This window comes from Novosphingobium aerophilum, assembly GCF_014230305.1.
Classification (GTDB): domain Bacteria; phylum Pseudomonadota; class Alphaproteobacteria; order Sphingomonadales; family Sphingomonadaceae; genus Novosphingobium; species Novosphingobium aerophilum.
The window spans coordinates 57,194-113,377 of record NZ_JACLAU010000005.1 but is presented as its reverse complement, the minus strand read 5'-3'; the positions used below and the strand labels follow the sequence as shown (position 1 = coordinate 113,377).

General features: G+C 65.2%; 52 protein-coding genes (2 of these 52 only partly in view). 32 read left to right on the top strand and 20 right to left on the bottom strand.

From position 1 onward, the window contains the following. A protein-coding gene (gene folD / locus H7F49_RS05755; RefSeq protein WP_185682615.1) for a bifunctional methylenetetrahydrofolate dehydrogenase/methenyltetrahydrofolate cyclohydrolase FolD crosses the window boundary here: on the top strand, window positions 1-864 show its 3' portion. Its footprint begins 18 nt before the window's first position; the window shows 864 of its 882 coding nt (coding positions 19-882); the start codon falls outside the window, past its left edge; it ends in the stop codon at window positions 862-864. A gap of 107 nt (window positions 865-971) precedes the next feature. On the opposite strand, the gene H7F49_RS05750 is transcribed toward folD, so the two are convergent. Genes H7F49_RS05750 through H7F49_RS05740 form a run of 3 tightly spaced genes read right to left on the bottom strand, consistent with a single transcriptional unit; the run spans window position 972 to window position 2,597 of the window. Further along, window positions 972-1,718 (bottom strand): SDR family oxidoreductase, encoded by a 747-nt coding sequence (locus H7F49_RS05750; protein ID WP_235981920.1) that lies wholly within the window; start codon window positions 1,716-1,718, stop codon window positions 972-974. A gap of 11 nt (window positions 1,719-1,729) precedes the next feature. Continuing rightward, a complete protein-coding gene (locus tag H7F49_RS05745; RefSeq protein ID WP_185682614.1) occupies window positions 1,730-2,188 on the bottom strand; it encodes a nuclear transport factor 2 family protein in 459 nt (152 codons plus the stop codon). 19 nt (window positions 2,189-2,207) lie between these two features. Continuing rightward, window positions 2,208-2,597 carry a nuclear transport factor 2 family protein gene (locus H7F49_RS05740; protein WP_185682613.1) on the bottom strand — a complete coding sequence of 130 codons (390 nt, stop codon included), beginning with the start codon at window positions 2,595-2,597 and terminating at the stop codon, window positions 2,208-2,210. A gap of 195 nt (window positions 2,598-2,792) precedes the next feature. On the opposite strand from H7F49_RS05740, the gene H7F49_RS05735 reads away from it, so the two are divergent. Both H7F49_RS05735 and H7F49_RS05730 read left to right on the top strand, forming a co-directional pair. Beyond that, a complete protein-coding gene (locus tag H7F49_RS05735; RefSeq protein WP_235981918.1) occupies window positions 2,793-3,533 on the top strand; it encodes a hypothetical protein in 741 nt (246 codons plus the stop codon). 2 nt (window positions 3,534-3,535) lie between these two features. Next, window positions 3,536-5,734 (top strand): PQQ-dependent dehydrogenase, methanol/ethanol family, encoded by a 2,199-nt coding sequence (locus H7F49_RS05730; protein ID WP_185682611.1) that lies wholly within the window; start codon window positions 3,536-3,538, stop codon window positions 5,732-5,734. A gap of 81 nt (window positions 5,735-5,815) precedes the next feature. Here the strand turns inward: H7F49_RS05730 and H7F49_RS05725 are convergent, their stop codons facing one another. Together H7F49_RS05725 and H7F49_RS05720 are read right to left on the bottom strand one after the other, a co-directional pair. Next, complete coding sequence (locus tag H7F49_RS05725; RefSeq protein WP_235981916.1) at window positions 5,816-8,329, bottom strand: TonB-dependent receptor; 2,514 nt, start codon at window positions 8,327-8,329, stop codon at window positions 5,816-5,818. 42 nt (window positions 8,330-8,371) lie between these two features. Then, entirely contained in the window at window positions 8,372-9,499 is a 1,128-nt protein-coding gene (locus H7F49_RS05720; protein ID WP_185682610.1) for a cobalamin-independent methionine synthase II family protein, read from the bottom strand. Window positions 9,500-9,604: 105 nt separating this feature from the next. Here H7F49_RS05720 and desA point away from each other — a divergent pair, with 105 nt between their 5' ends. The 5 genes from desA (at window position 9,605) to H7F49_RS05695 (ending at window position 13,604) form a co-directional block, all read left to right on the top strand. Beyond that, window positions 9,605-10,996: a syringate O-demethylase gene (desA, locus tag H7F49_RS05715; protein WP_185682609.1), complete on the top strand. Its 1,392-nt coding sequence runs from the start codon at window positions 9,605-9,607 to the stop codon at window positions 10,994-10,996. 23 nt (window positions 10,997-11,019) lie between these two features. Further along, the gene (locus H7F49_RS05710; protein ID WP_185682608.1) at window positions 11,020-11,751 is read left to right on the top strand and encodes a nuclear transport factor 2 family protein; all 732 of its coding nucleotides are present in this window, start codon (window positions 11,020-11,022) and stop codon (window positions 11,749-11,751) included. 5 nt (window positions 11,752-11,756) lie between these two features. After that, window positions 11,757-12,158 carry a nuclear transport factor 2 family protein gene (locus H7F49_RS05705; RefSeq protein ID WP_185682607.1) on the top strand — a complete coding sequence of 134 codons (402 nt, stop codon included), beginning with the start codon at window positions 11,757-11,759 and terminating at the stop codon, window positions 12,156-12,158. A gap of 17 nt (window positions 12,159-12,175) precedes the next feature. Continuing rightward, window positions 12,176-13,027, top strand: coding sequence for a CmcJ/NvfI family oxidoreductase (locus tag H7F49_RS05700; protein WP_185682606.1), 852 nt, complete (start codon window positions 12,176-12,178; stop codon window positions 13,025-13,027). An 82-nt stretch (window positions 13,028-13,109) separates the two neighbouring features. Next, window positions 13,110-13,604: a DUF3237 domain-containing protein gene (locus tag H7F49_RS05695; protein WP_185682605.1), complete on the top strand. Its 495-nt coding sequence runs from the start codon at window positions 13,110-13,112 to the stop codon at window positions 13,602-13,604. Here H7F49_RS05695 and H7F49_RS05690 read toward each other — a convergent pair. The 7 genes from H7F49_RS05690 to H7F49_RS05660 all read right to left on the bottom strand — a co-directional run bounded on the left by H7F49_RS05690 (window position 13,597) and on the right by H7F49_RS05660 (window position 23,283). After that, on the bottom strand, window positions 13,597-14,526 hold the full coding sequence (locus tag H7F49_RS05690) for an SDR family oxidoreductase (RefSeq protein WP_185682604.1): 930 nt from the start codon (window positions 14,524-14,526) through the stop codon (window positions 13,597-13,599). The genes H7F49_RS05695 and H7F49_RS05690 overlap by 8 nt on opposite strands. After that, window positions 14,523-15,995, bottom strand: coding sequence for a carotenoid oxygenase family protein (locus H7F49_RS05685; RefSeq protein WP_185682603.1), 1,473 nt, complete (start codon window positions 15,993-15,995; stop codon window positions 14,523-14,525). Before H7F49_RS05685 ends, H7F49_RS05690 begins: the two co-directional genes overlap by 4 nt. 67 nt (window positions 15,996-16,062) lie before the next feature. Then, the gene (locus tag H7F49_RS05680; protein ID WP_185682602.1) at window positions 16,063-16,863 is read right to left on the bottom strand and encodes a CmcJ/NvfI family oxidoreductase; all 801 of its coding nucleotides are present in this window, start codon (window positions 16,861-16,863) and stop codon (window positions 16,063-16,065) included. Window positions 16,864-16,962: 99 nt separating this feature from the next. Next, entirely contained in the window at window positions 16,963-18,291 is a 1,329-nt protein-coding gene (locus H7F49_RS05675) for an MFS transporter (RefSeq protein ID WP_235981915.1), read from the bottom strand. A gap of 61 nt (window positions 18,292-18,352) precedes the next feature. After that, a complete protein-coding gene (locus H7F49_RS05670) occupies window positions 18,353-20,467 on the bottom strand; it encodes an acetate--CoA ligase family protein (RefSeq protein WP_185682601.1) in 2,115 nt (704 codons plus the stop codon). Between the two features lie 27 nt (window positions 20,468-20,494). After that, a complete protein-coding gene (locus H7F49_RS05665; RefSeq protein WP_185682600.1) occupies window positions 20,495-21,331 on the bottom strand; it encodes a p-hydroxycinnamoyl CoA hydratase/lyase in 837 nt (278 codons plus the stop codon). Between the two features lie 215 nt (window positions 21,332-21,546). After that, a complete protein-coding gene (locus H7F49_RS05660; RefSeq protein WP_185682599.1) occupies window positions 21,547-23,283 on the bottom strand; it encodes an acyl-CoA dehydrogenase family protein in 1,737 nt (578 codons plus the stop codon). Window positions 23,284-23,571: 288 nt separating this feature from the next. Here H7F49_RS05660 and H7F49_RS05655 point away from each other — a divergent pair, with 288 nt between their 5' ends. The 12 genes from H7F49_RS05655 to H7F49_RS05600 all read left to right on the top strand — a co-directional run bounded on the left by H7F49_RS05655 (window position 23,572) and on the right by H7F49_RS05600 (window position 36,953). Then, window positions 23,572-23,946 (top strand): VOC family protein, encoded by a 375-nt coding sequence (locus H7F49_RS05655; RefSeq protein ID WP_185682670.1) that lies wholly within the window; start codon window positions 23,572-23,574, stop codon window positions 23,944-23,946. A gap of 60 nt (window positions 23,947-24,006) precedes the next feature. Further along, entirely contained in the window at window positions 24,007-25,572 is a 1,566-nt protein-coding gene (locus tag H7F49_RS05650; RefSeq protein ID WP_185682598.1) for a class I adenylate-forming enzyme family protein, read from the top strand. 156 nt (window positions 25,573-25,728) lie between these two features. Beyond that, window positions 25,729-27,198, top strand: coding sequence for an aldehyde dehydrogenase (locus H7F49_RS05645; protein WP_185682669.1), 1,470 nt, complete (start codon window positions 25,729-25,731; stop codon window positions 27,196-27,198). A gap of 69 nt (window positions 27,199-27,267) precedes the next feature. Next, window positions 27,268-28,080, top strand: coding sequence for a glutathione S-transferase family protein (locus H7F49_RS05640; protein WP_185682597.1), 813 nt, complete (start codon window positions 27,268-27,270; stop codon window positions 28,078-28,080). Between the two features lie 2 nt (window positions 28,081-28,082). Then, window positions 28,083-28,865: a glutathione S-transferase family protein gene (locus H7F49_RS05635; protein WP_185682596.1), complete on the top strand. Its 783-nt coding sequence runs from the start codon at window positions 28,083-28,085 to the stop codon at window positions 28,863-28,865. Window positions 28,866-28,967: 102 nt separating this feature from the next. Beyond that, entirely contained in the window at window positions 28,968-31,043 is a 2,076-nt protein-coding gene (locus H7F49_RS05630; RefSeq protein WP_185682668.1) for a PQQ-dependent dehydrogenase, methanol/ethanol family, read from the top strand. Between the two features lie 136 nt (window positions 31,044-31,179). Further along, window positions 31,180-32,691, top strand: a complete 1,512-nt coding sequence (locus H7F49_RS05625) for an aldehyde dehydrogenase family protein (RefSeq protein WP_185682595.1) — start codon at window positions 31,180-31,182, stop codon at window positions 32,689-32,691. A gap of 21 nt (window positions 32,692-32,712) precedes the next feature. Further along, entirely contained in the window at window positions 32,713-33,762 is a 1,050-nt protein-coding gene (locus H7F49_RS05620; protein ID WP_185682594.1) for an aromatic ring-hydroxylating dioxygenase subunit alpha, read from the top strand. Then, window positions 33,759-34,628 carry an amidohydrolase family protein gene (locus H7F49_RS05615; RefSeq protein WP_328806537.1) on the top strand — a complete coding sequence of 290 codons (870 nt, stop codon included), beginning with the start codon at window positions 33,759-33,761 and terminating at the stop codon, window positions 34,626-34,628. Before H7F49_RS05620 ends, H7F49_RS05615 begins: the two co-directional genes overlap by 4 nt. Next, complete coding sequence (locus H7F49_RS05610) at window positions 34,628-35,374, top strand: SDR family NAD(P)-dependent oxidoreductase (protein WP_185682593.1); 747 nt, start codon at window positions 34,628-34,630, stop codon at window positions 35,372-35,374. Before H7F49_RS05615 ends, H7F49_RS05610 begins: the two co-directional genes overlap by 1 nt. 57 nt (window positions 35,375-35,431) lie before the next feature. Then, window positions 35,432-36,193 (top strand): glutathione S-transferase family protein, encoded by a 762-nt coding sequence (locus tag H7F49_RS05605; RefSeq protein ID WP_185682592.1) that lies wholly within the window; start codon window positions 35,432-35,434, stop codon window positions 36,191-36,193. Window positions 36,194-36,215: 22 nt separating this feature from the next. Continuing rightward, window positions 36,216-36,953 carry an alpha/beta fold hydrolase gene (locus H7F49_RS05600; protein ID WP_185682591.1) on the top strand — a complete coding sequence of 246 codons (738 nt, stop codon included), beginning with the start codon at window positions 36,216-36,218 and terminating at the stop codon, window positions 36,951-36,953. 19 nt (window positions 36,954-36,972) lie between these two features. Here the strand turns inward: H7F49_RS05600 and purU are convergent, their stop codons facing one another. After that, window positions 36,973-37,833 carry a formyltetrahydrofolate deformylase gene (gene purU / locus H7F49_RS05595; RefSeq protein ID WP_185682590.1) on the bottom strand — a complete coding sequence of 287 codons (861 nt, stop codon included), beginning with the start codon at window positions 37,831-37,833 and terminating at the stop codon, window positions 36,973-36,975. 116 nt (window positions 37,834-37,949) lie between these two features. Here purU and ligM point away from each other — a divergent pair, with 116 nt between their 5' ends. The 3 genes from ligM to H7F49_RS05580 all read left to right on the top strand — a co-directional run bounded on the left by ligM (window position 37,950) and on the right by H7F49_RS05580 (window position 40,973). Continuing rightward, window positions 37,950-39,350 carry a vanillate/3-O-methylgallate O-demethylase gene (ligM, locus tag H7F49_RS05590; RefSeq protein WP_185682589.1) on the top strand — a complete coding sequence of 467 codons (1,401 nt, stop codon included), beginning with the start codon at window positions 37,950-37,952 and terminating at the stop codon, window positions 39,348-39,350. A gap of 79 nt (window positions 39,351-39,429) precedes the next feature. Then, on the top strand, window positions 39,430-40,308 hold the full coding sequence (locus H7F49_RS05585) for a methylenetetrahydrofolate reductase (protein WP_185682588.1): 879 nt from the start codon (window positions 39,430-39,432) through the stop codon (window positions 40,306-40,308). After that, window positions 40,305-40,973 carry an alpha/beta fold hydrolase gene (locus tag H7F49_RS05580; protein WP_185682587.1) on the top strand — a complete coding sequence of 223 codons (669 nt, stop codon included), beginning with the start codon at window positions 40,305-40,307 and terminating at the stop codon, window positions 40,971-40,973. Before H7F49_RS05585 ends, H7F49_RS05580 begins: the two co-directional genes overlap by 4 nt. 9 nt (window positions 40,974-40,982) lie before the next feature. Here H7F49_RS05580 and H7F49_RS19760 read toward each other — a convergent pair whose 3' ends face one another. Genes H7F49_RS19760 through H7F49_RS05565 form a run of 4 tightly spaced genes read right to left on the bottom strand, consistent with a single transcriptional unit; the run spans window position 40,983 to window position 43,200 of the window. Next, on the bottom strand, window positions 40,983-41,111 hold the full coding sequence (locus tag H7F49_RS19760; RefSeq protein ID WP_268958940.1) for a hypothetical protein: 129 nt from the start codon (window positions 41,109-41,111) through the stop codon (window positions 40,983-40,985). Between the two features lie 4 nt (window positions 41,112-41,115). Then, the gene (locus H7F49_RS05575; protein ID WP_235981912.1) at window positions 41,116-41,382 is read right to left on the bottom strand and encodes a VOC family protein; all 267 of its coding nucleotides are present in this window, start codon (window positions 41,380-41,382) and stop codon (window positions 41,116-41,118) included. 10 nt (window positions 41,383-41,392) lie between these two features. After that, on the bottom strand, window positions 41,393-42,295 hold the full coding sequence (locus tag H7F49_RS05570; RefSeq protein WP_185682586.1) for an SDR family NAD(P)-dependent oxidoreductase: 903 nt from the start codon (window positions 42,293-42,295) through the stop codon (window positions 41,393-41,395). After that, a complete protein-coding gene (locus H7F49_RS05565; RefSeq protein WP_185682585.1) occupies window positions 42,292-43,200 on the bottom strand; it encodes an SDR family NAD(P)-dependent oxidoreductase in 909 nt (302 codons plus the stop codon). The genes H7F49_RS05570 and H7F49_RS05565 overlap by 4 nt, the downstream gene beginning before the upstream one ends. A gap of 15 nt (window positions 43,201-43,215) precedes the next feature. On the opposite strand from H7F49_RS05565, the gene H7F49_RS05560 reads away from it, so the two are divergent. Genes H7F49_RS05560 through H7F49_RS05545 form a run of 4 tightly spaced genes read left to right on the top strand, consistent with a single transcriptional unit; the run spans window position 43,216 to window position 48,910 of the window. After that, the gene (locus H7F49_RS05560) at window positions 43,216-44,769 is read left to right on the top strand and encodes an MFS transporter (RefSeq protein WP_235981929.1); all 1,554 of its coding nucleotides are present in this window, start codon (window positions 43,216-43,218) and stop codon (window positions 44,767-44,769) included. Next, the gene (locus tag H7F49_RS05555) at window positions 44,766-46,196 is read left to right on the top strand and encodes an NAD-dependent succinate-semialdehyde dehydrogenase (protein ID WP_185682584.1); all 1,431 of its coding nucleotides are present in this window, start codon (window positions 44,766-44,768) and stop codon (window positions 46,194-46,196) included. The genes H7F49_RS05560 and H7F49_RS05555 overlap by 4 nt, the downstream gene beginning before the upstream one ends. A gap of 5 nt (window positions 46,197-46,201) precedes the next feature. Continuing rightward, window positions 46,202-47,257 (top strand): amidohydrolase family protein, encoded by a 1,056-nt coding sequence (locus tag H7F49_RS05550; RefSeq protein WP_185682583.1) that lies wholly within the window; start codon window positions 46,202-46,204, stop codon window positions 47,255-47,257. Between the two features lie 39 nt (window positions 47,258-47,296). Continuing rightward, the gene (locus H7F49_RS05545; RefSeq protein ID WP_185682582.1) at window positions 47,297-48,910 is read left to right on the top strand and encodes an MFS transporter; all 1,614 of its coding nucleotides are present in this window, start codon (window positions 47,297-47,299) and stop codon (window positions 48,908-48,910) included. Window positions 48,911-48,917: 7 nt separating this feature from the next. On the opposite strand, the gene H7F49_RS05540 is transcribed toward H7F49_RS05545, so the two are convergent. After that, window positions 48,918-50,093, bottom strand: coding sequence for a LysR substrate-binding domain-containing protein (locus H7F49_RS05540; RefSeq protein ID WP_185682581.1), 1,176 nt, complete (start codon window positions 50,091-50,093; stop codon window positions 48,918-48,920). Between the two features lie 106 nt (window positions 50,094-50,199). Here H7F49_RS05540 and ligK point away from each other — a divergent pair, with 106 nt between their 5' ends. The 4 genes from ligK (at window position 50,200) to H7F49_RS05520 (ending at window position 53,411) form a co-directional block, all read left to right on the top strand. Further along, window positions 50,200-50,874 carry a 4-carboxy-4-hydroxy-2-oxoadipate aldolase/oxaloacetate decarboxylase gene (gene ligK, locus H7F49_RS05535; RefSeq protein ID WP_185682580.1) on the top strand — a complete coding sequence of 225 codons (675 nt, stop codon included), beginning with the start codon at window positions 50,200-50,202 and terminating at the stop codon, window positions 50,872-50,874. 37 nt (window positions 50,875-50,911) lie between these two features. Beyond that, window positions 50,912-51,973, top strand: a complete 1,062-nt coding sequence (locus H7F49_RS05530) for a 4-oxalomesaconate tautomerase (RefSeq protein ID WP_235981902.1) — start codon at window positions 50,912-50,914, stop codon at window positions 51,971-51,973. Between the two features lie 114 nt (window positions 51,974-52,087). Beyond that, window positions 52,088-52,972, top strand: coding sequence for an amidohydrolase family protein (locus tag H7F49_RS05525; protein WP_185682579.1), 885 nt, complete (start codon window positions 52,088-52,090; stop codon window positions 52,970-52,972). A gap of 37 nt (window positions 52,973-53,009) precedes the next feature. Further along, window positions 53,010-53,411, top strand: coding sequence for a hypothetical protein (locus tag H7F49_RS05520; RefSeq protein ID WP_185682578.1), 402 nt, complete (start codon window positions 53,010-53,012; stop codon window positions 53,409-53,411). Window positions 53,412-53,696: 285 nt separating this feature from the next. On the opposite strand, the gene pobA is transcribed toward H7F49_RS05520, so the two are convergent. Next, window positions 53,697-54,866, bottom strand: coding sequence for a 4-hydroxybenzoate 3-monooxygenase (pobA, locus tag H7F49_RS05515; RefSeq protein WP_185682577.1), 1,170 nt, complete (start codon window positions 54,864-54,866; stop codon window positions 53,697-53,699). A 103-nt stretch (window positions 54,867-54,969) separates the two neighbouring features. Between pobA and H7F49_RS05510 the strand changes: the two genes are divergently transcribed. After that, a complete protein-coding gene (locus H7F49_RS05510; RefSeq protein ID WP_185682576.1) occupies window positions 54,970-55,812 on the top strand; it encodes a helix-turn-helix domain-containing protein in 843 nt (280 codons plus the stop codon). A 157-nt stretch (window positions 55,813-55,969) separates the two neighbouring features. On the opposite strand, the gene H7F49_RS05505 is transcribed toward H7F49_RS05510, so the two are convergent. Then, window positions 55,970-56,184, bottom strand: the end of a protein-coding gene (locus H7F49_RS05505; protein WP_185682575.1) for a family 1 glycosylhydrolase. 1,093 nt of this gene lie beyond the right edge of the window; 215 of the gene's 1,308 nt are visible here — the last part of the coding sequence; the start codon falls outside the window, past its right edge; it ends in the stop codon at window positions 55,970-55,972.

Below are 56,184 nucleotides of genomic sequence, written 5' to 3'. Positions count from 1 at the left end.
GACGGACGGATGCTTTCCCATCGCCTGCGCGCCAACATGGCCCGGCGCATCGCGGTGCTTGCGGAAACCGGCGTCACCCCTGGCCTGGCGGTTCTGCTGGTCGGGGAGGATCCGGCCAGTGCGGTCTATGTTGGGCGCAAGATCAAGGCCTGCGCCAGCGTTGGCATCCGCAGCCATACGGAGCGCTATCCGGCCACGATCACCACTGAGGCGCTGCTGGCCCGCATCACCGAGTTGAACGCTGCCGAACACATCCACGGGATCCTGTTGCAACTGCCGCTGCCGGCGCATGTCGACATGGCCCGGGTGCTCGAGACCATTGCCGTCGCCAAGGATGTCGACGGCTTTCATCTTTACAATGTTGGAGGGCTGGTGACCGGCCACACGGTGTTTTCGCCCTGCACGCCCTATGGCGTGATGAAACTGCTGGAGAGCGAAGCGATACCGATTGCCGGACAAAACGTCGTCGTGGTCGGCGCCAGCAACATCGTTGGCAAGCCCATGGCGCTGATGCTGATGGCGGCCGGCGCGACCGTATCGATCTGCCATGCCGGGACCCGCGATTTGGCTCAATACACGATCATGGCCGACATCCTCGTCGTCGCGGCCGGCGTCCCCGGCCTGATCCTGCCGCAAATGGTAAAGCGTGGCGCGGTGGTGATCGATGTCGGCATTAACCGGCTGGCCGATGGCCGGATCACCGGAGACGTCGATTTCGCCGGGGTCTCGGCCAGGGCCAGCGCGATCACCCCGGTCCCGGGCGGGGTCGGCCCGATGACGGTGACGATGTTGTTGGAAAACACCATCATGTCAGCTGAACGGAGGCACGGCCTGATCCCGGATCCTCGCTGCATTGCCGCCTGACCTGGGGCTGTTGCCGGGCAGCCGCAACTGCCGCGAGCCTTCGTTCCAGGGAAATTGAAACAGCCGGGGAGCGGGCAAGCGCCGTTTCCACCCAAGTGGACATGGGATCAGAGCAATTCGACGCACCCCCCGTCGACGTAGAGATCCACGCCGTTGATGAAGCTGGCCTCGGCGCTGGCGAGGAACACGATGGCTCGGGCTACCTCCTCACTCTGGCCCATGCGGCCAAGCGGCACGACCCCGGTCAGCAGTTCGCGCATCTGCGCGATGTCCTGTTCCGAGGCGCCGCGTTTGAATATCTCGGTATCGGTTGGCCCTGGTGAAACCACGTTCACCCGGATTTTCCGGGGCAGCAGTTCCTTGCCCAGGATCCGGGCCATGGCCCGCACACCGGCCTTGGCCGCCGCATAGACAACATTGCCGGGCACGGCGCTGACCGACCCGATCGAACCGGTGATGACGATCGCGCCACCGTCGCGCAACAGCGGAAGGGCCTGCTGAATGGCGAAAAAGGCCCCGCGCAGATTGACCGAATGAACGTCATCCCAAAATGCCTCGGTGACCTGGGGCACCATGGCGAAGCCGCCAACCCCGGCATTGACGCACAGCACATCGATCCCGCCCAGCGCGGCTTCGACCTCGGCCAGCGCCGCTTTCATTTCGGTCAGACTGGCCATGTCGGCGCGGATTGCCAGGGCCTCGAGTTCCTCTGCCACCGCCAACAGGCTCTCGCGATTGCGCCCGGTGACCGCCAGCTTGGCACCCTCCGCCCGAAACTGCCGTGCGGCGGCCAGACCGATCCCGGTGGTGCCGCCCAGGACCATCACGCAGCGCTCCGCGAACCGGCTCGTCAAGACCGCCAAGCTCAGAACATCCCGTTGCTGTTGGCAGCCTGCTCGGGCACCGGCTGCAGCACATCCCAATGTTCCATCACCCGGCAGCCCTCGACCCGCAGGATGTCGACCACGGCGGAGCCATTGTCACCCTCTTTCATCCAGACCTGGCTGTGCACCGCCACCAAGTTGCCATCGGCAATGATCCGATGGATTTTGGCCCGGTAGCCGGGATTCTGTTCAACGAACCCGGTAAGGAAAGCCACCGCCGCCGCTCGCCCCGTGGCAGCATAGGGGTTGTGCTGGATGTAGCCGGGATCGACCCAGCGCTCGAAGGCACTGCGCACCTGCTTGCGGGTATAGAATTCATCCATAAACCGGGTCACGACCTGCTTGGGCGTCAGCCGACAACCCGCAGCCTTGGGCGCGGCCGCGGCGGGTGAGCTCAGCGCGGCAACAAGCGCAGCGGTTGCGATCAGGATTTGGCGCATCATCGGCTCCTCGTAAGGATCAGAACATCGGAATGGGGTTGACCGGATCGCCCGGAACCTCCTGGATCACATCCCAGTGTTCAACGATCATGCCATCGGCGCAGCGGAACAGGTCTACCACCGCCAACCCTGGATCGCCTGGCCAGCGAACCACATGGAGGTGGACGGCCACCAGATCGCCATCTGCCAGCACGCGGTGGATGGTCTGGACCGCGTCTGGCGATTCAACCCTGACGCGGTCAAGGAAGGCCTTCAGCGCCGCGATTGTGGGCTCGGCAAGCGAAGAATGCTGGACGTAATCCGGCGCGATGAAATCGTCGACCCGGGCGCTGTCCATCGGGATCAGCACGGCATGATACATCGCCAGAACGAGCGCGCGGTTCGTCTGCTCGATGGTCGTTCCAGTCATTGTCCTGCCCCGGACTATTGTAACATATGGTAAGGTATGCGACAGTTTCCCCAAGCGGTAAAGCGGATAAGGGAGTGAGCAGTGGAGAGGTCGGCGCTGTACGCTGTGCTGGATGGATACCTGGCAGCCCTCACGGCCCGGGATCCGGGTATGCTGTCTTGGGCGCCCGGCGCGCATACCTCTGAAAACAATGTGATGCTGGCCGTGGGCGACGGTCTTTGGGGCACGATTGACCGGCTCGGCGACTATCGCCTGCGCTTTGCCGACACCCGCACCGGTCAGGTCGGCTACTTTGGCACGGTGATCGAACCACTTGAAGAATCAGCCTTCACGCTGCGGCTGCAGGTCAACTCAGCGGGGGAGATCTGCGAAGCGGAAACGGTCGTCGTCCGCCAATCGGATTCGGGGATCAAGTTCGAAAATCCGGCCTACTGGGACAAACCGATCCTCAACGCCGATGCCGCCGCACCGGTCGCTCGGGCTGAGATGGTCCGTTTGTCCAACGGCTATTTCGACACGCTGCAGCTTAACGATGGCACGATCCACACCCGCTTCCATCCTGACTGCAACCGCGTGGAAAACGGTGTCCAGACCACCAACAATCCTGAATTCGGCAAGATCGTGCCCGTCTCCGAGCTGGGCTGCGAGGCGCAGTTCCGCATGGGCAACTATCGCTATGACGACGAACTGCGCGCGCGCCGCTTTCCTCTGGTGGACGAAGAGCGCGGGCTGGTCCTGGCCTTTGGCTTCATCGACCATTCCGGCCGGCTCGACCGCTATCAGCTGACCGACGGACGCTGGGTCAGCTCGCCAGTGCGACGCCCGCACAGCTTCTACATCGCCGAGCTGTTCAAGATCGATCACGGCATGATCTGCCAGATCGAGGCCAACTTCATCACCGTGCCCTATCGCATGCCCAGCCCTTGGGACCGCTGATGATGTCGCGCCGTACTCGTTTCCTTGCCGGCGTTCTGGCACTGGCCCTGACCGCCGCCGGCTGCCGCCCGGCCGCGCCTCCTGCCCAGCAAGCGATTGCCGCCGACAACTGGACCAACCCCGGCGGCGATGCCGGGAAGACCCACCATTCGGCGCTGACCGACATCACCCCGGCCAATGTCGCCACGCTCGGCCTGGCCTGGCAGGCTGACCTCGGCACCAACCGGGTCCTGGAAGCCACGCCGGTGGTGGTCGATGGCAAGATGTACACGTCCGGCGTGGCGGGCCGCGCCTATGCCTATGATGCCGCGACCGGGCAGGAGCTCTGGCGGTTCGAACCAACCATCGAGATGCAGGTGAACCGCACCGTCTGCTGCGACATGGCCAATCGCGGCGTCGCGGTGGCGAATGGCAAGGTCTATGTCGCCACGCTCGATGCCCAGCTTTATGCGCTGGATGCAAAGACCGGGAAAGTGGTCTGGCAGGCCGATACGCGCGAGGACAAGGCCCGCGGGATCAGTTCGACCGGCGCACCCGAAGTGGCTGGCAATGTGGTGCTCATCGGCAACGGCGGCGCCGAATATGGCGTGCGCGGCTATGTGTCCGCGTTTGATCTTGCCACCGGCAAACTGGTCTGGCGCTTTCATACCGTTCCACGCGATCCGAAACTGGGTCCCCAGGATCATCCCGATCTGGAGGCGGCGCTGCCGACCTGGGACCGCGCCAGTCGCTGGGATCTGGGCGGAGGCGGCACTCCGTGGGATGCGATCAACTATGACCCCGAAACCGGGCTGGTGCTGATCGGGACCGGCAACGGCGGACCCTACGCGATCGCGCAGCGTTCGCCCACTGGCGGCACCAACCTCTATCTGTCGTCACTCGTCGCGCTCGATGCGAAATCGGGGCGGGTGAAGTGGCACTACCAGGAGACCCCGGGCGACAGCTGGGACTTTACCGCGACAGCCCCGATGATCCTGACCCGGCTCAGCATCGATGGCCAGGACCGCCCGGTGGTGCTCCATGCACCGAAGAACGGCTACCTCTATGTGATCGATCGACGCGATGGCACCCTGCTCCGCGCCAACCCGATCGTTCGGGTCAACTGGTCGCGCGGGATCGACCCGAAAACCGGCGTACCGATCATCGACCGCGCCGCTGCGGACTTTACCGCCGGGCCCAAGATAATCTTTCCCGGGACCCCCGGAGCGCGCAACTGGTTCCCAGCAAGTTATGATCCGGCAAGCGGGCTCTATATCGGTTCGGTGCTGGACATGGGCAATCTGATGTTCGTCCAGCCGGGTCCGCTGCGGCCCCGACCCCGGTCGCTGAACACAGGCGCCGCCCTGATCTTCACCCCGCAATTGGCAGAAGCCCTGCCAACGCTGCCCCCGGCCCTCGCAGGCATGGTCAAGGCCCTCCCCGCCTGGCGCGAGGTGCTGGCCAATCCCGGCACGAGCGAGATGCGCGCTATCGATCCGCTGACCGGCCGCACCGTATGGACCCAGCCGATGGCCGGCTGGCAGGATCGCGGCGGGACATTGACGACAGGCAGCGGCCTGCTGGTGCACGGCACCCTGGCCGGGCAACTGGTGGTGCGCGAGAGCCGGACGGGCAAGGTGCTCAAGACGATCGAGACCGGCAGCTCGATCCTGGCTGCCCCGATGACCTATCGTGTGAACGGCGTGCAATACATCGCGGTGATGGCGGCCTGGGGGGGCGGCGGCTTCCCCTATGTCCCACGCTATGCCGCCGCCTATCAGCGCGCAAACCTGGGCCGCCTTCTGGTGTTCAAGCTGGGCGGCGGACCGGTCAGTCCGCCTCCCGCCCTGCCCCCGCTCGAGGTTGCGCCGCCGCCGCCAGCGCAGGCCCCCGGCGTGACTCCCATGACGATCGCGGCCGGCAGGGGTCTGTTCTTCGGCAACTGCGCGATCTGCCATTCGAACCAGCACCGCGCGATCACCCCGGACCTGCGCCGGATGCAGCCGGGAACCCACGAGGCTTTCACCGAGATCGTGCTCAAGGGCCTGCTTCTGCAAGGCGGGATGCCCCGCTGGGATGACGTGCTTAGCCCGGCCGACGCCGCCGCAATCCATGCATACCTGATCGACGCCCAGGCCAAGACCCGGGCGGAAGAGCTGGAAAAGCGCAAACGTGGCCTACCGCTAGACGCTCCGAGCCTGGCGATCCTGTCGAACTACTGAGCTCGAAAGCAAAACAAAAACCCCCGGGATTGCTCCCGGGGGTTCCTGCAAGCGATGGCCTGGGCGATGGCCTGGCGGCGCTCAGAAGGTGCGCTTGACCGTCAGTGCCCAGGTGCGCGGCAGGCCCGGCTGGCCCGTGATCGCACCAAAGGGGATCGCGCCGTCTTCAATGGTCTGGAAATAGTACTTGTTGAAGACGTTCTGGACTTCGCCGGCGATCTGCCAGCCCTTGTCGGCAGAGGTGTAGCTCAGCCGCACATTGCCAAGGAACCGCCCGTCAACAAGGTTTGTCGGCGCATTGAACGCATCCGAAAACACCGAGGACTGATAGGCACCGTCAAACCGCGCGCTGACCACGGCTTGCGAGGACAGCGTGTAGTCATACTGCGCGCCCACGCTCCAGTTCCACTCCGGGGTATAGGGCGTCCGGTTTGTCAGCGGCAAGCCGGTCGTGCCGGTGTCCGTGAACTGGAAATTGAGGTAGCTCACCGAACCGTCAAGCGTCAGGCCATCGACCGGACGGATCGTGGTTTCGGCTTCGAAACCCCAGACGTCGGCCTTGCCCGCGTTGGCCGGCCGAAGGCACGGCGCGCCCGGGCAGCGCGACAGCGTCAGGATGATGTTGTCGTACTTGTTGAAAAACACCGAGGCGTTGAGGCGCAGCCTGCGATCGAACAGGTCGGTCTTGATGCCCGCTTCATACGTGGTCAGCGTTTCAGGATTGAACGGCTTCACCTGATTGCAAGGCGCGGCCACACCAGGGGGCAAGGCCGAGCATTCGCCCGCCGACGGGCCGAAGAACGGCCGCGGGTTGACGCCACCAGCCTTGAAGCCAGTGGCGACCGAGGCATATGCGAACACTTCCGGGCTGATCCGGTAGTCGGTCTCGATGCGCCAGTCGGTACGCTGGCCCTTGAACTGCGCGGTCACGTTGTTGAGCCCGAGCAGAAGGCAATTCGGCGAGTTGCCGACGCCCGTCGGGCCAGCTGTGGGCGCTCCCAGGAAGAACTGGCAGGGCCCAGGCCCCGGCACGGTGAGGTCCGGATTCCGGCGGAAGTAGGTATAGTCCTTCTGATCCCAGGTGTGGCGGATGCCGCCGGTGAAACCCCAGGCATCGGTCACATGGAAGGTGCCGTTGAAGAAGACAGCCTTCGAGGTCGCCGGGGTGCTGTCCGGACCGTGGATGAAGTCGAGGCCCGCATAGTTCAGGTCGACACGGGCATTGTACGTGCCGTTGCCGTCGAAGTAGAAGCCGCCGACCGTGTATTCGATCCGCTTGTCCAGGAAGCTGCCATTGAGCCGCAGTTCCTGGCTCCACGCACGATGGCGCAACGTGTTCTCCAACTGCGCCACCGGCACGGGCGAACCGTCCTGATCGAAGGCAAACTGCATCTTGTAACGGCGGAACGAGGAAATCCACGTCGCACTCAGGTTGTGTGCCAGCTTGGCGGTCACATTGCCCGTCAGGCCCCAGCCATCGAAGTTCTGGCGGTTCTGCGCGGCAAAAGGCTTGAATGGCGCCTGCGTGGTTGGCGTGCGGGCATCGAGGAAGTTCGCATAGTTGATAAAGCGCGAATCATAACCCGCCGGCACCGTGCCGCAGCTTGCCTGGAAACGCGTGGTTGTCGGCACAAAGTTGCAATTGAACGGAACAGCCGCCCCGTTCTTCCCAGCCAGCCAGGGTATCCCCTCAGGCGTGGTGGCAGGGCTGTTGGCATAGAGCAGCACCTGCGCACCGGCCTCGTTGCGCTCACGCGTGTAATCGCCCGCGAGATTGACCTCGATATCAGGCGTTGCTTCCCAACGCAGCGCTACCCGCCCGGCTGAGAACGACCGCCCGCCCAGTGTTCCGCGCTCGATCCCGTCGCCGGCATTGGTGTTGGCCCGTACATTGGAATTGGGGTTGGCCAGGCCATAGTCGAGCAGCGTGATAAAGCCGTCCTGGCTCTTGGTCGCCCCGGAGATGCGCGCAAAGAGGTTATTGGTGATCTTGAAATCGGCCATGCCACGCACGTCGAGCCGATTGTAGGCACCGTAGGTCGCCTGCAGTGAACCACCGCCTTCGCCCGTGGGCTTCTTGCTGAACAGCTTGATCGAACCGCCGATCGAGTTGCGCCCGGCAAGCGTGCCCTGCGGCCCGCGCAGCACTTCGACCCGCTCCAGATCCATCAGGTCGAGCAGCGAGCTCGACAGGGTGGGGATATAGACGTCGTCGACGTAAATGCCGACGCCGGGCTCAAGCGCGTAGTTGAAGTCGGTCTGGCCGATGCCGCGAATGAACGCGATGAGGCCGATACCGCCGCTCTGCGGCTGGGCGCGCAGCACCACGTTCGGCGCCTGCGCCGCGATCTGCGAAATGTCGGTGTGTCCACGCGCTTCAAGAGTCGCGGCGTTCACAGCCGTGATGGCAAGCGGAGTATCCTGCAGCTTCTGCGCGCGGAACTGCGCAGTAACAATGATTTCGGAGGCATCGTCTTTGCTGGTGCCATCAGCAGCCGGTTGGTCAGATGCCGCTTGAGCAAAGACCGGTGTAATCGGCACAGCCAGAGCCAGGCCTGTGCTCGCCAACAAACGCGCCATGGTCAGGTTTTTCATGATTCACTCCCACGTTGTTTTTGATGGTATTTTATCTATTTATTACAGTCTGTTATCTGCAATCTCAGCCCCCTCTCTCAAGGCCCGCAGCTTCTTCCAGGTCACCAGCGGATCGAGCTTGCCGTAGCCAGCGAACGTGCCGAAGCCGCAGTCGGTCGAAGCGATGACGCGGTCTTTGCCGACGATCCCGGCGTAGCGCTCGATGCGCTGGGCGATCAGTTCGGGGTGCTCGATGTAGTTCGAGCAGGTGTCGATCACCCCCGGGGCCAACTGTTTGTGCGAGGGGATCGGCGCATCGGCCCAGACCTTCCATTCGTGCTCGTGGCGCGGATTGGCAGCCTCGAACAGGATCGTGCCGGGCCGTGCCCCCAGCACGATGTCGATCACCCGCTCGAGCGGGATATCGTGATCGTGCGGACCCTCGTAATTGCCCCAGCACACGTGCATGCGCATCTTTTCGGGCGGGATGTTTGCGGTCGCGGCGTTGAGCGCCTCGACATTGGCGGCGGCCACCTTGAGGAATTCCGCCTCGGACAGGTCCTGATAGCCTGTGTGGCGCGACATCGCGAGATCGGGGCAATCGAGCTGGAGCAGAAAGCCCTCGTTGACGATCGTTTCATACTCCTCGCGCATCGCATCCACCAGCGCAGCGAGGTAGGCTTCGTGGCTGGGGTAGAACCGGTTCACCTGAAACGCGGTGATCAGACCGGGCGATGCTGCATTCATGAAAGCGCGGGTCTCGCTGGCCGCGTGGTTCGCCAGCGCCGCCTTGAAGCGGCGGATGTCATCGTGCAGCGGCTCCAGCGAGACCAGCTCGACCTCGCCGATGCAGCTCGCCCGAACGAATTCCTGGCTGCCCATGATCGCCGAGAGCTTTTTCGTCAGCTCGGGCACTTCGGCAAGGTCAGCCGCGGTCTTGCGGTCGATATGGCCACCAAACCCGGAAAGCCGCTCGATCATGTAAGTCGAATAGCCGACCTTGCCGAGTTCACCGTCCGAAACGGTGGTCACCCCCGATTGGACTTGTTTGGCCACCCCCGCATCGACCGCCGCCGCAACGACCTGGTCAAACGCCTCGGCATCATAAGGCTTGCCGGCGTCACGGGCGAGCAAAAGAGGGGTCAGCTCGTCGCCGCGCGGCAGACTGCCAACGTGGGTTGTTTCGATCATGGCCTCATCTCCCCTCTTGCAATTAGTATTTGTTACATACAAACTCCAATCGACGCGGCATGCAAGAGCAAATCGCTGCCGGGCATATTTTTGAGAGAGGCTGTCATGACCATTTCGCTAGAATCCATCCTTGCCGACGCGGGCGACACGGTCACCTTCCTGCGCAACCAGCAGGTCGGGCCTAATGTCTATCCCGGCGTGCCCGGTGAATTCTCCAACTGGCGGGACGAACAGCGGGCCTGGAACGAGACCTGCGTGCTGTTCAACCAGTCTTACCACATGGCCGAACTGATGGTCGAAGGACCGGGCGCCTTTGCCTTCCTCAACGGACTGGGGATCAACTCCTTCAAGGGGTTTGTCCCCAACAAGGCCAAGCAGTTCGTGCCGGTGACGCATTACGGCCACGTGATTGGCGACGTGATCCTGTTCTATCTGGCCGAAAACACCTTCAACCTGGTCGGCCGTGCGCCGACGCTCAACTGGCTGATGTTCCATGGAGAGGGGCGCAGCGACGTGACGCTGACCTATGACGAGCGCACCGCCGCCCGCCCCGATCCGGAAAACCGCCGCCACTACCGCTACCAGATCCAGGGCCCCAACTCGGCCAAGGTGATCGAGGCCGCCACCGGCCAGCCTGCACCCGATCTCAAATTCTTCAACATGTGCTGGATGGAAATCGGCGGCAAGCAGGTCCACGCGCTGCGTCATGGCATGGCCGGCCAGCCGGGTTACGAACTGATGGGCCCCTGGGCGGATCGTGATGCGGTCCACGCCGCGCTGGTCGAAGCCGGCAAGGCCCATGGCCTCACGCTGGTTGGCGGGCGGACCTATTCGTCGAACACGCTAGAATCGGGCTGGATCCCCTCCCCGCTTCCCGGCATCTACACCGGCGATCTGCTCAAGCCCTATCGCGAGTGGCTTTCGGCCAACCATTACGAATCGCGCTGCTCGGTCGGTGGCAGCTATGTGCCGGGCAGCGTCGAGGGCTATTACCTGACGCCGTGGGACCTCGGCTATGGACCCTTCGTCAAGTTCGACCATGACTTCATCGGCCGCGAGGCGCTGGAGAGAATCGCCGCTGGCCCGCACCGCCAAAAGGTGACCCTGGCCCTCGACGACGGTTCGGTCGCCGATGTGCTCTACGGGATGTTCGGCAAAGACGGACTGCGTCCCAAGTTCATGGAATTTCCCAGCGCGGTCTATTCGATGCACCCGTTTGACCGGGTCGAAAAGGATGGCGCGCTGGTCGGCCTGTCGACCTGGATCGGCTACACCGCGAACGAGGGTAAGATCCTGACCCTGGCGATGGTTGATCCCAGCGTCGCCGTTCCCGGCACCGAAGTCGATTTCATCTGGGGCGAGCCCGATGGCGGCACCACCAAGCCCACGGTCGAAAAGCACCGGCAGGTCACGATCAAGGCCGTGGTCGCTTCGGTGCCCTATTCAGAGGTCGCCCGCACCGCGTACGCCCCCAGCTGGCGCAACAAGCCCGACTGAAACCATAACAAACGGAGAGGCCCATGTCAGACACTGCAAATCTCGAAGCCCGCGTCGCGCGGCTCGAGCATGAACTGGCGATCCAGCAGGATATCCACCAGATCCGACGGATCCAGTACACCTACGGCTATTTCATCGACAAATCGCAGTACAACGAAACGGTCGACCTGTTCTCGGAAGACGGCGAAGTCTGGTTCATGGGCGGCAAGTTCCTCGGCAAGGCTGGGGTGCGGCGGCTCTACATCGATTATTTCCAGGCCCGCTTCACCAATGGTCACAACGGCCCGCGCTATGGCTGGCTGCTCGATCATCCGCAGCTGCAGATGGTGATCGACGTTGCTCCGGACCGCATGTCGGCCACCGTGCGCGGCCGCTCGATGATGCAGGCCGGCTTGCACGAAACCGCCGAGGGCGATCAGCGCGCCTGGTGGGAAGGCGGGCTTTACGACAACCGCTATGTGCGTGAGGCCAATGCCAAGGGTGAGCTGGTGTGGAAGATCCAGCGCCTGGGCTATTTCCCGTTCTGGCATGGCACCTTCCAGGATGGCTGGGCCAAGACCCCGATCGATTTCATCCCGCCCTATGACGAAAGCCGGCTTTACCCGGCCAATCCGTTCGGGCCGGACGAGCTCGTCCAGCCCGTCCCGCGGCTCTGGCCGGCGACCGACATCCTGCCCTTCCCCTATGCGCATCCGGTCACCGGCGAGCCGATCGTGGTCGACAACGCCAGGGCCCGCGAAGGCTTCAAGGACTGAGCGGGATGGATGCGCTCGCTTGCCTGATCGCCGAGCGCGAGATCGAGCGGGCGATCCTCGACTACGCAGCCTGGAACGATTCCGGTGCGTGGGAGAAGGTCGCCGCGCTCTACAGCGCTGACGGACGGATGAGCCGGCCCACCGCGCCCGACGATTTCATCGTCGGGCGCGAGGCCATCCTTGCCGCCTTCCTTGCCCGGCCGCCGCGCACCACGCGCCACATCTGCGCCAATATCCGCATCACGCTAGATGGCTCAGACCACGCCCGCGCCGACAGCCAGATCCTGCTGTTCACCGGGCCCGACCAGGCCCCGCTGGTTGGAACCTATGCCGATCGGTTGGTGCACACCGCCGACGGCTGGCGCTTTGCTGAACGCCGCGGCAGCCTGGATTTCCCCAAGCCCTGAACCCGAGGAGAGGGTGGATGAGCACCGCACTGGCTGAAGTCCAAACCACGATCGATTATCTGATCCCGACCAGCCGCATCAATCGCCGCTTCTGGGCACCGGGTGAGGAGTACAACACCGGGGTCTACGCCCCCTATGCCGTGACCATCCGCAATGCCCGGTTGGCGGGTTATCCCTTCAACCTGGACGAGCATGGCTTTTGCCTGGCCCATCACGCCACCAACATCACCGACTGGGAGGCGCAATATGCCGGCGACAGCGCCTATGCCGCGCAGGTTGGCGAAGTGGTGCGCGGGCTGACTGGCGCCGATCTGGTCGTGCCGATGGGCGGGATGGTCCGCACCTCGGGCCAGACCAGCGACCAGATGCAGCCTCCGGCCGCCGAGGCCCATGTCGATTTCACCAAGAGGTCCGCGCAGAAGGTTGCCGAACGGATGTACCGGCAGGCCCGCCCTGGCGGCGACGGCTATGATCGTTTCATCTGCTTCTCGCTGTGGCGCGCACTCTCGCCGCCGCCGCAGGACATGCCGCTGGCGCTATGCGAGGGTCGCTCAGTGCGCGATGACGAGGGCACCCCCAACACCAAGATCGACGTCGACGTGATCCCGACCGGCGACGCGCTGTTCGCGCCGATCCCGGGCGAGGAAGACATGATCGCCGCCACCATTTTCCACCACTCACCCGATCACCGCTGGTGGTACTATCCGGACATGACCGGCGACGAGGTGCTGCTGATCAAGTTTAACGACAGCGATCACAGCCGCACCTGGCGTTGCCCCCACACCGCCTTCGTGGACCGCAGCCGTCCCGACTCGGTCGAGCGCCGCTCGATCGAATTCCGGGGCGTGGCCTTTTTTACCCGCGATTGAGAGGACGGGGTTCATCACCCACCCCTCACCCATAGAGCTGCCCTTGCCCCCATTGCGGACGCAAAACTGAGAGACCCGAACGATGTATTCGACCCTGGATCAGCCTCACCTGGAATTCGCCTTCGAATGCCGGCTGATGTTCACCCGCGTCTTTGCTGTCCCCAATGTCCACAACGGTGGCTTCCGCTCGGCGGTGCTGGTCGACGAGGGACACTTCGAGGGGCCCCGGCTGCGCGGCCGCGCCGTGCCCAATTCGGGCGGCGACTATGCCCATTTCCGCGATGACGACACCGCCGTGTTCGACGCCCGCTACCTTCTGGAGGTTGACGACGGCACAATCATCTACATGCAGAACCGCGGCTTCCTGTGGGGTCGCACACCCGACGCCATGGCCCGGCTGCGGGCCTGGGCTTTCGAAGGCGGACCCCCCGTGGCCCACGAAGACTATTATCTGCGCGGCCAGCCCACGTTCGAGACCCCGAAGGGCAAGCACGATTGGCTGACCCGGCACGTTTTCATCGGGATCGGCGAGCGCCAGCCCGATGGCAATCTGCTGCGCTATTATGCAGTTACCTGACCGCAGCCGCAGCCCGCAGCATGTCGGCGTTGTCTTCGATCATTTGACGCACTGACCGCGCCGGACGTCCGGTCAGCCGGACGACGTCGTCGCTGCAGATGGCCAGGAACCCTTCGCGGATTGCTTGGCCGAAGGTGACCATGTCATCGCTGTTCCACGGGATACCCGCGACGGACAGATCATCCACCGGCCGCCGCGGTATGCCCATGGCATCGAACATCGCATACTGCGCAGCATCGTCGACCGCGACATAGGCCAGCGGCATCCCGGTCACCTCGGCCATGATCGCGGTGACCTCGGAGAAGGTCTGCAGGTCCGGCCCGGTGATGTTGTAAGTCTGGCCTTCATGCCCGGTCCCGGTCAGCACCGCGACCGCGCTGGCGACGCAATCGTCGCGCCAGACCATGGCCTCGCGGCCATCGCCCGCATTGCTGATCCACTGGCCGCTGGCCATCACCCCCGGCCCGGCCATCAGGATCATCGCATCGGCGTAGTGCGCGTCGCGCAGGAAAGTGAACGCCGCCCCGGATTCGCGGATCAGGCGTTCGGTCTCGATATGGTCGTGGCGCACTTCGGCGGGGTTGGCCGGCTCGTCGATTCCGATGAAGCTGGTGTAGATGATGTGCTTGACCCCCTGCGCCACCGCCGCTTCCACCGCCGCCCGGTGCTGGGCCACCCGTGCGCCGACCCGGGTGCCGGAAATCAGCAGCAGCTTGTCCGCGCCGGCAAAGGCACGGGTCAGGCTCGCCGGATCGTCAAAGTCGCCCTGCCGCACGTCGCAGCCCTGCGCGGTGCGATCGGCCAGCTTGGCCGGGGTTCGGCTCATCAGGATCAGGTCAGCGGCACGCCCCTGCGCCACCATCCGATCCGCTGCGGCGCGGCCATAATTGCCGGACGCTCCGGTGATCGCGATCCGGGTCACGGCTGGGCCTGCGCCAGCTGGGCGGCGCTGACCCACCAGCCGTGGACCTGCGGGCGCAGCCGCCGGGGAATCCCGATCCGCGCCACCGGCCCGGCCCCGATATTGCCGCCGTCAATCACCCAGCATTCGTGCTCGAAGCTGTCCGGCCCGGTCTGGCGATCGACCACGGTCACCAGCCAGCCATCGTGACCCGGCACCCGGGCCGGGACGTGGACCGGTTCGTTGAAGCACATCCCCGGTTCCAGCGCCAGCGCCTGCGGCGGACCGCCGGTCAGGTCAAGCCGCATCAGCAGGTCGAACATCGCCCCCACCGGTCCCCCCAGCAGTGGCGGTCCACGCCGCTCTGGGTTCATCGTCAGCATCCAGCCATGGCCGGATGGACGGCCTTGCTGCGCCGCCGGGATCAAGGGGAAGTCGCCCGGAGGTCCAATTACAGTCTCGACAATCGTATCCGCCGTGCCGTTGGGATCGACCGTCCAGCGGGCCAGACGACCGTTCAGTTCCCACTGCTGGAGCGCAATGCCGGAAGCCTCACGGATGAACGGGAACGCATTGCTGTCCGACAAGCACTGGTCAAAGTGGATCAGCCCCGCGGCGTCCTCGTGCGCATTGAGCATATGATAGCACGATACGCCCTTCGGCCCACGGAACCACCGAAGCTGTGACACGTCGCCATGACGAGGCATGATCCCCAGCCAGGAATCAAGCTCCTGGTGATGCACCCAATGGTCACCTCCGGCACGCAGGCGCTCGAGGTCGCAAGTGGTCGGATAAACCGGGAACAACGCATAGTTCTCGGTGATGGTGAAATCGTGCATCATCGCGCAGTAGGGCGCTTCAAACCATTGCTCGCGCACCAGTTTGCCGGCAGCATCCACCACACCATAGGCGACGGTGGTGCTGGCTAGCCCGCCGGCTTCGTAGCCAAAGAAAAACATCTCGCCCGTTTCCGGATCGATCCGCACATGCGCGGTCATCGTCTCGGATCGCAGGGCACCGTCGAAGTCATACTGCCCAAGCGTTTCGAGCGTCACCGGATCGATCCGGTAGGGGCGTCCGTCTTCCTTGCACATCAGCAGCCGGCCCGCGTGCCATACCGGGGTGGTGTTGGCGACGGTGCGATCGACCCCCTGAGCCTCGGGCTGGTCGGTAAACGGATTGCGATACTTGCCGAACAGCGCCCGGCCGGCCTCAACCTCGGCGCGGTGGCGAGCGGTTGCGACGTAGCGCATCGCGATCGATGCCTTGCCGCCGCCCAGCCGGATCGCCGAGATCATGCCATCGGCCGAGAGAATGGCTCCGCTGTCGTCCAGGAACGGCGGGAACGCCGGGTTCGGGACCGCGCGAAAAAACGTGCCTTCAACGTCCGGGGGAATGGTTCCGGACACCGGCAGATCGGCAATATCGTATTCGTCACCCTGCGGCGCGTTCAACCCGGTGTAGTTCGGGTTCTGCGGAAAGCCGGCCATGTCCCGTCCCCTTTTTATAACAATTGGTAGCAATTGTGGCGAAGGAGCCGAGACTTGGCAAGCCCGTTCAAGCGTACCAGTAGGCCGCTGCCCGCATCTCGATGCTGACGCGTGGCGGACAGTCCAGCGGGGCCAGTGGATTGTCGAACGCGACATGGGGCACCGGCCGAGGATCACGCGAATCGCCGGTGCGGAAGACCAGCACTTCATCGCGGGTCATATCAGGATACCAGCACCAGCGATGGGCCGGATTGTGCGCCACGAGATAGCTGTCAAAGCTCCATTCGGGCCGGCCCGGCTCGTCGAACACGGCATCGGCGATCATCAGGTCCTCGGCCGCAACGCTGCGCGCATCGGCCACGGCAAGCGGCACATCCTGCGGCACTCCGCCAATGGACCGCCAGAGGTTGAACTGCGCATATCGCCGCATCGCCTTACCTTCGGGCAGCCCCCTGGCTGCAAAGGCGGCCGAGGTTTCGGTCGAGACATCGACATGGGCAAAGCGCGCCGGCATCGAATTGTTGCGCGATCCTGCCCGCCCCGAACTCTCGGCAAAGCGCAGGATGCCCGGAGCCGTGACGAAGACCGCATCGGCGCCGGTCAGCCCCAGCAGCAGTTCAACAATCTCACCCGAATAGATCGCCGCGACCTCGGCGGGGTCCTCAAAATCAGTCACCCGGCTGGCATGTCGGACCAGCTGAAACCCTTCAGCATCGAGGCTGGCCGGAGCCGCTCGTGCGTCGCTGAGCGGCATGCCGTGTGGCTCGATCACCACCGTGTCACGGGCATGATCGTTGGCATAATAGCGCTGGCGCAGAGGCATCCGCGCGGCATAGGCAATCGTCGCTTCGATCATGTGGTTGAGCATAGTCTCCCGCTCCTCTCCGGACTCACCGCGCCAGGTCCCGACGACCTGCGGCCCGAACGGCGGTCAACCCCGTGATTCCAATGGGCCAGGCGCCTGCGCTCAGTGGACCTCCGCCTCGCGCCGGGGCAGCGCTAGCAGCGCCGCCGCCGCAAGCAGAGACCCGCACGCCATGACCGCCGCCACCAGTCCCAGCGTCATCCCGGCCTGAAACAGCACCCCGCCCACGATCGGGCTGAGCGCCGCCCCGCCCCGGCCGACGCCGATGACGAAGCCGGTGCCCCCGCCGCGGATGGCGGTGGGGAACGAGGCCGCGACCAGCGCATAAAGACCGACAACCACAGCATTGCTGAAGAACCCGCCCGCGGCTGCGGCCCAGGCCAGAGCATGCAAGTCAGCCTGGCCTTGGCCGAACAGCGTGATCATCACGGTGGAAGCCACCATGAAGGCCACCAACAGCCAGCGCAGCGGAAACCGCAGCGACAGCACGCTGAACAGCAGGCTTCCGGCCAGGCCGCCAACATTCACCCAGACCAGGATGCCGCCGGCCGCAGGGGTCGAAAAGCCCATGTCTACAACGATCTTCGGCACCCATTTCAGGATGAAGTAGAAGGTCATGATGTGCAGGAAGTAAGCCAGCGTCAGCAAGATGGTAACTGGCGCCATCTGCTTCGTGAACAGGGCAGCCATATGCGTCTGCGGTGCCTCCGGCTCCACCGGCGGCAAGGCATCCACCGCCCGGTGGCCAAGCTTGCGCAGCGTGTGATTGACCCGCGCCAGCGTATCGCCGCGCCGGTTCTGTAGCAGCGCGCCGACGGGTTCGGGCATCAGCAGCAGCACCAGCGGCAGGCACAGCGCCGTCACCCCGGCACCGAGCCAGAATACATGTCGCCAGTCGCCATGGGCCAGCAGCTGGCTGGCGATCGCGCCGCCGGCAACCCCGCCCAACGGATAGCCGGCCGCCATGATCACCACCGCCGCGCTGCGCCACTTGCTGTTGGCATATTCCGCGACCAGCGCATTGACCGTGGCCAGCATGCCCCCAATGCCCAGGCCCGTGAACAGACGGGTTGCCGCCAGCGCCCCAATCGAATTGACCTGCGTGGTGGCGAACATACCGGATGCCATCACGCAGAGGCAGCCAATTGCGGTCACCCGGCGACCGAGCCGATCAGCGGCATGCCCCAGCACGACCGACCCGAAGGCCATACCGAACAGCTCCATCGACAGCACCGCGCCGAGCGCGACCCGCTCGACCTGCCACTCCTTGGCGATCCCGGGCGAAGCAAAGCTGATTGCCAGCACGTCGAACCCGTCGAGCGCGTTCAGCAGCACGCAGATCGCGATCGCCACAACCTGCGCCAGCCGCATCGGCGACTGCGCCAGTATGCGGCGCGGATCATCGCTCGAAACCGACGGACTGACATCCATTGCTCTCTCCCTTATCCCGCCGCACAGCTTACGGTCGGTTTCTTCGTCTGGCGACAGCGAACTAGGGCGCCACCAGCATGAGCGCGTCAAGCGCGACCACGCCCTGCCCCAGTGGATGGAGGATGACCGGGTTCAGATCGAGCTCACGCAGGCCCGGCTCGGCCAGCAGCACCGCGCCCACGCTGCGGATCAGCCGCGCCAGCGCTGGCACGTCGAGCTCAGGCGAGCCTCGCCAGCCTGCCAGCAGGGCCGCGTTGCGCAATTGCATGAGCTCGGCGATGATCGCCTCCTCGGACAGGTCCGGCGTCAGCAGCCGCACGTCCTGCAGGATTTCAGCCGTGACCCCGCCGAACCCGGCGAGCACGACCGGCCCCCATTCGGGGTCGTTCTTCGCACCGACGATCATCTCGACCCCGCGCCGGCCCATCGCTTCGATCAGCACACCGTCAAGCACGATCGTAGGATCATAAGCCGCGACACTGGCCTGCATCGTCGCCCAGGCGGCCTGCACGGCGGCGGCATCGGCCAGGTTCAGGATCACCCCGCCGGCATCGCTCTTGTGGCTGAGCGCCGCGGCTTGAGCCTTCATCGCCACCGGGTAGCCCAGCGCCTCGGCGGCGGCCGCCGCTGCGTCCACGTTGTCGGCAAAGCGCCCGGCCGGGAACGAGACGCCCAGCGGGCCCAGCAGCGCCTTGGCGCGATACTCTGGCACCACGCCCAAGGCGTCGGCCAGGCCAGGCACAGGGGTTGGCGCGGGTGCAGCATCGACCAGATCGCGCCGCGCCAGCCGCATCAGCCGCGAGAACGCCCGAAAAACGCGCTCGGTCGAAGGGAACCATGGCACGCCGGCTTCACGCAGGGCAGCAACGTGATGCGCAGGAATGTCGGCGCCTTCATCGAGCCCGGCAAACACCAGCGGCTTGGTCAAAGTGCGTCCTTGCAGCGCAGCCAGGATCGCCGGCACCTTGATCTGCGCCGTCACCGGATCGCCCTGGATGATCCCGGCCACGACCCCGCCGACCCGCACATCATCGAACAGTGCGGTCAGGGTCTGGGTGTAGATCACCGGTTGGCTCAGACCCTGCGCGGTGATGTCGAGCGGGTTGCTGACGGGCACAAACGGCGGCAGGGCCGCCCGCAGCGCCGGGGCATTGTCGTCTCCCAGGACGGCCAGCGGCAGCCCCAGTTCCTCGGCCAGATCGAGCGTCAGCGCCTTGAACGCGCCGGATTCGCCCAGCACCGCGATCCCGGCCGGAGCCAACGGCGGGCAGCGGACCAGGATCTCGGCAATGTCGCCCAACTCTTCGAGCGATTCGGCAAAGACCACGCCCGCGCGTTCAACCTTGGCCCGCATCAGCTGGTAATCGCCGGCCAGCGCCCCGGTATGGGTCGCCGCGGATTCGCGCGCCGCGCTCGATTTGCCGGGGTGCAGCAGCACGATCGGCTTGCCCGCTGCGCGGGCCCGCGCCGCTGCCGCCAGAAACCGGGCCGGGGCGCGGAACTGCTCGACGATCATCGCGATCACATGAGTGTTCGGCTCATCGATCAGCCAGTCGAGATAGTCTTCCACCCCGCTCGCGGCCTCGTTGCCGGTCGAGACCGAAAAGCTCGCCGCGACATCGCGCGACAGCAGCGTGGAGCACAGCACCGCGGCCATGGCTCCGGACTGCGAAACCACGCACACCGCGCGCCGACCGGCCGGAGCCCGGCATTCGGTCTCGACAAAGGTCAGCGGCACCCCGTCAACATGGTTGATCAGCCCGAGGCAATTCGGGCCTTCGATCACCATGCCCGCGTCTGCTGCGATCCGCGCGATCTCGACCTGCTCGGCCGCGCCCTCGGGGCCGCCTTCGGCAAATCCGGCGGCAAACACGATCGCCGAGCCAACCTTGCGCGCCGCCAGCGCGCGCAGCGCATCCAGCACGCCTGCGCGCGGGATCGCCAGCACCGCCGCATCCACGCCTTCGGGCAGATTGTCGATCGACGGCAGGCACGGCCGCGCGCCGATCGCGGTGCGGTTGGGATTGATCGGGTAAATCGCGCCGGCAAACCCGGCGCGATCGAGGTTGCTCATCAAGGTGGCGCCAAGCGCCCCGGGCTTGTCGCTCGCCCCCACCACGGCCACCGAACGGGGCCGCAGCAGGCGGGCGATCATGGCACTATCCGGCCGGTTCATCGTGAAGCTCTCCCCCGATCGCGGTGGTCAGTCGCGCTGCTTGTTCACGTCGTAGGCGCCAAGGCCGGGCTTGAAGGTCTTATCGTCGATGAACTGGCGGGTCGCTTCCTTGCGGCCCTCGGAGTCGAAGTAGTTGGCCGCTTCCTGGGCGCGGATCAGATAGTCCTCGGCATTGTCATAGGTCATCTCGCGCACGCGGCGCACCGCCCACTTGGTGGACCGCAGCGCCTGCGGGTTCTTGGCCAGCAGCACTTCGGCGATCTCGAGCACGCGGGCCTTGAGCCGGTCTGCCGGCACGGCTTCATTGACCAAGCCCCATTCGGCGGCCTTACGGCCGTCCACGTTTTCGCCCATCATGGCGTGGTACATGGCATTGCGGAACCCGGTTAGCTCGGCAATGACCTTGCTCGCGCCGCCGCCCGGCAGGATGCCCCAATTGATCTCGGACAGGCCGAACTGGGCATCTTCCGCGGCCACCGCCAGATCGCAAGCGAACAGCGGCCCGTAGGCCCCGCCAAAGCACCAGCCGTTGATCATCGCGATCGTCGGCTTCTCGTACCAGCGCAGCCGTTCCCACCACGAATAGGCCTCGCGCTGGGCGCCGCGCGTGGCGCCCAGACCCTTCTGCTCGTTCTCGCGGAAATACTCTTTCAGGTCCATGCCCGCCGACCAGGCCGTACCCTCGCCGGTCAGCACTACCAGGCCGACATCGTCGCGAAACTCCAGCTCCTCCAGCACTCGCCGCATCTGGCGGTTGAGCTTGGGGCTCATGCAATTGCGCTTTTCCGGACGATTGAACGAGACCCAGGCGATCCGGTTCTCGACGGTGACGGCAACGGTATCTTCTTCGGCACGATCAGACATGGTGTACCCCTGCAGATGACGGCATTTTGCTATACTGGATAACATCACAATTGCTATATGCAATAGCTTTCTGACGGTCATGCACCAAGAGGCAGGAAGATCGGTCCGCACCTCTGCCGCGATGCCCCAAGGTCAAGTCGAACGGGCATCCGGTTGGGCACGCGGACGTGCAACAGCGACACCGGCCCACAAAGTTCGCGTAATGAAGGCCGCCTCTAGCGGGCGCTGCTCGTGGTCAGGGCAGCCACCCCGTCCAACCGTTCCTCGCCAAGCAGGGCCAGCTGCGCCAGGCAGACACAGCGTGGCTCGAGTTCGGCCAGGCAATAGGCGGCAGCGGCACGAATGCCCAAGCTGACCGGGTCGGTCCCGGCCCTCGCCACGATGCGCGCGGCCATCCAGCCAAGTGCGACAGCCTTGCACAGATCGAGCAGGGCGGAAGCGCCAGCCTCGGCGCGGCGCGGGCTTGACTTCCAGTCCTTCATCACCCGGACAACGGCTTCCAGCTGATCGAGTGCACCAGTCAGGGCGGCATTGCCCAGGGCATCGGCCCGGACCGCTGCGACGAAAGCGCTCAACCCGGGCGTGCCCTCGCGCCAGAGACGGCGATGGAGCAGGTCGATCGCCTGAATGCCGCTGGTTCCCTCGAAAATCGGAAAGACGCGGGCGTCGCGCAGGTGGCGCTCGACCGGCCACGCCTGCGTATAACCTGCCCCGCCCAGCACCTGAATGGCCTTGCTGGCAACATCACAGGCAGCCCAGGCCCCGCCGTCCTTCACCAGCGGCAGCAGAAACTGCGCCAGTTCCATCCAATGCGCGCGCCGGCCGGGATCGGCCGCAGCCTCGGCCAGGTCCAGCGCATTGGCGGCGGTCAGATGCAGGGCTCGGTTCAGCTCAACCGAGGCGGCCATGTCGAGCAATTGTCGCTGCACATCGACGTGGGTTGCGATCGGGACGGGCGCGGCATCGGCGGTGCCACCCTGCCGGCGGTCCTGGGCATAGGCCAGGGCCGTCGCGTAGGCCGCCGTCGCCACGCCCGTACCCTGAGGTCCGCAGGCGAGGCGCATCTGCAACATCATCGGGAACAGGCTTTGCAGGCCCCTGCCCTCTTCGCCCAGAAGAATTGCCTCGGCCCCATCGAACCCCATCTGGCACGTGGGCGAACCGTGGAGGCCCAGCTTCTCCTCGATTCGCCGCGCGGACACACCATTGGGAACGCCATCGTCGCGGATCGAGGGAATCAGAAACAGACTGAGGCCCTTGACGCCGGGCGTCGTATTGCTGCGCGCCAGCGCCATATGGCCAATCCGGGCGGCCAGATCGTGGTCGCCGAACGAAATCCAGCACTTTTCCCCGGTAACGGTCCACCCGTCACCATCACGCCGGGCCTGTGTGCGGATGCGTCCGACGTCAGACCCGGCATCGGGTTCGGAAATGCAGATCGTCGCCGCCCATTCGCCGGCAAGCAACCGCGGAACCCAGTCATCCCGGACCGGACCGGGGGCAATCTGGTCGATCAACGTGGCGGCAGTACGGGTCGCCGTCGGCAGCATGTAGAAAGCAGCAGAGGCCCGGTTGAACAGTTCCTCACAGGCCCCAAGCAGCGCCAGAGGCAAGCCCTGGCCGACGGGCTCCCGGGCCACCATGGTCATCCAGCCAAGCTCGCGGAATTGCTGCCAGGCGGCATGATGCACCGGTGCGGTGACGACCCGGCCATCAATCCGCCGGGCGCCATTGCGGTCAAGCTCATGGCCCAGCGGATCAAGCACGCCTTCGGCGAACTGCGCTGCTTCCCGCACGATTCCGGCCCAGAGTTCGTTGTCACAGGCTTCCGGTCGGGCTGCAGCAAGGTCAGCGCGAAACGGCACGTGTTGCAGGTGCCAGAGCAAAGCCTCCGCCTGATCTGTGTAACTCAAAGTCACCAACTCCCAACGTGATCCACCGGCGTCATGCAATCCGCCAGGGACCGCCGTCAATTGACCTCAGGCGCCGGTAAGGTTATCGTCTATCCTCCCACATGATAGTATTATTTTTCCGAAAACCACGCAAAACTGCTAAAATTCCGCTGGCCTGTGGTGCATGCTCCGCGCTAGGCTGGACGCAGCGATGATCGCATTGGTCGACCCGGTGACGATGCGAACCAGGGCACCGGCCGGGATCAAGGCCAGGTCAGACTGGCTGCGAGCCGCGCGCACATGCTGCAGGCGCGGCGAGGCCTGAAACCAAATGAAAGGGAGACGACCATGTTTACGCACAGCTTTCTCGGTACGAATGACATCGCTGCCTCGCGCCAATTCTACGACGGCGTAATGGGCGCGCTCGGCTATCCCAGCGTACCGCTGCCGCATGGCACCCTCTATCCTGGCGAGGCGGGCAAACTGCTCGTGGCCAAGCCCGCCAATGGCGAGCCGCATACCGTGTCCAATGGCCATACGCTGGGCTTCCATGCGAAGACCTATGCCGAAGTCGATGCCTTTCACGCCAATGGTCTGGCCAATGGCGGCACCTGCGAAGGCCCTCCGGGCGTGCGCGTCAATGTCCCCGGGCAGATGTACGGCGCCTATTTGCGGGATCCGGACGGCAACAAGATCTGCGCCTTTGCGCCGAACGCCGGCTGATCTGGGCTGAGCCGAGCTGGGCGAGACCCAGTCCGGCTCGGCCACTTACGGGAACCCACCATGCGCACCATCGACTACTTCGACAAGCAGGCGACGCTTCGCCCTGATCATCTGATGCTGATCGCCGGCGAAACTCGTCTGACCTATGCCGAAGCCCAAGATATCACCCACCGACTGGCCGGTGCGATGCTGGCGGACGGCTTCGTCCATCAGGAAGCCGTGGCGATCATGTCGCCCAATCATGGTGCGGTGGTGACGACGATGCTCGGTCTGTGGCGGGCCGGGGGCGCCTGGATTCCGGTCAATACCCGCAACGCCCTGGCCGACAATATCGCCTATCTCAACTATGTCCGCGCCGGCTGGCTGTTCTACCATTCCAGCTATTCGGCGGATGCGCACGAGGTTAAGCGGCAGGTGCCCAGCATCCGCCGGATGATCTGCATCGATAGCCAGGATGCCGGCAACCCTTCGCTCGATACGTACATGTTGCCGGCAGGTTCGCCACGTGTGGCCGACTGGGGCGAGCCGATGGGCAATGGCGAGGAACTGGCCGCGATCATCGCCACCGGCGGAACCACCGGGCCAGCCAAAGGCGTGCGAGTGCTCAACCGCAGCTGGGGCTGCATGCTGGAGACCATCGGCCAGATCATGGCCTGCGACGAGCCGCCGGTGTTCCTGACCACCGCCCCCCTGACTCACGCCGCAGGGCCGGTAACCATGGCCGGCATCGCCATGGGAGCGACCGTGATCGTCCTGCCCGGGTTCGATGCCGAAGCGGTGATGGCGGCGTTCGGGGCCAACCAGGTCACGCATACGTTTCTGCCGCCGACCGCGCTTTACTCGATGCTGGCTCACCCGGATGTCCGCTCGTTCGACTATTCGAGTCTGCGTTACTTCCTGCTCGCGGGATCGGCGGTGAGCCCGGAGAAGCTGAAGCAGGCAGTCGAGGTTTTCGGGCCCTGCATGTGCCAGAGCTATGGCCAGACCGAGTTTCACCTGGTCGCCACCTGGCTTTCGCCCAAGGTGGTCGCAGCGGCAGCGGCCGGGGACCACCCCGAGCGGCTCGCCTCCTGCGGGCAGGCGACCTATTCGTGCCGGGTCGAACTGATGGACGACGATGGCCGCATCCTGCCGACGGGCGAAGTGGGCGAGATCGTCGGCCGGGGCGGGATAGTGGGCGGCGGCTACTTCGAAATGCCCGAGGTTTCGGCCGAGACCTGGGCCCACGGCTGGCATCACACCGGCGACGTGGGTCGGCGCGACGGGCATGGCTTCTACTACATCGTTGACCGCAAGAAGGACATGATCGTGACCGGCGGCTTCAACGTGTTCTGCACCGAGGTCGAAGCAGCGGTAACCGAATTGCCCGGTGTCCTGGAGTGCGCCGCCATCGGCATTCCCGATGACAAGTGGGGTGAGGCGGTGACCGCGATCGTCGTCGCCGATCCCTCTGCTGCCCTGTCTGCCGACACCGTGATCGCGCATTGCAAGGCGCGCATCGGCAGCGTCAAGGCGCCCAAGCACGTGTACTTCCGCGATGCGATCCCCCGCACACCGGTGGGCAAGTTCGACAAGAAAGCGATGCGGGCCGAATTCTGGCAAAATGCCGCGCGCGGCGTCAACTGAGCCGGGTCCGGGTGCAGCAATCGGCATCGCGTCAGACCGGCCGGCCTAGACTCAAGTTTGTTTGCATTACATACTATTTTGCGTCAGACTGAGCCTACGGCACAATCGCAAGAGCGGCAGCCACAACGGCGGCGCTGTAAGGAGAGGGAGAGAGCCATGCTGCCTGACGGTGTAGCGGTGAAGCATCCGGACAAGGTGTGGATCGGTGGAGAGTGGCGGCAGCCGCACTCCGGGCGGATGATCGACATTGTCTCTCCCGACACCGAAACGGTCGTGGCCCTGGTGGCCGAAGCCGACGAGGTCGACATGGATGCCGCGGTGGCAGCGGCTCGGGACGCGTTCGATCATGGAGCTTGGGCACGCTCGGCCGCGGCCGAACGGGTCGAAGTGCTGTCGCGTATGTCAGCCCATCTCCACGCGCGGGCCGGCGAGGTCGCGGCGGCTTGGTCAGCGCAGATCGGCGCGCTGGCAGGAACTGCGGCCGGGATAACCCACGGCTCCAACCTGAGCTTCGATGGCATCGTGGCGATGGCGGCGCAGTTCGAATTCGTCGAGCGGCGTGCGTCGATCGGAGCGCCGGTCGGGCTGATCGCGCATGAGCCCGTAGGCGTTGTCGCAGCGATCGCGCCATGGAACGTGCCCTATGGCATCATGCTCAGCAAGGTTGCCTATGCTCTGGCGGCGGGCTGCACCGTGGTGATGAAGCCATCGCCGGAGACGCCGCTGGAGGCCTATATCATCGCGGAGGCAGCCGAAGCCGCCGGTGTGCCACCCGGGGTGGTCAACCTGGTCTGTGGCCATCGCGAGGCCAGCGATCATCTGGTCTGCAATCATGGGGTCGACAAGGTCAGCTTCACCGGCTCGACCGTGGCCGGCCAGCGCATCGGGGCTGTCTGCGGAGAGCGGATTGCGCGCTGCACGCTCGAGTTGGGCGGAAAGTCCGCCGCGATCGTCCGTGATGATTTTCCCACTGCCGCTGCCGCCGGGCTGCTAGCGGGCACGATCACGATGATGAGCGGCCAGATCTGTGCGATGCTTAGCCGGGTGATCGTCCCTCGCCACCGTCACGACGAGCTGGCCAGTGCGATCGCCGCCGAGATGGCCAAAGTGGTGATCGGTCATTCAAACGACCCCGCCAGCCAGCTTGGTCCGGTGGCCATGAAGCGCCAGCTTGAGCGGATCGAAGGCTACATCGCCGAAGGCCGGGCCACAGCCGACCTCCTGCAGGGCGGAAACCGCCCCAGCCATCTGAACCGGGGCTATTTCATCGAGCCGACCCTCTTTGCCAATGTCGACAACTCCAGCCGCATTGCCCAGGAAGAAATCTTCGGCCCGGTGCTTAGCCTGATCCCCTGCGATGACGAAGAAGATGCCATCCGCATCGCCAACGAATCCCGGTTCGGCCTTTCGGGCTCCGTGCTGACCCACGACCCGGACGCCGCCTATCGCATCGCCCGGCGCGTGCGGACCGGTGGCATCGGCCAGAACGGTCTGCGCATGGATTTCGGGCTGCCCTTTGGCGGGTTCAAGCAATCGGGCATTGGCCGCGAGGGCGGGATCGAGGGCCTCAAGGGCTTTCTTGAAGCCAAGACGATCCTGATCGACGGCGAGCCGGTAGCGCTGTGACGGCGCTAGACGGCTTGACAAGCCCGGCGCATTCGTAAGTATTGCATATAAAAACGGAAAGGACAGAGAATGGCCGAGGTCACGCTCTATCACTGGGAGCCGAATGCCAATTCCGGCAAGCCGATGCTGGCCTTGATGGAAAAGGGCGTCGCATTCGACAGCCATTACATCGATATGCTGAACTTCGAGCAGCACCGGCCCGAATACCTCGCGATCAATCCGCAGGGAACGATCCCGGCCATGACCTATGGTGACCGGGTGCTGGTCGAGAGCACGGCGATCATGGAATATGTCAACGAGCAGTTTGCTGGGCCTGACCTGATGCCAGGCGATGCGCGCGACCGCTGGCGCATTCGCTGGTGGATGAAGTTCATGGACCAGTGGCTGGCCCCCAGCTTCTCGATGTTCGGCTGGAAATACTTCGTCGGCCCCAATGCCCTGGCTGCGCACGGGCAGGAGAAAATCGAGGCGCAGATCGCGCGCATTCCCCTGCCCGAGCGTCAGACCGCCTGGCGCAAGGCTGTGTTCGGCCTGTTCAGCGAGGCGGAAATGGCCGAATCCGGACGCCGGATTGCTGTAGGCATCGAAATGCTGGAGCGGGAACTGGGCAAGCGCGAATGGCTGGCCAGCGATCACTACAGCCTGGCCGACGTCAACGGCTTCAACCTGGCTTATGCCTTGCCGCTGTCGCAGCCGCACCTGTCCAACGATGATCTGACCCCCAACATCATGCGCTGGCTGCGCGCGATCTATCGCCGCCCGGCCACCCAGGCATGCTGGAAACTGGGGCGCACACCGATGGCCAGCCGCGTTGCGATCCTGGAACAGGACTATATCCCGCCCCGCGCTGAGGCCGAGGGCATCGTGAGCGGAGTGCGGTGACGATGAGCACGATCCTTTATCATGGCGAGCCAAATGGCCCCTCGCTGGCGGTGCTGGCAGCGCTGGGTGAAAGCGGGCTGGACATTGAATGCCAGCCGATCGACCTGCTGGCCGGAGAGCGGCACCGCCTGCCCGGCGTGACTGAACCGGTCGCCCGGGACATGGGGGTTGAAGGCGAAGGACCGGTCCTGGTGATCGATGGCGAGGCCATGACGGAAAGCGTGTTCATAGCCCAATACCTGGACGAGACCGGCGCGAACACGCTTCAGCCAAGGGATGCTTACGCCCACTGGCAGATGTTGATGTGGTGTCGTCGGATCACCGAGCGATGCGCCCCCGCCGCGGCCTTCCTGGGGTGCAAGGCGCAGGCTCATGCCGTGCTGTCGGCAATGGACGAAACCCCGTGGGGCGATGTGCTCGCCGCCATCGCCAGCGAAGATCTTCGCGGGCGCTGGAGCGCAGTCCGTACCGGGGACTTTCCCGAAGCCCCGCTGACCGACAGCGCCAACAAGGTCGCGGACGCCGTGGCCATGGTCGAGCAGCAACTGGCTGACGGCCGCGACTGGCTGATGGGCGATCTGACCGTCGCCGACTTCGAGACCTATGGCTGGCTGGCCGGGATGCCGGCTTTGCTCCCCGCAGCCTTCGCTGCCAGCCCGCGCACTGCGGCCTGGCTGGACCGGGTGCGGACCCGGCCAAGTGTACAGGCAGCCCTGGCCCGGGCCGCCACGGTAAACCCCGAAGCGGCATGGGCGCCAGGGCCTGAAATCAACCGTTGGGGCTGAGCCGACGTGCCAACCAGAACACAGCCACAAAGCGGCGATTGGAGAGGAAACCGAGCAATGAACAGAGCGAAGGGTGCGTTCGTCACCACAGCACTGGCCACAATGTCGCTGGTATGCGGTCAGGCCGCGCTGAACGCGGCTCCGCCCGAGGTCACCAGCGGCCCGGTCACCGCAGTGCGCATCATAGCCGCGGCCGATAGCGGCTGGCTGAGCTATGGCCGGACTTATGACGAGCAGCGGTTCAGCCCGCTGGACCAGATCAACAGCGACAACGTCAAGCAATTGGGCCTGGCCTGGCATGCCGACCTCGATACGGCGCGCGGGCAGGAAGCGACGCCCCTGGTGATCGATGGCCGCATCTTCATCACCACGGCCTGGTCCAAGGCCAAGGCCTATGACGCGGTCAGCGGCCGCCTGCTGTGGCAATATGACCCGAAGGTGCCGGGCGAAGCGGCGGTCAAGGCCTGCTGCGATGTCGTCAACCGCGGCATGGCGGCTTGGGGGGACAAGGTCTTTTTCGGCACGCTCGACGGCCGCCTGATCGCGCTCAATCGCCAAACCGGCAAGCTGGCCTGGAGCCGGATCACCGTCGACCGCACGCAGCCGTATACGATCACCGGCGCGCCGCGCGTGATCGACGGCAAGGTGATCATCGGCAACGGCGGCGCCGAGATGGGCGTGCGCGGCTACATAACCGCTTACGACGCGCAGACCGGTAAGCAGTTGTGGCGCTTTTACACGGTGCCGGACCGGCCCGGGATGAACCAGGCGGCATACCTCAAGGCCGCCGAAAAGACCTGGAACGGCGAGTGGTGGAAGCTCGGCGGTGGCGGCACGGTGTGGGATGCCATGGCCTATGACCCGGCCCTGGGCCTGCTCTATATCGGCGTCGGCAACGGCGCGCCGTGGAACCAGTCCTACCGGTCGCCAGGCGGCGGAGACAATCTCTACCTGTCCTCGATCGTGGCGATCAACGCCAAGACCGGCGCCTATGTCTGGCATTTCCAGCAGACCCCGGGCGAGACCTGGGACTTCACCGCAACCCAGCATATCATTCTGGCCGACATCAAGATCGACGGCAAAGTCCGTAAGGTGCTGATGCAGGCGCCCAAGAACGGCTTCTTCTATATGCTCGACCGGGTGACCGGCGAGTTCCTTTCGGCCAAGGCCTATGCGCCGATGAACTGGGCCACCGGGGTGGACCCCAAGACCGGCCGGCCGATCGAGAACCCCGAGGCGCGCTACGACAAGACCGGCAAGCCGTTCATCGGGTTCCCCGGTGCCGGCGGGGCGCACAGCTGGCATCCGATGGCCTATGATCCGGGCCAGAACACCGTGTTCATCCCGGCGCAGTTCGCCGCGTTCCCCTACATTCCGGCGAAGGACTGGAAGCCGGCGGCGCAGGGCTTCAACAACGGCGTCGATGGCGCCGCTGGCGCAATGCCACCGGTGCCGGAAGTGCGCAACGGCGCCCTCGCCGCCACCACGGCAGCCTTGCTCGCCTGGGACCCGGTTGCCGGCAAGGAGCGCTGGCGGGTGAACTACCCCGGCCCCAACAATGGCGGCTTGCTCGCCACGGGCGGCGGCCTGGTGTTTCAGGGCACGGCCCGCGGTGACTTCGTCGCCTATTCCAGCACCGATGGCCAGCGGCTGTGGTCCTTCCCGGCCCAGACCGGGATCGTTGCCCCGCCGATCACTTACCGCATCGGCGGGCAGCAGTATGTGGCGGTTTTGGCTGGCTGGGGCGGGGTCTGGGCGCTGGCACCGGGGCTGCTGTCGCAGAAATCGGGTCCGGCGCGCAATGTCAGCCGTTTGCTGGTGTTCCGCCTCGGCGGAAAGGGCAGCCTGCCCGCACTGGACGAGGCCTTTCTCGCCCCGCTCGATCCGCCGGCTGCAATCGGGTCCGAGGCCGACATTGCTGCCGGTGGCGCCCGCTACGCCCGCTTCTGCAGCACCTGCCACGGCGATGCGGCGATCGGCGGCGGCCTGCTGCCCGATCTCCGTCGCTCGGCCCTGCTCCACGATGCCGCGACCTGGCAATCCGTGGTGCATGACGGCACGCTGGCAGCGCGTGGCATGGTCAGCTGGTCAAAAGTGATGAGTGCAGCCGATATCGAGACTGTCCGTGCCTACGTCATAATGCGCGCTCATCAGGACAAGGCGCTGGGCGAGAAATAGGCGACGCGCCGAAGGATTTGAGCGGGCAGATGCCCACGCGGACGACTTGCAATCGCACCAAGCTTTTGTATGCTTTGCCTACAATTTTCGACCGGCCTCCGACCCGGTAACGAATCGACATGGAAAGGATGATCTGATGAACGAGATGACCACGGTCAGCTACGAACAGCTCCCCTATTCGGCCGCCGCTCAGGCGTTCCTGGCGCGCCAACCGCGGCTGTTCATCAACAACGAATGGGTCGAGTCCAGCGAGGGTGCCACCATCGCGGTGGAGGACCCATCCTCGGGCAAGATCGTCACGCGGGTGGTCGACGCCTCGAACCGCGATGTCGATCGCGCCGTGGCCGCGGCCCGCGCCGCGTTTGACGACGGTCGCTGGTCAAACCTGCCGCCGATGGTGCGCGAGCGAACGATGAATCGGCTGGCCGACCTGATCGAGGCCCATGCTGACGAGTTCGCGGAGTTGGAAGCGATCGACAATGGCAAGCCCAAGGGCATGGCCGGGGCCGTCGATATTCCGGGCGCGATCAGCCAGATCCGCTTCATGGCCGGCTGGGCCAGCAAGGTCGGCGGCGATACCAACGCGCCTTACACGATGCCGGCCGGGCTGGTGTTCAGCTACACCACCAAGGAGCCCGTTGGCGTCTGCGCGCAGATCGTGCCGTGGAACTTCCCGCTGCTGATGGCCTGCCTCAAGATCGCTCCGGCCCTGGCCGCAGGCTGCACCCTGGTGCTCAAGCCGGCCGAACAGACCAGCCTGACCGCGCTGCGTCTGGCCGACATGGTCGCCGAAGCAGGGTTCCCGGCGGGCGTGGTCAACATCATCACCGGCAACGGCCACACCGCTGGCGACCGCATGGTCCGCCACCCGGACGTCGACAAGGTGGCCTTCACCGGATCGACCGAAATCGGCAAACTGATCAACAAGAACGCGACCGACTCGATGAAGCGCGTCACGCTCGAACTGGGTGGCAAGAGCCCGGTCGTGGTGATGCCCGATGTCGATGTCGCCACGGCAGCGCCAGGCGCGGCCGGCGCGATCTTCTTCAACTCGGGCCAGGTCTGCGTTGCCGGTTCGCGCCTGTTCGCGCACAAGTCGATCTTCGATCAGGTGATCGAAGGCGTGGCCGAAGCCTCGGCCTTTTGGGCCCCGCGTCCCTCGCTCGATCCGGCCGGCCACTCGGGTCCGCTGGTCTCGAAAGAGCAGTTCGACCGCGTGATGGGCTATATCGAAGCCGGCAAGCGCGATGGCGCCAGCGTGGCGATTGGCGGTGATGCGCCGACAGCCGATGGCTATTACGTCAACCCGACCGTGCTGGTGAACGTGAACCCGCAGATGAGTGTCGTGCGCGAAGAGATCTTCGGGCCGGTCGTCGTGGCCCAGCGCTTCGAGGATCTCGACGAGGTTGCCAAGATGGCCAACGACACCTGCTTCGGCCTGGGCGCCGGGATCTGGACCAAGGATGTCTCGGCGATGCATCGCCTGGCCAGCCGGATCAAGTCGGGCACGGTCTGGGGCAACTGCCACGCCATGATCGATACCGCGCTGCCCTTCGGCGGCTACAAGGAATCGGGCATCGGCCGCGAGCAGGGCCGCGCCGGCATCGAGGCCTACCTTGAGACCAAGACGGTGATCATCCAGCTCTGATTGCGCTGGAAAGTCGATCCCATGCAGTATGCTCGCAATGCCTGGTACGTGGCGGCCTGGTCGGAAGATCTGCCCGCTTCTGCGCCTCTGGCTTGCGAGCTGCTGGGTGAGCCTTTGGTGCTGTGGCGCCGGGCGGATGGAACGCCGGTGGCCTTCGAGGACCGCTGCGTTCACCGCCTGGCTCCGCTCTCGCTGGGGCGGTGCGAGGGTGACCTGCTGCGCTGCATGTACCACGGCATTCGCTTTGCCGCAGATGGCGTCGTCAGCAGCATTCCCGGGCAAGACCTGATCCCCGCTCAAGCCCGTGTCCGCACCTACCCGGTGATCGAGCGGCACGATTGGCTATGGGTCTGGCCGGGGGATGCGGCCCTGGCCGATCCGGCGCTGATCCCGCCGGCCGTCGGCCTGTCGGACCCTGACTGGATTCTCGGCCATGGCCAGCTCGACTATGCCGCCGAAGCCGCGCTGATCAGCGACAATCTGTGCGATTTCAGCCATCTGAGCTATGTTCACGCACAGAGCTTCGGCGCCGGGCCGGAATTTGCCGACAACCTCCCGCGCGTGAGTCCGCTGCCCCGCGGGGTGCGGTTCGAGCGCTGGCTGCCGGTGCCGGCGGACAGCCCCCGCAATCCGCACGGCGAGCCGGTCGAGGCCTGGCAAACTTACGATTACCTCCTCCCCGGGGTACTGCTGATGTGGTCAGCCAACTATCCCCAGGGCACGGCCGAACAGCTTGGCGGCGATGCGCCGGCCATGTCCGATGCGCTTGGCGGGCTCAGCTTTACCAGCCAGGCGGTGACCCCGCTGGGTGATGGCCGCGCCCGCTACTTCTTTTCGTGGGGTCCCCATCGCCGTGATGGCGATGCGGCCAAACGCGACGCGATGATGGCCATGGCCCACCAGGCCTTTGCCGAGGACAAGGCGATGATCGAGGCGCAGCATGCGCGGATCGCCACGTCCCGCAATCCCCGGATCATGCCGACCGCGCATGATCGCGGGGTCACGCTCTACAACCGGCTGGTCGAGCGATTGGTTGCCCGGGAAATCACCGAATTGGAGACTGCCACGTGATCGACCTGTCCAAAATCAAGGCCATCGACGTTCACGTCCATGCCGAAGTCTCATGCCACGATCCAGAAGACCCGGTCATGGCCCAGTACTTCGACGCGGCCAGCGCCTATTTCAAGGCGCCGCGCGAGCGCCCCAAACTGCCGGAGATCGTGGAGATTTACCGCGAGCAGAAGATCGCCTTCTGCCTGTTCACCGTGGATTGCGAAAGCGGCATGGGTGCAAAGCGCATCTCCAACTATGAGGTGGCCGACTTTGCCGCTCAGCATTCCGATATCTGCATCCCGTTCGCCTCGATTGACCCCCACAAGGGCAAGTTCGGCGCCCGCGAAGCCCGGGACCTGATCGAGAACCATGGCGTGCAGGGCTTCAAGTTCCATGGCATCTGCCAGAACGTCAGCCCGTCCGACCGGGTCGGCTATCCGATCTATGAGGTGATCGCCGAGCACAAGCTGCCGGCCATCTTCCACACCGGTCATTCCGGTATTGGCAGCGGGATGCGCGGCGGCGGCGGCATGCGGCTGAAATATGGCCAGCCCATCCTGGTCGATGATGTCGCGGTCGATTTCCCTGACATGAAGATCATCCTGGCCCATCCGAGCTGGCCCTGGGTCGATGAAAGCTTGTCGATGGCGCTGCACAAGGAGAACGTCTTCATTGACCTCTCCGGGTGGAGCCCGAAGTACTTCCAGCCGCAGATCATCCAGTATGCCAACACGCAGCTGCGCCACAAGATGCTGTTCGGCAGCGACTTTCCTCTGATCCATCCCGGCAAATGGATGGATGCCGCGCTCAAGGCCGGTTTCCGCGAGGAGGTGCTGCCGGGAATCCTCAAGGACAACGCGGCGAAGCTGCTCGGTCTGGCCTGATGGATTTCGCGGACCGTCATGTGGTCATCACCGGCGCCTCGACCGGCATCGGCAAGGCTACGGCAACAAAGATCGTTTCGTTGGGTGGAGCGGTCACGCTGATTGCGCGTCGAGCCGAGCTGCTCGCGGACACTTGCACCGAACTGGGCGGGCTGGCCCAGTGGGCGGCGGCCGACGTCGGGGACAAGGAACAGCTGGAGGCAGCGCTGGATCTGGCCGTGACGTTGAACGGGCCGATCGACGGGCTGTTCCTCAACGCGGCCAGCGGGGGCACCTTCGCCCAGGTCTGCGACTACCCGGAGGAGAGCTTCGAGGAGGTTCTGACCGTCAACCTGCGCTCGCCCTGGTGGGCGATCCGCCGTGTTCTTCCCGCAATGCTGGCACGCGGCACGGGATCGATCCTGCTGACGGGGAGCCTCGGTTCCGAGCGCGGCATGGGCGGGAACGCGGGTTATGTCGTGGCCAAGCATGGCTTGCGCGGACTGGCCATGGCGGTGGCGGCCGAGGTGGCGGGATCGGGGGTGCGCTGCAATCTGGTGATCCCCGGATTCATCGAAACGCCGATGCTGGCCAACCTGCCCGCCGAGGCGCACGCCGCCATGGCAGACCGCACGCCCCAGCGCCGGATCGGCCAGCCCGAAGAACTCGCCAATGTCGCGGCCTTCCTGCTCTCGGACGAGGCCAGCTACGTGACCGCACAAGGGTGGGCGGTCGATGGCGGGGTGCTTGGCACCGTCGCGCTCTAGAATTTGCTGCAGCATCAGGCCGAAAGCCGGCCGGAAAACAATCAAGGGAGAGTGACGATGACACTCAAGTATTACCACGCAGAGCCCGCCGCGAACTCGCTCAAGTCGATGATTCCCCTGAAGGAAAAGGGCCTGGAGTTCGAGAGCCACTATGTTGACCTGCACAAGTTCGAGCAGCACTCGGAGTGGTTCGTCAAGCTGAACCCAGAAGGCCAGGTGCCGGTGCTGATCCATAATGACCAGATCATCACCCAGACCTCGGTGATCAACGAATACCTTGAGGACGTCTTCCCCGAAGTGCCGCTGCGGCCTTACGATCCGGTCGGCAAAGCCCGGGTCCGCGCCTGGAACAAGTTCGTTGACGAACATGTGATGAACCACGTCTCGATGCACGGCTGGCACCGCATGGTTGGCGTGATCGCGCGCAGCATCGATGGCGGCGAGTTCGAGAGCCTGCTTGAGCGGATCCCCCTCCCCGACCAGCGCAAGAAATGGGCGACCGCGCGCTCGGGCTTCTCCGAAGCCGATCTGGCCAATGCGACCGACAAGATCATCTATGCCTGCGCCAAGGTCGAAACCCAGTTGGGCGAGAGCCTGTGGCTGGCCGGCGACATGTTCACCACCGCCGACATCAACTTCTATGCCATGTGCGGCATGATGGTGGAGCGCATGTTCCCTGAACTGGAGGTCGCCGAAAAGTACCCGCGCCTGATCGACTGGCGCGATCGGATGAATGCCCGCCCGGGCGTGAAGGCGGCACTGGAAATGCCCGACCATACCGCGCCTGGCCTGCGCACCTTCACCGGCCACGTACGCTGACAGCGGGAGAAGAGGCCTGACCATGGCAACATTCGTCCTGATTCATGGCTCTTGGCACGGGGGCTGGTGCTTCGATGCGGTCCGTGCCCGGCTGGAAGAGGCCGGGCACGCCGTGATCGCTCCGGACCTGCCCGGGATGGGCGGCGATGAAGCGGCTCTGCGCGCCGTGACCCTGCAAGGCTGGGCCGACTTTGCCGCCGACCTGTGCCGCAGGGCGCCGCAGCGGCCGGTGATCCTGGCCGGCCACAGCCGCGGCGGGCTCGTCATCAGCCAGGCCGCCGAAACGGCGCCCGAGGCGATCGACGCGCTGGTCTACATCTGTGCGATGATGTTGCCCGATGGCATGTCGCGGGCCGAGTTCAAGGCCATGGAAGAGCCGAATTCGGCCTTCGATGCAATCGTGACGCCGGTCTGCAACGGGGCTGGGACTGTCGCCGATCCCGACGCCGCTCCGGCCGTCTTTGCGCAGATCTCACCCCGCGATCTGGTCGCGCGGGCCATGGCCCGCCTTGCGGCCGAGCCCCACGGCCCGCGTTCGACCCCAATGCGCCTGACGGCCGACCGTTTCGGCAGCGTGCCGCGGACCTATATCGAATGCAGTGAAGACCGCACCATTCCCCGCAGCAGCCAGCGCACCATGCAGCGCCTGGTGCCGGGCGCCGAGGTGGTCGAGCTTTATGCCGACCACTCGCCGTTCCTCTCCCGGCCCGAGGCGCTGTCCACCATGTTGCTCGAGGTGGTGGCAAAGGTGCCAGGCTGAGCCTGGACACCCCAAGGCTTCAGTCCTTGAACACCACGGTCTTGCTATCGTTCATCAGCACCCGGTCCTGCAGGTGCCAGTGGACCGCCTGCGCCAGGACCCGCCGCTCGATATCGCGCCCCTTGCGCACCAGATCATCGGGACTGTCGGCGTGGCTGATCGCCTCGACATCCTGGTGAATGATCGGCCCTTCGTCGAGATCGGCGGTGACATAGTGCGCGGTGGCACCGATCATCTTGACCCCGCGGGCATGGGCCTGGTGATAGGGCTTGGCGCCCTTGAATCCGGGCAGGAAGCTGTGGTGGATATTGATGCAGCGGCCCGAGAGGAACGCCGCCAGATCGTCCGACAAAATCTGCATATAGCGCGCCAGCACGACCAGCTCGGCCCCGGTCGAGGTGACGAGCTCCTTGATTCGGGCTTCCTGCTGGGCCTTGGTTTCCTTGGTTACCGGCAGGTGGTGGAACGGAATGTCCCCGATCAGGGTGATCTTCAGCGCCTCGCGCGGGTGGTTGCAGATGATCCCGACCACCTCCATCGGCATTTCGCCGATCCGCTGGCGATAGAGCAAGTCACCCAGGCAGTGGTCGAACTTGGAGACCAGCAGCAACACCTTGCGCAGTTCGCTCTGCCGGTGCAAGCGCCAATCCATCGCATGGTCCTCGGCAAACGGGGCAAACGTGCCCACCAGGGCATCGTAATTCGAACCTTCGACCAGCTCGAAGGCCACCCGCATGAAGAACTGGCCTGATTCGACATCGTTGAACTGCTTGGCATCCAGGATATTGCCACCCTGATCCGCCAGAATCCGCGCAACGCCGGCCACCAGACCAGGACGGTCGGGGCATGACAGGGTGAGGATGAAGGTCTCGGTCGCCATGATCTGCAGTCTCTCCGAAAGGTTCGGCCGGAATTCCGGCTCGCTGGAATTATCGTTTGTGTTGCATACAAAGTTTGGTATGCAAAGCCAGCATTATGTGAGTTGGGAGAGAGCCCATGGCGGCAAAGAATCTTGAAGAGGTCCTCGGTCAGGCTGGAAACGTCGTGTCGATGCTGCGCAACTCGCAGCTCGGGGCCTATGTCTATCCCGTTGTAGCGCCCGAATTTTCGAACTGGCGCTCGGAACAGTGGGCGTGGCAGCACAGCGCGGTTCTGTTCGACCAGTCGCACCACATGGTGAACCTGTACATTCGCGGCAAGGACGCGGCCAAGCTGCTGTCCGACACGATGATCAACAGCTCCAAGGGCTGGACGGTCAACAAGGCCAAGCAATATGTGCCCACCACGCCCTATGGCCATGTGATCGGTGACGGCATCATCTTCTGGGAGGAAGAGCAGAGCTTCACTTATGTCGGCCGTGCCCCGGCCTCGAACTGGCTGCGTTATCATGGCGCGACCGGCGGCTACGATGTCGAGATCGAGCTGGACGACCGCTCGCCGATGCGCCCCATGGGCAAGCCCGTCACCCGCAAGGAATGGCGCTTCCAGATCCAGGGCCCGCAGGCCTGGAACGTGATCGAGAAGCTGCATGGCGGACCGCTGGAGCAGCTCAAGTTCTTCAACATGGGCACGATGAACATCGCCGGTAAGACCGTGCGCACCCTGCGTCACGGCATGTCGGGCGCGCCGGGACTTGAGATCTGGGGTCCCTATGCCGAGCAGGAGGAGATCCGCGCCGCCATTCTTGAGGCTGGCAAGGAATTCGGGCTGATCGCCTGCGGCAGCCGCGCCTATCCTTCGAACACGCTCGAATCGGGCTGGATTCCCTCACCGCTGCCGGCGATCTACACCGGTGAGAAGCTCAAGGGTTTCCGGGAATGGCTGGGGGCGGATTCGTACGAAGCCACGGGCTCGATCGGCGGCTCGTTCGTGTCCGACAACATCGAGGATTACTACCTCAATCCCTGGGAGCTGGGTTACGGCTCTTTCGTGAAGTTCGACCATGATTTCCATGGCCGCGAAGCGCTTGAGGCGCTGAATCCGGCCGAGCAGCGCAAGAAGGTGACGCTAGCCTGGAATTCCGAGGACATGGCGAAGATCACAGCGTCGATGTTCAACCCGGATGGCGAAGCCTACAAGTTCTTCGATGTGCCGCTCGCGAACTACGCCTCTTCCAACTACGATCGCGTGGTCGATGCCGGCGGCAGGACCGTTGGTCTGTCGATGTTCACCGGCTACTCGTATAACGAAAAGCAGGCGCTCAGCCTGGCGACCGTCGATCACGAGATACCGGTCGGCACGGAGCTGCGCGTCGTTTGGGGTGAAGAGAACGGCGGCACGAAGAAAACCACGGTCGAGCCGCACAAGCAGATCGAAGTGCGCGCCGTGGTCAGCCCGGTGCCATACAGCCGGGTTGCGCGTGAGTCTTACGCCGAAGGCTGGCGGACTGCCCGCTGATTGTCGTTGCGCCAGCGCCGAAGCTACCCCGGACCACCGGTGAGCTTCGGCGCCGGCTGTCTGTGCTGAGGATGCGCCGATGGGCAAGCCACTGATCCATCCCAATTGGGACAAGCAGCCGGAAGGAATAACCGATGGCTATTCGCTCGAGATAACCGCCAAGGACGTTGTGGCATTGCGCGAGGCAGCGCCGCTGATCCCGGCGGAAACCCCAGTCGCCGTGACCTCGCTGCCGGGCGAAGAACTCTCGGCTCGCATCGCCGCAACCGTCGCTGTGCGCGAATTGGGCTTCGAGCCAATGCCGCATTTTTCGGCCCGGCGCATCCTGTCGCGCGAGGAGTTCGAGACCTATCTCGACGCGGTCGTGCGGGACGCCGGAGTCAAACGCTGCTTCCTCGTGGCTGGCGACCCACCTGAACCACAAGGCCCGTTCTTCGACAGTTCGGCCCTGATCGCCACGGGATCGTTCGAACGCAACGGGATCACGGCGATCGGCATTGGCGGCCATCCCGAGGGCCACCCGATCATGTCCGCACAGGAATGCTGGGACGTGCTCGCGCTAAAAATTGCCGATATTGAGTCGCGTGGTATGGCTCCGCTGGTCGTCACCCAATTCGGCTTCGATGCCGATGCGTTTCTCGGTTGGCTCAAACAGGCCCGCCAGCGTGGCATTGACACGCCGATCCGTATCGGCGTGCCCGGCCCCGCCGGGATCAAGACCCTGCTGCGCTTCGCCGCGCGCTGCGGCGTCGGCGCTTCGGCCAGCGTCATGGCCAAGTACGGCCTCTCGATTACCAACCTGCTTGGCAGTGGCGGGCCCGATAAGCTGGTAGACCGGTTTGCCGCCAGCCTGGGTGCGGAGCATGGCCGGGTGAGACTGCATTTCTATCCGTTTGGCGGGCTCGGCAAGACGGTCGAGTGGATCGGCGCCTATGAACGCAAGAACGGACTGGCATGACGAATTTTGTTCTGGTCCATGGCGCTTGGGGCGGCGGCTGGGCCTACGACCGCCTCTTTGCTGACCTGCGGGCACGGGGGCACGAGGTGGTCGTGGCCGCACTGACCGGCCTGGGCACCCGCGCCGCCGAATTGAATCCGGCGATCTCCCTGTCCACCCACATCGATGACGTGTGCGCCCAGGCAGAAGCCGCCGGGTTCGATCGCTTCGTCCTGGTTGGCCACTCCTATGGCGGCATGGTCATCACCGGGACTGCCACACGGCTTGGCGCGCGGATCGACGCTCTCATCTACCTTGATGCCTTTCTGCCTGAGGACGGCCAGTCAATCTGGGACCTGACCGAGGCCTGGGAGCATGAACATTACATAGGCAGCCAGAAGGACATGCCCGGACTGGTGCCCCCCCTGCCCGGCATCGAACACCCCTTGCTCGGCCGCCATCCATTGCTCACGTTCCTTGAACCGGTGCGTTTCACCGGCGAAGAAGCCCGCGTGAAACGCCGCTGCTACGTCTTTGCAACGGGCTGGCAGCCGACCCCTTTCACCCGTTTCGCGGAACATGTGCAGGGCAACCCAGCCTGGGAATACCATGAAGCGGCGGCCGGCCATGATGTGATGGGCGACCAGCCCGAGCAGACACTTGCCCTGCTGCTCAGCTGCTGCTGAGTTGCGAACTCAGTCGCCGAAGAAATTCAACTCCAGCAGAACTGCGTTCGGGTCAATCAGGAAAATCTGGCGCAGGTTGATCGCTGTCACCGTGTTCAGCTGGAACATGACCTGGCAGGCCCGCAGCCGGTCGATCATCGCGTCATAACCCGAGCAGTTCAGGGCGGATATGATGGACGGAGCCGGTCGGTCCCGGGTGGGTTGGCCGGTCAAAGGCGCGTGGACAATCCTCGCTGTTCAGGTGCAGGATCGCGCGGCCTGCCCCGTCATGCATCCATTGGCAGTTTTGTGGGGTGAGCGGCGCTGGCCCATCGCGCCGCTCCAACCCGATCACATCGGCATAAAAGCACGCAGAAGCGTCAAGATCAGCCGTGATGATGTTGACATGATCGAGCGCATTGACCTTCATTCTGGTGCCCTCACGTGGCCAGACGGGCAGCGTCCCGTGCCTCCTTGTAGCGGGCCCGACGGAAGGCCTCGATCTTCACGCGCTCGTCAAAGCCGGGATCCTGCGGGTAGTCGCGATAGTCAGACAGCACTTCCTCGAAGTACTCGGCCAGTTCCTCGCGATGATCGGGCATCGGGAAGATATAGGCCTGGTTTTCACGCATGCCTTGGAGAATACGCGCGGCGATTACATCCGGTTCCATGCCGACTTGGTGCATGCCGGCGAGCTGCTTGACTCCCTCGGTGTTGACCGGCTTGGCGCCATCCATGAGCTCGGCCGGGCGGACGTCGTCGGACGCGTAGATCAGACTCTTGACCAAGCCTGGACAGACGCAGGACACGCCGATTCCCTTTGGCGCCAAAGAGTAACGCAAGCTCTCCGACAGCCCTCGCACCGCGAACTTGGTGGTGTTGTAGATGCCCGGCGTTCCACTGGCGAGCCAGCCAGCCATCGAGGCGGTATTGACGACATAGCCGCCCTGCCCGTGCGCGATCATCCGCGGCACGAAGGTCATCACCCCGTTGATCGGGCCATGCAGGTTCACCCCCATCAGCCAGTCCCAGTCGGAATAGCTCGAATCCTCGATCGACTGGAATAGATTGACCCCGGCGTTGTTGAACAGCAGCGTGACGGTCCCAAACCTGGCTTCGACCTCATCGGCCGCACGCGCCATCTCCTCGCGGTCGCCGACGTTGACCTTGATCCCCATAACCAGCTGGTTGTCGAACGATTGCACCGCGCGCTCGATATGCTCCTCGCGAATGTCGGCGATGGCCACCTTGCAGCCTTCGGCCAGCAGCGCGCGAACCAGTCCGATCCCGACGCCATTGGCGCCACCGGTGACAAAGGCGGTTCTTCCGGCAAACTCGATCATGCCTTCAACTCCTGTTGGCGGGCGATTTCAGCCGCCCAGATCGGCGAATTGAACAGCATCGCGAAAGTCGCCTTGTATTCCTCGTTATGGGGAAGCTTCGCTGGCACCGCTGCGATCGTGGCCCGGGCCCGATCGGTCACGCCGGGCAGGAACTCGCTGTGGGTAAGGATAAAGAGTTCATCGTTCAGAATGCCCTCCAGCACGCGCTGCCCTACTGCCTCCTTGGTCATGTAGAGATGGAAGAAACTTCCACCGTTCTGCCGGCGCTTGTCAGCCTCGGCATAGCCGGTTTCCGCCAGATCATCTGGCCGGGTCTTGCCGGCCTCGGCGATGTTCGACTGCACCGCCCCAGGGCAGAACGCCGAACAGATCACGCCCCGCGATTCGAGTTCGGGGCGCATGCATTCCATCATCGTCATGACCGCCGACTTGGCTGATGAGTAGATCGCCGTGCCGCCAACTGGGACCAGGCCCGACATCGAAGAAGTGTTGACGATGTGCCCACCCTCGCCGTGGCTCAAAATGCGCGGCAAGATCGTAACGATCCCATTGATCACCCCACCAAGATTGACCCCCATGACCCAGTCCCAATCAGCAAAGGTCGCCAGTTCGGTCGGCCCGACGACGGCAACGCCGGCATTGTTGACCAGCAGGTGGATTTTGCCAAACCGCGCCTCGACCGCATCGGCGGCCGCAGCATAGGCGGCGCGGTCGGTGACATCGAGCTTAAGTGCGAGAACATTGTCGCCGCCACCGAGCTCGGCCAACCCCTCGTCGAGATGGTCCTGCCTGATGTCGGCGATGGTGACGTTCATTCCCGCGCCGAGCAGCGCCTTGGCGATACCAAGGCCTACGCCGCTGGCGCCCCCGGTTACGAATGCGGTTTTGCCTGGCAGGTTCTGCATATCATCCCTCTTCCAATGGGTGCGCCGCAGTTTTCGCGGACTCATCACAAACAGACTATTCACCAGAGCGTATTTGTATGCAAGACTGACAATGTTGGTCCGTCAGAGACCGTCACCGGCAATGCCCGGGAATGTGGCGAGAGGAAACGCATGACGCTCGAAACGGCCCTGGCCGCGACTGGAGATGCCGCGCCAATCAATGCTGAAGACGGCGGCGCTGCGGACCAAAGAGCAACCGCAGCAGGCTATTGGGCCCTGCTCGTGATCGTGCTCGCCACCTTCATAACGTTCTTCGATCAGGTGCTGTTCGGTATGTTGGCCGAACGGATCAAGCATGATTTCGGCCTGACCGATTCACAGCTGGGCTTCCTGGCCGGCCCGGCCGGGATCATCTGCTATCTGTTCGTGGGCATCCCGCTGGCGCGCCTGGCGGACATCTATCCGCGCAAATATGTGCTGGCCGGCGGAGTCGCCGTCATCGGCACGATCATTTCCCTGGGCGGACTAGCGCAGAATTTCGCCCAGTTCGTAGGCACCCGGATTTTCCTCGCGGCCGGTGGCTCGGCCCATGCGCCGTCATCCTATTCGCTGCTGGCCGACGCCTTCCCGCCACGCAGGTTGACCCGCGCTTTCGCGCTGCTGCAATTTGGTTTCATCGGCGGCACCACCCTGGGGCCATGGATTGGCGGCATGTTGGTGATGATGGCGGCCGGCTGGGCGCCAAGCCAGTTCGGCCCGCTGCGGATCTTCGGGTGGCAGTGGGTCATGATTGTCACCGGCCTGCCCGCGCTGCTGGTGGCGCTGCTCTTCCTGACGGTACGCGAGCCGAGCCGGCAAGCCCCGCCACCGAATTCGAGCCGACCGCCGCTCGAAGGCTCGCTTGGACGCAAGGTACTGACCTTCATGGGGCTCGATGCCTTCCGGGCGATCAACGCGCGGCCGCAGGTGTTCTACCCGCTGTTCGGCGCGCTCGCGCTCAGCGCCATCGACGTGTTCGGTATGCAGTTCTGGCGCACGCCGTTCCTGATCCGCACCTATGGCTGGAACGAGGCCCAGATCGGCCGGGCCCTCGGCGGGATCATGCTGGTCTCGTCGCTGTCCGGACTGCTGCTCGGCGGTGTTCTGGTCGAGTGGCTGGCCAAGCGCTACAAGGATGCCAATGTCCGCGCCGCTGCAATCTGCTTCGCCGGGGTAACGGTCTGCTCCATCCTGTCGCCGTTGATGCCCTCTGCGGAACTGTCGCTGGCCGTGATGGCTCCGTCTGCGGCTTTCGGCATGGCCGGTGCGGTGCCGCAGAATGCGGCGGTCCAGCGCATCGCCCCCAATGCCCTGCGCGGCCAGGTGACGGCGATCTACCTGTTCATGTTCACGTTCTTCGGTGCGATGGGCAGCTTTTTTATCGGCCTTGTGCAGGACTTTGTGATCGTCGCCGAGCAGGACCTGTGGAAGTCCCTTGTGCTGTGTGCCGGCCTGCTGATGCCGCTGGCCACTTATCTCATGGTGCGGGCGATGCGGCCCTATCGCGAAGAACTCGAACGACTTGAAGCACAGGAAGTGACCCCAGCATGACAACCTATCCTTCGCTTTGCATGATCATCAATGGCGAACGCATTGCCGGCGGCGGTCGTCGCACGCACACGGTCATGAACCCGGCGACGGGCGAGCCGATTGGCGAATTGCCGCTCGCCGATCCTGCCGATCTCGATCGCGCTCTGGAAATCGCGCAGGAAGGCTTCCGGATCTGGCGGAACGCCCCTGCCGCCCAGCGAGCCGCGGTGCTGCAAGGGGCGGCTCGACTGCTTCTGGAACGGCAGGAGGATATCGCCCGCATCGCGACGATGGAGCAAGGCAAGCCGCTCGCGGAAACGCGCATCGAAGTGATGATGAATGTCGGCCTGTTCAACTTTTACGCCGGCGAATGCCAGCGGCTTTATGGCCGCGCGCTGGTGCGTCCGACGGGCACCCGCTCGACCGTGATGCACGAGCCGGTGGGGGTGGTCGCCGCCTTTGCACCGTGGAACTTCCCGATCGGCAATCCCGGCCGCAAGTTCGGCGCACCGATCGCCGCTGGATGTTCGGTGATCCTGAAATCGGCCGAGGAAACTCCCGCTTCGGCGCTGGCCGTGCTGCAGTGTCTGCTCGATGCCGGACTGCCGAGCCAGGTCGCTCAGGCGGTGTTCGGGGTGCCCGACGAAGTCAGCCGCCATCTGCTCGCCAGCCCGATCACCCGCAAGCTCTCGTTCACCGGCTCGACGGTGGTCGGCAAGCACCTTGCAAGGCTGGCAACGCAGAACATGCTGCGCACAACGATGGAACTGGGTGGCCATGGCCCTGTGCTGGTGTTCGACGATGCCGACGTGACCAGGGTGCTTGACACGATGGTGCCGCACAAATTTCGCAACGCGGGTCAGGTCTGTGTCAGTTCAACCCGGTTCCTGGTGCAGGAGCGGCTATTTGACGCTTTCAGCGCCGGCTTCGCCGAACGGGCTGCCGCAATCCGGGTGGGCGACGGGCTGGCAGAAGGCACCCAGATGGGTCCCATGGCCAACCCCCGGCGCCCCGAAGCGATGGAGCGGCTGATCGGCGATGCGACAAAGCAAGGCGCCCGACTGCTCGCCGGCGGTGAGCGTCTTGGCAACCAGGGCTACTTCTATGCGCCGACCGTCCTCGCCGATGTGCCGATATCCAGCGCGATCATGAACGAAGAGCCCTTTGGCCCGGTGGCGATCATCAACCGCTTCGCTGACGAGGACGAGGCCGTCACCGAGGCCAACCGCCTGCCCTACGGGCTGGCCGCCTATGCCTGGACGGCCGACAACAAACGCCAACAGCGACTGGCGCGCGAGATCGAGGCCGGCATGGTCGGCATCAACACCGCGATGATCGCCGGTGCCGATGCTCCGTTCGGCGGTGTCAAATGGTCAGGCAACGGCTCGGAGGACGGACTCGAAGGGGTGCTAGCCTGCATGATCACCAAAGCCATTCACGAGGGGTGAGACCAATGACACACGAATTGAAGATCGGTGGTGATCGCGGCTACCTGCGTATCGCGACCGAAGAGGCATTTGCCACCCGCGAACAGATCGATGTGTTCCTGCGCATGATCCGCGATGGCCAGGCCGACAAGGGGATGGTCTCGCTGTGGGGCTTCTATGGCACCAGCCCATCGGAGCGGGCGACACAGATCCTCAACCGCTTGCTCGACCTCGGCGAGGGCCGCATTGCCAGCATGGATGCGACCGGGATCGACAAGGCCATCCTCGCACTGACCTCACCGGGCGTGCAGCCGTTTCTCGACATGCAGGAGGCCCGGGGTATCGCCAGCCGGGCCAACGACCTGCTCGCCGACGCCTGTGGGCGCTATCCAGATCGTTTTATCGGCATGACCGCAATCGCCCCGCAAGACCCGGAATGGTCCGCTGCTGAGATCCGCCGGGGTGCGAACGAGTTGGGCTTTAAAGGCGTTCAGATCAACAGCCACACGCAGGGTCGCTATCTCGATGAGCCGTTCTTCGACCCGATCTTCCGCGCGCTGGTCGAGTCTGGCCAGCCGCTCTACATCCACCCCGCCACGCCGCCCGACAGCATGATCACCCCGATGATCGAGGCCGGGCTCGATGGGGCGATCTTTGGCTTCGGGGTTGAAACGGGCATGCACTTGTTGCGCCTGATCACCATCGGGATTTTCGACAAGTACCCCGATCTGCAGATCATGGTCGGTCACATGGGGGAAGCCCTGCCCTACTGGCTCTACCGGCTCGATTACATGCACCAGGCCGGGGTCCGCTCGAAGCGCTACGAACGCATGAAACCGCTGCAGAAGACCATTGCCGAGTATATGCGCTCGAACGTTCTGATCACCAATTCAGGCATGGCCTGGGAACCGGCGATCCGGTTTTGCCAGGACGTGGTTGGCGAGGACCGCGTGATGTATGCCATGGACTATCCCTACCAATACGAGGCGTGCGAGGTGCAGGCGCTGGATAACATGGCGATCTCGGCCGAGGTGAAGAAGAAGTTCTTCCAAACCAATGCCGAGCGCTGGTTCAAGCTCTAAGCAGGCGCGAGGCCGAAGGTCGGCAAAAGGGAGACGGCCATGAATGATCAGCACAATCGCGCCATCACCCGCGCCGGGTGGGTCACGCTCACGCTGGTTTCGCTGACCCAGTTGCTCAGCCTGCTCGACCGGCAAATTCTGGCGATCCTGAGCCCGCGGATCAAGCAGGACTTGAACATCGGCGACGCCGAGATGGGGCTGCTCTATGGCACGGTCTTCGCGCTGTTCTATGCCACCTTCTCGCTGCCGCTGGGGCGGCTGGCTGACGGGTGGAAACGGACCAAGCTGCTGGCGCTGTGTATCGCGGTCTGGTCGCTGGCCACAGGATCGGCGGCCTTTGCGACCGGCTTCGGGCTGCTCGCGCTATCGCGGCTGGGCGTCGGTATTGGTGAAGCGGCCGCCCAGCCCGCGGGCACCAGCCTGGTCTATGACCATTTCCCCAAGGCCCGGCGCGGACTGGCCATGGCCGTCATGGCCGCCGCGATTGCCCTGGGCCTGGGCCTGTCGAACCTGCTTGGCGGCGTAGCGGCAGACTGGTGGGACCAGCTTCATCCACAGGGCCCGGGCGGGCTGGGCTTCTCCGGCTGGCAATTCGCCTTCCTGATCGCCGCCCTGCCCGGAATTGGCTTGGCGCTGTTGCTGTCGCGCTTGCCCGAACCGCAGCGCGGCGCCATCGACGGGCTGGTCCCGGTCCATGACCCCGCTCCGTTCCGCGCCAGCGCGGACTTGTTCGCCGCGATCCTGCCTGGCAGCAACTGGCTGGCCATGGCCCGACAGCGGGCGAGCACCCGGCAGTGGCTGGCGAACCTGGGCGGGTTGCTGGCCCTGGTGGTGGCGGGAACTCTGGCCGCGCACTGGTGTGCCGCGCTTTCCCCGCGACCGCCGCTGCAACTGGGCGGGGTGACGATCAGCCCGCACGCGCTGCAATGGGGCGTGGTCGGCTTTGGACTCTATGTCTTGTTCAACCTGGTCCAGTCGCTGCGCACCACCGATCCCGTGGCCCATGCAGTGATCACGCGCTCACCTGCACTGCTGCTGTGCATGGCGGTGGGATCTCTGCAATCGCTGATCAACTACGGAATCATGGGCTTCACTCCGGCCTTCCTGATGAAGACCTATCACCTCACCGCCACCGAGACCGGGCTGAAATTCGGCCTGCTCTCCGCCGGGCTGGGTGTGGTCGGTCCGCTGATTTCTGGCCCCCTATCCGACCTGCTCAACCGCCGCCTGCCTGGCGCCGGGCGGGTCTGGGTGGTTGTATTCGCGCTGGGGCTGTCGCCGCTCCTGGCCATGTGGGTCTACAGCGCGCCCACCGCTGGTCAATTCTACCAGCGCTTCGTGGCCTACAGCCTGGTGCTGACGATGTGGCTACCGCCGCTTTACGCGGTGATGTTCGAACAGGTGCTGCCGCGGATGCGGGCGATCACCGCCTCGACCTATATCGTCATCATGACCATCGTCGGGCTGGGGATCGGGCCTTACGCGGTAGGGCTGATGTCGGACGCGGCAGGCGGCAATCTCGGCGTGGCGATCCTGTCGATCAATTGGGTATCCCCGCTGATCGTACTGCTGCTGCTGGTGCTGGCGCGGCGCGCCTCCCGCGATGAGGCCAGCCTGTCAGCGCGGGCCCGGGCGGCCGGTGAACCTGTTTAAGCGCGTTTTACGGGCCGGTGCCCGGCTCCGGCCCGCTCGCTCCGGCAGCTGCGGCCCGCAGATCATCGAAAAATTCGGCCTGCACCGCGGACGGCCGCCAGAAGGCGCGGGTGGTGACGCCGATGCGGCGATCATGTCCGGCCGGAGCCTTACCCAAGCTTGTCAGCCAGCCAGCCTCAAGCTCCACCGCCACCTGATCTGGTGAGAGCAGGGTCAGCAAATCGCTGTCGATGAGCAGCTGCCGGATCGTCATGACCGAGCCGCACTCAATCGGCACCGGCGGTGGCGCCACCCCGGCCATGGTGAACATCCGCTCCCAACTCTCGCGCAGCGGTGCGCCAGGCCCAGCGATCACCCAGGCATAGGCGGCCAAGGCCGCCAGATCCGGCATGGTCTCCTCCAGCGGATGCCCCTTGCGCGCGATTATTGCCGGAGAATCGTGGAACAACGTTTCCTGGACGAGATCAGGCTCCAGCAGCGGCTCGCGCAGTGCGCCTACCATCAGATCGATCATCCCATTGCGCAGCGGCTCGACCAGTTCCGCGCGCGATCCTTCGACGATGGAGATGCGCACCTGCGGGTGCCGCCGCACGAAGCGCGCGACAGCGGCGGGCAGGACCTTGGCGCGTGAGAGCGGCATGGCGCCGATCACGATGCAGCGGGTCTCAAGCCCCTTCAGCGCCGCGATCTCGGCCAGCCCGGCGACCAGCTCAACCCGGGCGAGCCGGAACGACCGGGCCAGGGCCACTCCGGCCTCGGTCAGAACCACGCTCTTGCCGCGTCGGTCGACCAATTTGCGCCGCAGCGACAGAGCCAGATCGGTCACTGCCCGATGCAACGAGGGGAGGGAAAGCCCGGTGCAAATGGCGGCGCCATTATAGCTGCCGTGGTCGGCCAGCGCGAGCAGCGCGCGCAGCCGCGACATCGTCACATGCGGCCCCGGGATATGTTCGTGCGCGGCGCGGATGCGCGGCACCAGCAGCGCGGCGGCTTCGGTGGGCACCATCCCGTCGTGGCGTCGTTCGAACAGCGGCAGGCCGATCTCGGCCTCGATCCGGGCGAGCGCCTGGGTCAGCGCCGGCTGGGTCAGGTTCACCGCCTGCGCCGCCGCGCTCATCGTGCCGAGTTCGGCGATCCTGGCCACGGCGGCCAGGTGGCGCAGGTTGAGTTCCCAGATATCCATGCAGCATACTTAGCAAAAACCAATAGTCGCGCCAGTGTTCCGCCTTCCCCCTTCGCAAGCGGCGGATCATGAAGCAGGCTGACCATGCAATGGGAGATTTGGCGGCATGAGCGGTATCGTCGTCCAGAACATCGAACGGGCCGCGCCCGATGTGATTGATGGCCTTGCCGCCTGCGGCGTCGCCACGGTCCATGAGGCGCAGGGCCGGACCGGGCTGCTGGCGAGCTATATGCGCCCGATCTATTCCGGTGCGCGGATCGCGGGTTCGGCGGTGACGATCAGCGCGCCCCCGGGCGACAACTGGATGGTCCATGTCGCCATCGAGCAGCTCCAGCCCGGCGACATCCTGCTGCTCGCCCCGACCAGCCCGTGCGAGGACGGCTATTTCGGCGATCTTCTCGCCACCAGCGCCCAGGCGCGGGGCTGCCGGGGGCTGGTGATCGACGCCGGGGTGCGTGACGTGCGCGACCTGACCGAGATGCAGTTCCCGGTCTGGTCCAAGGCGGTCTACGCGCAGGGCACGGTCAAGAACACGCTGGGCAGCGTCAACGTGCCGGTGGTCTGCGCCAATGCCCTGGTCAACCCGGGCGACGTGATCGTGGCCGACGATGACGGCGTTTGCGTCGTCCCCCGCGCCAAGGCCGAGGCGGTGCTGGCTGCCGCCCGGGCGCGCGAGGCCAACGAGGGCGACAAGCGCGCGCGACTGGCCGCCGGAGAACTGGGGCTCGACATGTACAAGATGCGCGAGCGGCTGGCCGAAATGGGGTTGAAGTATGTCTAGGAGCGGAACCAACCCCTCCCCTGAAGGGGAGGGGCTTATGAGCGCCTCCCACTTCGCCCCCTGCATGTGGATGCGCGGCGGCACGTCGAAGGGCGGCTACTTCCTCAAGGACGATCTGCCCGCCGATCCCGCCGCACGCGACGCCTTCCTGCTCCGCGTGATGGGCAGCCCCGATCCGCGCCAGATCGATGGCATGGGCGGCGCCGATCCGCTGACCAGCAAGGTTGCCGTGGTCACCAAGTCCACCCGCCCCGGGATCGACGTCGATTACCTGTTCCTGCAGGTCTTCGTCGATCAGGCGATCGTCACCGACGCGCAGAACTGCGGCAACATCCTGGCCGGCGTCGGCCCCTTCGCGATCGAGCGCGGGCTGATTGCGGCCACCGGCGATGAAACGCGCGTCGCGATCTTCATGGAGAACACCGGCCAGGTCGCGATCGCGACCGTGCAGACGCCCGGCGGCGTGGTGACCTATGCGGGCGATGCCGCGATCGATGGCGTGCCGGGCACGCACGCCCCGATCCCCACCGAATTCCGCGACACCGCCGGATCGTCGTGCGGGGCGCTCCTGCCCAGCGGGCACCCGGTCGACGTGGTCAATGGCGTCCCCGTCACCCTGATCGACAACGGCATGCCCTGCGTGGTGATGAAGGCCGCCGATGTGGGCATCACCGGTTACGAGGATCGCGACTGGCTCGATGCCAACAGCGAACTCAAGGCGCGGATCGAGGCGATCCGGCTGGCCGTGGGCGAGCGGATGAACCTGGGCGACGTGCGCGAGAAGACCGTCCCCAAGATGATGCTGGTCGCCCCACCCCGGGCCGGCGGCGCGGTCTGCGTGCGCAGCTTCATTCCGCACCGCGCCCATGCCACGATCGGCGTGCTCGGCGCGGTTTCCGTGGCGACCGCCTGCCTGATCCCCGGCTCGCCTGCGGCCGATGTGGCCCTCGTGCCCAAAGGGCTGCGCAAGACCCTGTCAGTCGAGCACCCCACCGGCGAGATGAGCTGCGTGCTTGAGGTCAGCGATGCGGGTGAGGTCGTCAGCGCCGCCCTGCTGCGCACGGCCCGCAAGCTGATGGACGGGATGGTGTTCGGCTAGCATTCGCGCGTGGCCTTCGACAGGCTCAGGCTGAGCGGGCCTGGGTTTACAAGTCCTTAGAAGAGATCCGCTCGGGCTGAGCCTGTCGAAGCCCGCGCGCAACCGGAGCCCCCCATGACCGACCGCATCATCTCCTGGCACGCCAACCCGTCGAAGCCGCGCTACACCCCGCCCCCGGGCGCGGTCGATGCCCATTGCCACGTGTTCGGGCCGATGGCGCAGTTCCCGTTCAGCGCCAAGGCCAAGTACCTGCCCGAGGACGCCGGGCCGGACATGCTGTTCGCCCTGCGCGATCATCTGGGCTTTGCCCGCAACGTGATCGTCCAGGCCAGCTGCCACGGCACCGACAATGCTGCGACGCTGGACGCCATCGCCAAGTCGAACGGCCTTGCCCGCGGGGTGGCGGTGGTCGATCCGGCGATCGACGCGGCCGGGCTCGCCGCGCTGCATGACGGCGGCATCCGCGGCATCCGCTTCAACTTCCTCAAGCGGCTGGTTGACGATGCGCCCAAGGACAAGTTCCTCGACGTGGCCCGGCGCCTGCCCGCCGGGTGGCATGTGGTGATCTATTTCGAGGCCGACATCCTCGAGGAGCTGCGCCCCTTCATGGACGCGATCCCGGTGCCGCTGGTGATCGACCACATGGGCCGACCCGATGTGCGCCAGGGTCCTGACGGGGCCGACATGAAGGCGTTCCGCGCCCTGCTGAACAGCCGTGATGACATCTGGTTCAAGGCCACCTGCCCCGACCGGCTTGACGCGATCAAGGAGGGCGGCGCGGGCGATCCGTGGGACGCCTTCGCCAGCGCCGTGGCGCCGCTGGTGGCCGATTATCCCGACCGCTGCCTGTGGGGCACCGACTGGCCGCACCCCAACATGGACACCGAGATTCCCGACGACGGCCACCTGGTCGACATGATCCCGCGCATCGCGCCGACCGCCGAGTTGCAACGCAAGCTGCTGGTGGACAATCCGATGCGGCTGTACTGGGCGGATTGAGGGGGGTGCCATCGGCGCCCCGGTTGCGGAGGCGCCGATGGCCAGGTCGCTGCTCGACAAGCTGGGATGGAAAGCCGGGACCGTGACCCGGGTCTGGCACCTGCCCGACGCCCTCGCCGCCGCCCTCGCGCCGCTGTCAACAGCCCCAACCGGCGAGCCCCGCTTCCGCATCGGCTTCGTCCGGGACAAGGCCGACCTGGTCGAGGCGGTCACGGTGCTGGCGGCGGACTATGCGCCCGGCGGGCACCTCTGGCTGTGCTATCCGAAGAAAAGCGGCTCGATCCCGACCGACCTCACCCGCGATCGCGGCTGGGAGCCGGTGCTGGCGCGGGGGTTCCTGCCCGTGACCCAGATCGCGCTCGATAACGACTGGTCGGCCCTGCGCTTCCGGCTGCGCGGCGAAATCACCAAGCTGACGCGGCGGAGCGAGGCGGGTTAGGGCAGCAGACCCTCAGGGGTGATGACGCGCAGGCAGGGCCCCGGCGGCGTGGTCACGGACAGCGGGTCGCCAATGACCGAGAGGATGGGGAGCGGACATCTTCAGATCCTCCCCCACCGGGGGAGGGGGACCATCCGCAGGATGGTGGAGGGGCACCCCGCCTTGACCATCTGCCGTGCCCCAAGGACAGTGCCCCTCCACCACCTTCGGTGGTCCCCCTCCCCGTACCGGGGAGGAAACAAAGGTCCGACTTCAGGCGAAACCAACCGTCCGATCCGCCCGGCCCTAGACCGGCAGACCCACGTAGTTCTCGGCGATGCCCTGCTGCGCCGCGCGGCTGGTGGCGATGTAGTCCAGCTCGGCCACCTGCATGCGGCGTTCGAACGGCCCATCCTCGGGGAAGCGGTGCATCAGCTTGGTCAGCGACCAGCTGAACCGCTCGGACTTCCACACCCGGGCGAGCGCCTTTTCGGAATAGCCCGCCACCGCATCGGCATCGTGGCGACGGAACCAGCCGACCAGCGCCTCGGCAGCATAGTGCACGTCGCTGGCGGCCAGGTTGAGGCCCTTGGCCCCCGTCGGCGGAACGATGTGCGCGGCGTCGCCACACAGCAGCAGGCTGCCGTGGCGCATCGGCTCGAACACGAAGGAGCGCAGCGGGGCAATCGACTTCTCGATCGAGGGGCCGCGCGTCATGTTGGCCGCGGCCTCGGGCCCGAGCCGCACCGCCAGCTCGTCCCAGATCCGCTCATCGGACCAGTCCTCGACCTTTTCGGTCAGCGGCACGTCGACATAGTAGCGGCTGCGGGTGTGGCTGCGCATCGAGGCCAGGGCAAAGCCGCGCTCGTGGTTGGCATAGATCAGCTCGTCGTTGCACGGCGGCACATCGGCCAGGATGCCGAGCCAGCCGAACGGATAGACCCGCTCGAAGCTGCGCCCCACGCTCGCCGGAATCGCCTGCCGCGAAGGGCCGTGGTAGCCGTCGCAACCCACGATGAAACGGGCGGCGATCTCGTGGGCCACGCCGTCCTTGCTGTAGGTCAGGCGCGGCGCCTCGCTCTCGATGTCGTGCAGGGCGACATCGGCCGCCTCCCACACCACCTCCAGCCCGCGCTCGGGCGCGGCATCCATCAGGTCGCGCTGGATCTCGGTCTGGCCATAGACCACCACCGTCTGCCCGGTCAGGTCCTGCACGTCGATACGGATCAGGCGCTCGCCATCGGCCAGGTTGAAGCCGGCCTCGACCAGGCCTTCGCGCCGCAACCGCGCATCGAGCCCGAGCCGCGCCATGATCCCGACCGTGACCTGTTCGAGCACGCCGGCGCGAATGCGCGACAGCACGTAGTCGGGCGCCTGCCGCTCGACCACCACGCATTCGATCCCTTCGGCCCGCAGCAGATGGCCCAGCATCAGGCCTGCGGGTCCAGCGCCGACAATGGCGACCTGCGTTTTCATGGCGAATTCTCCCACCGTGTTGTCGCTCCCCTGCTTGACACTGCCGCGGCGCCGGATGAAGGCATGGTTCGGTCAATTCTCAGGCACTTTTCGGACATTGCCCATGCCCCTGGCGAGCATCCCCGCCTATGCCCTATACGGAGAGGAAGACGGTCCCGATCGCCCGGCTTATGCGCACATCGAGACGATTGCGGCCCGCAGCTCGCTGCACGACTGGGAAATTGCGCCGCATCGCCATCACCGATCGGTTCAGGTACTTATTGTCATGACCGGCGAGGTCGAGGCCGCGCTCGACAGCACCCGCCTGCGGCTCGCGGCGCCCTGTCACGTCACGGTCCCGGTGGGCGCGGTGCACGGCTTCCGGTTCGCCCCGGCCAGCGAGGGATGGGTCCTGACCCTGGACCAGGCCTTCGCCGCCCGGGCGCGAGGTCCAGGCGATCCGCTCGGACGGCTGCTCGCCGGGGGCGGGGCCACGACGCTCCCCGAGCCCGAGGCGCGGCGCATCGCCCTGTTGGCCGCCGAACTGCTGGCCCTGGCTGGCGTGCCGCACGATGCCGCCCTGTTCCACGCGGTGGCCGAAGCGCTGCTCCGCTCGCTCCCCCGCGAGGACGCGGACAGCGCAGAGGACGGCGGCGAGGACGGCCGGCTGGCCCGGTTCCGCCATCTGATCGAGACGCACCTGAACGGGCATCGTCCGGTACGGTTCTACGCCGCCGCGCTGGGCATGACCGAACGGACCCTTGGCCGGCTGTGCCTGCGTCAGCTCGGCTGCACCCCGCTCGAGGTGATCCACCGCCGGGTGGCCAGCGAGGCCCAGCGGCTGCTGCGCTACACCAATGCGACCGTCGCGCAGGTCGCCGAGGAACTGGGCTTCGCCGATGCCTCGTACTTCTCGCGCTTCTATCTGCGCACCACCGGTCGGCGCCCCAGCGCGGAGCGGTCCTAGCGCCTGTTCTTATTAGGCCGTGACGGAGGCGATTTTGGTTCAGCGCAAGGAAGGTGGAGGGAGCTATGCTGATGCATAGTGACCGACGATGGACGCTGCGCCTCCCCACCGACCCGCTCCGCCCAATCCCGGCGTATCCACCTCAACAGGACAGGCTCTAAACCGCGTTGGCGCGGGCAATGGCGCCAAGCACGGCGGCACTGGGCTTGGGGGTGCGGACAAAGGTGCGGGGATCGACCGTGGCCAGGCCGAAGTGCGGCTTGTAGCCGAAGACCCACTCGAAATTGTCGATCAGCGACCAGTGGCAGTAGCCCAGCACCGGCACCCCATCGGCCATGGCCTGGTGCAGCCCGCCCAGAGCGGCCGGGATCA

What these genes read in the sequence shown, in the direction of transcription:
- H7F49_RS05745 (WP_185682614.1), bottom strand. Translation starts at nt 2,188, where the DNA reads ATGCGCCAAATCCTGATCGCAACCGCTGCGCTTGTTGCCGCGCTGAGC.
- H7F49_RS05740 (WP_185682613.1), bottom strand. Translation starts at nt 2,597, where the DNA reads ATGACTGGAACGACCATCGAGCAGACGAACCGCGCGCTCGTTCTGGCG.
- H7F49_RS05735 (WP_235981918.1), top strand. Translation starts at nt 2,793, where the DNA reads ATGCTGGCCGTGGGCGACGGTCTTTGGGGCACGATTGACCGGCTCGGC.
- H7F49_RS05730 (WP_185682611.1), top strand. Translation starts at nt 3,536, where the DNA reads ATGTCGCGCCGTACTCGTTTCCTTGCCGGCGTTCTGGCACTGGCCCTG.
- H7F49_RS05725 (WP_235981916.1), bottom strand. Translation starts at nt 8,329, where the DNA reads ATGAAAAACCTGACCATGGCGCGTTTGTTGGCGAGCACAGGCCTGGCT.
- H7F49_RS05720 (WP_185682610.1), bottom strand. Translation starts at nt 9,499, where the DNA reads ATGATCGAAACAACCCACGTTGGCAGTCTGCCGCGCGGCGACGAGCTG.
- desA (WP_185682609.1), top strand. Translation starts at nt 9,605, where the DNA reads ATGACCATTTCGCTAGAATCCATCCTTGCCGACGCGGGCGACACGGTC.
- H7F49_RS05710 (WP_185682608.1), top strand. Translation starts at nt 11,020, where the DNA reads ATGTCAGACACTGCAAATCTCGAAGCCCGCGTCGCGCGGCTCGAGCAT.
- H7F49_RS05705 (WP_185682607.1), top strand. Translation starts at nt 11,757, where the DNA reads ATGGATGCGCTCGCTTGCCTGATCGCCGAGCGCGAGATCGAGCGGGCG.
- H7F49_RS05700 (WP_185682606.1), top strand. Translation starts at nt 12,176, where the DNA reads ATGAGCACCGCACTGGCTGAAGTCCAAACCACGATCGATTATCTGATC.
- H7F49_RS05695 (WP_185682605.1), top strand. Translation starts at nt 13,110, where the DNA reads ATGTATTCGACCCTGGATCAGCCTCACCTGGAATTCGCCTTCGAATGC.
- H7F49_RS05685 (WP_185682603.1), bottom strand. Translation starts at nt 15,995, where the DNA reads ATGGCCGGCTTTCCGCAGAACCCGAACTACACCGGGTTGAACGCGCCG.
- H7F49_RS05680 (WP_185682602.1), bottom strand. Translation starts at nt 16,863, where the DNA reads ATGCTCAACCACATGATCGAAGCGACGATTGCCTATGCCGCGCGGATG.
- H7F49_RS05675 (WP_235981915.1), bottom strand. Translation starts at nt 18,291, where the DNA reads ATGGATGTCAGTCCGTCGGTTTCGAGCGATGATCCGCGCCGCATACTG.
- H7F49_RS05670 (WP_185682601.1), bottom strand. Translation starts at nt 20,467, where the DNA reads ATGAACCGGCCGGATAGTGCCATGATCGCCCGCCTGCTGCGGCCCCGT.
- H7F49_RS05665 (WP_185682600.1), bottom strand. Translation starts at nt 21,331, where the DNA reads ATGTCTGATCGTGCCGAAGAAGATACCGTTGCCGTCACCGTCGAGAAC.
- H7F49_RS05655 (WP_185682670.1), top strand. Translation starts at nt 23,572, where the DNA reads ATGTTTACGCACAGCTTTCTCGGTACGAATGACATCGCTGCCTCGCGC.
- H7F49_RS05650 (WP_185682598.1), top strand. Translation starts at nt 24,007, where the DNA reads ATGCGCACCATCGACTACTTCGACAAGCAGGCGACGCTTCGCCCTGAT.
- H7F49_RS05645 (WP_185682669.1), top strand. Translation starts at nt 25,729, where the DNA reads ATGCTGCCTGACGGTGTAGCGGTGAAGCATCCGGACAAGGTGTGGATC.
- H7F49_RS05640 (WP_185682597.1), top strand. Translation starts at nt 27,268, where the DNA reads ATGGCCGAGGTCACGCTCTATCACTGGGAGCCGAATGCCAATTCCGGC.
- H7F49_RS05635 (WP_185682596.1), top strand. Translation starts at nt 28,083, where the DNA reads ATGAGCACGATCCTTTATCATGGCGAGCCAAATGGCCCCTCGCTGGCG.
- H7F49_RS05630 (WP_185682668.1), top strand. Translation starts at nt 28,968, where the DNA reads ATGTCGCTGGTATGCGGTCAGGCCGCGCTGAACGCGGCTCCGCCCGAG.
- H7F49_RS05625 (WP_185682595.1), top strand. Translation starts at nt 31,180, where the DNA reads ATGAACGAGATGACCACGGTCAGCTACGAACAGCTCCCCTATTCGGCC.
- H7F49_RS05620 (WP_185682594.1), top strand. Translation starts at nt 32,713, where the DNA reads ATGCAGTATGCTCGCAATGCCTGGTACGTGGCGGCCTGGTCGGAAGAT.
- H7F49_RS05610 (WP_185682593.1), top strand. Translation starts at nt 34,628, where the DNA reads ATGGATTTCGCGGACCGTCATGTGGTCATCACCGGCGCCTCGACCGGC.
- H7F49_RS05605 (WP_185682592.1), top strand. Translation starts at nt 35,432, where the DNA reads ATGACACTCAAGTATTACCACGCAGAGCCCGCCGCGAACTCGCTCAAG.
- H7F49_RS05600 (WP_185682591.1), top strand. Translation starts at nt 36,216, where the DNA reads ATGGCAACATTCGTCCTGATTCATGGCTCTTGGCACGGGGGCTGGTGC.
- purU (WP_185682590.1), bottom strand. Translation starts at nt 37,833, where the DNA reads ATGGCGACCGAGACCTTCATCCTCACCCTGTCATGCCCCGACCGTCCT.
- ligM (WP_185682589.1), top strand. Translation starts at nt 37,950, where the DNA reads ATGGCGGCAAAGAATCTTGAAGAGGTCCTCGGTCAGGCTGGAAACGTC.
- H7F49_RS05585 (WP_185682588.1), top strand. Translation starts at nt 39,430, where the DNA reads ATGGGCAAGCCACTGATCCATCCCAATTGGGACAAGCAGCCGGAAGGA.
- H7F49_RS05580 (WP_185682587.1), top strand. Translation starts at nt 40,305, where the DNA reads ATGACGAATTTTGTTCTGGTCCATGGCGCTTGGGGCGGCGGCTGGGCC.
- H7F49_RS19760 (WP_268958940.1), bottom strand. Translation starts at nt 41,111, where the DNA reads ATGATCGACCGGCTGCGGGCCTGCCAGGTCATGTTCCAGCTGAACACG.
- H7F49_RS05575 (WP_235981912.1), bottom strand. Translation starts at nt 41,382, where the DNA reads ATGAAGGTCAATGCGCTCGATCATGTCAACATCATCACGGCTGATCTT.
- H7F49_RS05570 (WP_185682586.1), bottom strand. Translation starts at nt 42,295, where the DNA reads ATGATCGAGTTTGCCGGAAGAACCGCCTTTGTCACCGGTGGCGCCAAT.
- H7F49_RS05565 (WP_185682585.1), bottom strand. Translation starts at nt 43,200, where the DNA reads ATGCAGAACCTGCCAGGCAAAACCGCATTCGTAACCGGGGGCGCCAGC.
- H7F49_RS05560 (WP_235981929.1), top strand. Translation starts at nt 43,216, where the DNA reads ATGGGTGCGCCGCAGTTTTCGCGGACTCATCACAAACAGACTATTCAC.
- H7F49_RS05555 (WP_185682584.1), top strand. Translation starts at nt 44,766, where the DNA reads ATGACAACCTATCCTTCGCTTTGCATGATCATCAATGGCGAACGCATT.
- H7F49_RS05550 (WP_185682583.1), top strand. Translation starts at nt 46,202, where the DNA reads ATGACACACGAATTGAAGATCGGTGGTGATCGCGGCTACCTGCGTATC.
- H7F49_RS05545 (WP_185682582.1), top strand. Translation starts at nt 47,297, where the DNA reads ATGAATGATCAGCACAATCGCGCCATCACCCGCGCCGGGTGGGTCACG.
- H7F49_RS05540 (WP_185682581.1), bottom strand. Translation starts at nt 50,093, where the DNA reads ATGGATATCTGGGAACTCAACCTGCGCCACCTGGCCGCCGTGGCCAGG.
- ligK (WP_185682580.1), top strand. Translation starts at nt 50,200, where the DNA reads ATGAGCGGTATCGTCGTCCAGAACATCGAACGGGCCGCGCCCGATGTG.
- H7F49_RS05530 (WP_235981902.1), top strand. Translation starts at nt 50,912, where the DNA reads ATGAGCGCCTCCCACTTCGCCCCCTGCATGTGGATGCGCGGCGGCACG.
- H7F49_RS05525 (WP_185682579.1), top strand. Translation starts at nt 52,088, where the DNA reads ATGACCGACCGCATCATCTCCTGGCACGCCAACCCGTCGAAGCCGCGC.
- H7F49_RS05520 (WP_185682578.1), top strand. Translation starts at nt 53,010, where the DNA reads ATGGCCAGGTCGCTGCTCGACAAGCTGGGATGGAAAGCCGGGACCGTG.
- pobA (WP_185682577.1), bottom strand. Translation starts at nt 54,866, where the DNA reads ATGAAAACGCAGGTCGCCATTGTCGGCGCTGGACCCGCAGGCCTGATG.
- H7F49_RS05510 (WP_185682576.1), top strand. Translation starts at nt 54,970, where the DNA reads ATGCCCCTGGCGAGCATCCCCGCCTATGCCCTATACGGAGAGGAAGAC.